Here is a 52,273-nt window from a genome sequence, read left to right as displayed (position 1 = left end):
TATCCGTGGCCGAGGAAGAGCGCGACGGCGTGCGCGAGCACGAGCGCGGCGAACGCGACCTGCGCGTCCGTCGACGGGAGACCCGCGATGAACAGCGGGACGTAGAGGAAGGGGAGGACGACCGCGCTCCAGAACCCCACGGCTTCCAGGACTCGGGGGACGCCGAGGGGGAGCGTTCGCGACCCGACGCGGCTGTTCTCGTGAGCGGTTGGAGGACTCGACATCACGACTACGTCTACACCACCCATCCCCATATAACGGGTCAACCGTTGGGTGGTTTCAGGACGTTTCACGCACCCCGTGAGCGCTGCCTGCACGGTTTTATTGACCGACGAGAGGAGTCGAGACGTTTCATCGAGCGCTCTCGATGCGCAATGTGGGATTGGGGGTTGGGGCCGGTAGTAGTTTAGTGAGGCCGCGCGAAAACCGATACATGACTGATGGGTTGACCGTTCCGCCGAACTGGCGACACGACGACCCCGAGTACGAGGAGGACGTCGGCCGCAAGTACGACCCCCACCCCGTAGTCGAGTACGAACACATCGACCGCGACATCTGGGTGGTGCTCGCGCCCGGCCGCGTCCCCGACCGCGTGGACGAGTCGAACAAGGGCTACCGGGTCGACCTCCGGCACGGCAGCGGCCCCGAGGACGTGACGACCATCCAAATTGCCGCGGTGCCGTCGCTCGCGGACGCCCACCACGTCGCGGAGGACCTGATGCGGCTGTTCACGGAGTTCCACACGGGGAGCACGCGCATCGCGCGCGTCGTGGACGACATCGCGGAGTCGAAGGCGGACGCGTGGCGGACGGAGGCGGACGCGGTGCGGCCGGCCGCCGCGGCCGCCCCGCTCTGAACTCCGGACCGCTTTACTCGCCGGAGCGCGAACGCCCCGTATGGCCACGCGCGCGTCCGGCGTCCTCGACCGCTTCGACCCGCAGACGCTCGCGGCGTGGGCGGTCGTCGTCTGGTCCGAACTCACGCTCGTCGTCTTCTACGTCGCCACGACGCCGGGCTGGGTGACCGAACCCCGGTACGTCGTCTACCCGTTCGTCTGGATAAACCTCGGCCTGCTCGCCGTCGTCCACACCCGCCAGTGGGTCCGGGCGCGCGACCCCGAACGTCGAACCAGACTCGCCGCGGGACTGCTCGCGGGCGGCTACTTCGTCGTGCTTGCCGCCGTCGGCGGCCTGCTCTTCCTCCCCGTCATCAATCCGCCGCACGCGGGCACGGCGTTCTCCGTGTCCTGGGTGATGCCGGGCTGGGGCCCCATCGTCACCGCCCGTGCGCTCGGCGTCCAACTCACCCTCGTCCCGTTCAAACTAATCGGGTACCTCGCGCTCTCCTACGTCCTCTACGCCCGCCTGCTCGACGCCACCCGACTGGTCGCGTCCGCCGTTCTCGGCCTGTTCTCCTGTGTCGGCTGCACGATGAGCCTCCTCGTCCCCCTGCTCGGCGCGAGCACGTTCGCGGGCGCGACCGCGTACACGTGGGACGCCTCCACTCTCGTCTACGTCGTCGCGCTCGCCACCCTCTACTGGAGCCCGCAGATAGAGTCCGTGATTCGCCGGCGCCTCTAGTCGACCTGCGTCTTCACGACCGTCACCGGCCGCGACGCGATGCGAACCACACGTTCAGTGACGCTCCCGAGGAGGTTCCGGTACGCCGCCGAGCGCTCGCGCGTCCCGACGACGATGAGGTCCACATCGTGCTCGTTCCCGTACGCGAGAATCTCGTCCGACGGCGTCCCGTGCACGAGCTCCGTCACCACCTCGACGTCGTCGGCCGCCGACGCGACGTCCGCGAGCGCGTCCTCACCCGCCTCTTCGAGCCCGCTCTCCAAGCCCTCGTGCTCCTGCACGTACTCGTCGCCCGAATACGCCGAGTACACCTGTTCGTCCACCACGTACAGCGCGTGCAGCGTCGCGCCCGTCGCCTCCGCCAGCGCAACCGCGTGCTCGGTCGCTTCCGCCGACGCCTCGCTGCCGTCCGTCGCCAAGAGGATACGGTCGTACATCACGCCTGAATTCGTCAGCCGGCAGGATAAAACGGATGGCTGGTCGGCAGTTTATCCTCGTGCGTGTTCTCGAGCGCGGGCGAACACGGTGGGGATGTCGTCGCGACGGTGGACGAGAAGCGCGACGCCGAGCGCGAGGTAGAACCCGCTGAACAGGACGAGTCCGCGGAAGTCCTGGAAGAACGGGAGGAACTGGAGCGCGAACAGGCCGAGCAAGGCGACCGCCTCCCGAAGGCTGATTTCGAAGTTGACGAGCAGCGTCACGGCGAAGAAGCTCTGCGCTGCCGTCAGCCAGATTTCGCCCGCCTGCTTCTGGCTGAACTGGAGGACGCCGTAGGAGCCGAGGGAGATGCTGTAGACGACCACGAGCGTCCCGATGAGGAGCGTCCACTGGTTCAGTTTCGAGGAGATGAGCGCGTTGAACGCCGACGTGGTTCGGAGTTTCCGAACCAGGTACGCACAGGCGATGAACTCGGGGCTCTCGCTCGCGAACGGCGCGACCCACTGAATCATGAAGAACGAGGACAGCCCGAGTTGCGGGCCGAGCGTCTCCAGTCCCTTCGCGAACGGCTTGACGGCGATGAGGATGACGAACGCGGAGAAGACGAACATCGCCAGCACCGCGGCGATTCGACGAGGCCGGGATCGGCGCTGGAGATACCCGGGAACCCCCAACTGTGGTTCGTGCGTCGTCTCCCCGCGCAGGATGACGACGACGTAGGCGGCGTACAGGCCGACCAGCACAATCGCGTCGAGCGCGTCGATTCCCCCCAGGAACGGGATGAACAGCGCGTACACGGTCGCCGCGGCGAGGAAGACGATTTCGATGCTGATGCGCGGTTCGAGCTGTACCGAGTCGGCGAGAAAGCCCTCGCGGTGCTTCACGGCGTCGTCGCCGGTGACGCGGGCGCGATAGATGGCGTAGAGCGCGATAATCGACCAGCCGAGGCCGACGAGAATCCGGTTCGCGCCGGTCATGTTGGCGACCGCGAGGTTGGCGGCGGTTTCCGAGGCGGGCGTTCCCGGCGCCGCGCCGGCCTCCCACGCGTACAGCGCGTCGACGGCGTACTCCGGCGCGACTGCGATGATAGCGAGCACCGCCAGCGCGAACGACCGCGGAACATCCATCTCGGCGGTCTCCGCGCCCCACGTCAAGACGAAGGCAGCCCCGATAACGGCGACACCGCTCACGAGAATGACCCCCGAAACCGGGAGCGATGGAACGAGTCCCAGCCCCCGAACCACCAACCAGGGAACCGTGAGCGCGATCACGGCGGCGAGCGCGACGAGCGGATGCCGTAGTCGACGTAGCATAGTCGACCCCAATACGAGTGAGTCAGTTATCGGTTCGGGCCGGCGAACCGCAGCTGTCGCTCGCTAACCCTGGTCGCTTCGTCAGAAAGTGCCCGGGGAGGGGTTCAGGAACCACGGTCGCAACGAGTTGCTCCCTGCTCTGCGCTCACTCCGTTCGCGCAGAACCGACGGGTTCTCACCCACTCCTCGTGCTGTTCGACGAACTACTCGCTTGCGCTCGTAGGTTCGTCAGAAAGTGCCCGGGGAGGGGTTCGAACCCTCGGCCTCCGCATGTCCCAGGTTCGAGGCTCGGCGGGCCTCGGGGGACACGCACAGCCACCGAATGGCTGCCGCACCGAATCTCGGAACCCTATGAGTGCGGCGCTATGACCAGACTAAGCCACCCGGGCTCGGTTTCCGGTAGACGGCTGTCGCCTATTAAGGTTCTCATCTGTTTCGGGGGACCCGCCGGGTTTATGTCTGCAGGTGCGTTTTTCGGGGGTATGGACGTACCTGCGGCCGTGGACGCGGCGCTCGATGGTGAGAGCGTCGCGGCGCGCATCCCGCTCCGTGGCGAGGACGCGTTGTTCGTCACGGCGACGCGCACGCTCGCGTACCGGGCGGACGGTCTCTTGAGTGACGAGTCGGTGGAGGAGTACCCGCACGCCGCCGAGCGCATCACGGTGTCGGAGGGGCGGCGGAAGTCGAAGATAACCCTCGATTACGGACTGGAGGGCGAGGAGACGGTGACGGTGCCCGCGGGGAAACTGGACGACGCGCTCCATCCGATTATCGCGGGCGTGCTGAACCACGCGGACGTGACCGCGACGGGGGAGACGGTGAAGCGCACGTATCGGTTCAGCGAACTCACGCTCATCGTGACGAGCGACCGCCTCGTGAAGCACGTCGGCGCGGCGGTCTGGAACGAGGACTACGAGGAGATAGTGTTCGGGGACGTGACCGAGATCGACACGGAGGAGGGGAACGTCGCGAGCCAGCTCGTCCTCGAAACGACGGGGCGCACGCAGCGCATCAAGGCGCCGAACGACTCCTTCCGTGACGTCCGGGAGACCGTTGAGGACGCGCTGTTCGCGGCGCACGACGCCGACACCTACCGGGAGTTCCGGCGCGCGGTTGCGAGCGACCACCCCGAGGAGGAGCCGGCGAGCGCGGTGGCGTTCGACAACGACGACCTCGAACCGCTCGGCGGCCGCGACGACGCGAGCGAACTGGCGGACGACCCGGCGGAGGCGGGCGCGAGCGGCGGGCAGGCGAGCGCGCAGGTCTCCGCGAGCGAATCGGATGCGGAACCGGAACCGCGGTCCGAACCAGAATCGCGGCCCGAACCGGAACCGCGGCCCGAACCAGAATCGGAGTCTGAGACGGAGTCAGCGGTGGACGTCGAGGCGCTTCGGGCGGAACTGGACGACCTCGCGGAGACCGTAGCGCGGCAGGACGAGTACATCGCGGAGCAGGAGGCGCTCGTCGCCCGGCAGTCGGAGTTGCTGGACGAGCAGCGCGAGCGCATCGAGGCCCTGCGGGAGACTATTCGCGACCGGTGACTTTGCGGACGCAGGAGGAGCCGAACGGGCCGAGTTCGCCCGTGTCGAGGTTCAGGAAGTACCCCGTCGAGATACTGGTGCCGCAGCGTCGGCACGTGAAGTCGCCCTCTTTCGTGACGATGTCGGGTTCGAAGCCGCCGTAGCCGCCCTTGCTGAATCGGACCTCGCTATCGTTGCGCTCGATGACGCCCCGGGATTCGGCTTCGTCGAGGATGCGCCGGGTCTTCTCGGGGTGGGTGGTGACGGCTTCGAGGCGGTCGACGGCGGCCGCGACGGAGAGGGTGTCGTCGTCCATCGCGGCGAGCAGTTCGACGCCGATTTCGACCGCGTCCATAGGGTACGCTGGCATCGCGGAGTACAAGACATTTAGCGTTCGCCGCCGGAATCGGGGTATGGTATCGGTGTCTCGCGGGGTCGTGCTGGCGGCGGTGGCGGGCTGCTGCGTGCTCGCGCTCGCGCTGTTCGTGCCGGACACGATGCTCGCGCGGGTGCGTGGCGTCGTGGCGAGCCCGTGGTTCCCCCTGGTTCTCGTCGCGCTGTACGCCGTGCGGCCGTTCCTCGCGTGGCCGGTGTCCGCGCTCTCGGTGCTCGTCGGGTACGCGTACGGCCTCCCGCTCGGCGTGCCGATAGCCCTCCTGGGTGCGGTGGGAACGAGCCTGATTCCGTACTACGTCGGCGGCCGCCTGCCGACCGCGGGGCGCGTCCTCGGCCGCGTTCGGTCAGGTGGGGAGCGCTACTTCGCGGCCGCGGGGGACACTCGCGGCGTCGTCGCGGCCCGGCTCGCGCCAACCCCCGCCGAAGTGGTGTCGACGGGCGCGGGCATCGCCGGCGTCCCCCTCTGGGCGTTCGTCGTCGGCACGCTGGTGGGGGAACTCCCGTGGACGATAGCCGCGGTCGGTCTCGGCGCGTCGCTCGACTCCTTCAGCCTCCAGAGCGCGTTCGACCCCGTTTTCGTCGGCGCGTGCGTCCTGCTCGCCGTGCTCGTGCTCGCCGGGCCGCTGTATCGTTCGCGCCGCGGCTAAAATATATTTTAGCTAACATATTTGCGTGGGTCAGTCCAAGCAAGGGTATGGAGACACCCCAGGAACCCGACCCCGTCGGTCGGCGCGCGCTCCACGAATCGAACCCCGGCCTCGTCTCGCCCGACCCCGGCGAGGGCGCGGAGACCGGAACCACCGTCGTCGGCGTCGTCGCCGACGAGAGCGTCGTGCTCGCGGCCGACCAGCGCGCCAGCATCGGCGGCCGCGTCGTCACCAACAAACACGTGCGGAAGGTCGAACCCGTCCACCCGACCGCCGCCGCCGCGCTCTCCGGCACCGTCGGCCACCTCCAGCAGTTCGTGCGCGTCCTCCGCGCCGAAACCCGGTTGTACGCCGACCGACGCGACACCGACCCGTCGATGACTGCGCTCTCCACGCTCGCCGGGAACGTCCTCCGGAACTCCGGCCTGCAGGTCAGCCCGCTGCTCGGCGGCGTCGACGACACCGGTGGCCACATCTTCGAAGTGGACGGCGCGGGCGGCGTGCTCCGAGACACGTACGCCGCCGGCGGAAGCGGAATGCAGCTCGCGTACGGCGCGCTCGAAGACGCCTACCGCGACAACCTCACCACCGAGGACGCACGAGCGGTTGCCGCGTCCGCGGTCGAGAGCGCGAGCGAGCGCGACACCGCAAGCGGGAACGGCGTCACCGTCGCCACCGTCACCCGTGAGGGCGTGCAGGTCGAGGCGTACGCCGACGCCGGGGAGGTGGCCTAGATGGAGAACCAGCAGGCGTACGACCGCGGCACCACCATCTTCTCGCCGGACGGCCGGCTCTACCAGGTCGAGTACGCCCGGGAGGCCGTCGGGCAGGGCGCGCCCGTCGTCGGCGTCCGGGGCGACGACGCGGTCGTGCTCGCCGCCGCGCCCGACGCCGGGTCGCCGCTCGTCGAGACGGACAGCATCGAGAAGCTCCACCGGGTGGACGACCACCTCGCCGTCGGCACCGCCGGGCACGCCGCGGACGCCCGCCGCCTCGTGGACATCGCGCGCCAGACCGCCCAGGAGGAGCGCGTGCGGTACGAGGAACCGATGCCGGCGGACGCGCTCGCCACCGCGCTCGCCGACCACGTTCAGGAGCGCACCCAGACCGGGGGCGCGCGGCCGTACGGCACCGCGCTCCTCGTCGCCGGAACTACCGAATACCCGACGCTCGTGGAGGTCGACCCGTCGGGCGCAACCCGCGAGTGGCGCGCGAGCGCCCTCGGTGACGGCGCACCCGACGCACAGGACTACCTCGAAGACGCCTACAGAGCCGGACTGAGCGCGGCGGACGCGGAAGCACTCGCGCGAGACGCGCTCGACGCCGCGGCCGGCGACGACCACCCCACGGAGACCGTCACGGTCACTGCGTCCGGCGCGGCGTTCGGCGAACGGTAGCGGGACGAGGCGTCAGGAGTACGCGCGGAGACCCGGGTACGTGGCGAGCGTCGCGGGAGAGATACTAGAGACGCCACCGAGATGCATATATACAATAAGTATTTCACAAAAGGCTACTAAGTAGTTAATGTCACGTCACTCGGCGTGGCGACTGATACTATGAACGGAATACAAGGCGGAGTCGCGGTCGTTACCGGTGGTGGCTCGGGAATCGGCCGACAGTCGTCAATTCGGTTCGCCGAAGAAGGCGCGAAGGTCGTCGTCGCTGACGTGGACGAGGACGGCGGCCACGAGACTGTCGAAATAATCGAGGGCGATGGCGGCGAAGCGACGTTCGTCAGAACCGACGTTACCGACTCCGACGACGTGGCCGCGATGGTGCAGACCGCGCTCGACGAGTACGGCGGGCTGGACTTCGCGCACAACAACGCCGGCATCGCGGAGGAGGGCGCACGCCTCGCCGAGTACGACGAGGAGGAGTGGGATCAGATGATCGACGTGAACTTGAAGGGCGTCTGGCGGTGTCTGAAAGCCGAGATTCCGGAGATGGTCGAACGCGGTGGCGGCGCCATCGTCAACACCTCGTCAGTCGCCGGCGTGAGCGCGAACGGGAGCGCACACTACGCCGCCAGCAAGCACGGCGTCATCGGGCTGACCCGGCGTGCGACCGTGGATTACGCTGACGACGGAATCCGATTCAACGCCGTCTGTCCGGGCGTCATCGACACGCCGATGGTGCAACAGGCAGGCGAGGACAACGCGGAAGAGATGGAACGCATCACCGCGGGTATCCCCGCGGGACGCCTCGGCGACCCCGAGGAGATAGCGGACGCCGTCGTCTGGCTGTGCTCCGAGGACTCCTCGTACGTGATGGGACAGCCGATAGTCATCGACGGCGGCTTGCTAGTGCAGTAGAACCGGCCACCACCCCCGTGCTATTTTGAGGCGTTCGGTGTTCCGAACCGCCAGTTCGACAGCGGAGTGCCGCGACCACGGCGCTAGCGCGTTCGCGGCGAAGGGGTTCGTTCGCTCGGCCTTTTAGCTCGCGCGCCGCTGGCCGTCGTCCGTGAACGCGCCGGAGAGCACCGCGTCAGCCGCGCGACGGCCCGCGTCCGTCAATACGTATCCCTCGGGAGTCTTCTCTACGAACCGCCCCGTCAGTTGTCGGAGGTGGTACGCGAACCCCGCCGAGCTCTCCGCGTCGGCCGCCGCCTGGAGGTCGGAGAACGACACCGGCGTCTCGCCGTCGCGCTCCGCTCGCACCAACCGCACGAGAACGGTGACGCGAACCTCGTTCGCGAGCGTGCCGAACGCCTCGCTCGACGCCGCGGGGTCGAGCGCGTCCCCGTCGGCGACGGTCGCCTCCGCCGTCCACGACTCACTCCACTCGTCCATACCCGCGATTTCGCGCCTCGCCCGCAAAAACAGTCGGGTGCCGGCAGAAGTCAGGGCGTGAAGGGGTCGCTGCAGTCCGCGAGCACGCCGTGCTGCGGGCAGACGTACTTGCAGTGGCGTTTCAGGAGTTCGGACTCGCACATCGGACACGTCGGCCCACCGCTCATACGGAGAGAAAGAACGGGAGGGAGAAAAACCGCTAGGTCAGCTCAGCACTCGCTCCAGCCGCAGTTCTGACACGTCTTGCAGCCTTCGGAGTAGTAGAGGTCCATCGTCCCGCAGTCGGGACATTCCGGCATCTCGCCGGCCTCGATGAGCTTCTTCGTCATGTCCTCGTCGGCGTCGTCGCCGGGTTTCGACTGCTCGGTGTCCGGCGTCGCGGTGCCGACCGGTTCGGTGTCCGCGTTCGGACTCTCAGAGGCTGCGCCGCCGTCGAGCTTCGCGACGTCCGCGTCGGCGTCCTCTTCGTCCTCGGCGAGTTCCGTGAGGTTCTGCTGTTTCGGCACCTGCTTGTCGATGTCGCCGTCAAGGTAGCGCCGCATCGCCGTGCCGATGGCGTCCGGGATGGAGTTGATCTGCTCGCCCTTATCCCAGGCGACCTTCGGGCTGCGGATGCCCTGCAGTTCGCTCGCAATCTCCTCGGGGTCGACGCCCGCGCGGAGCGCCGTCGAAACGGTCTTCGCGAGGGACTCGGTGAACGAGGCCGTGAACCCGCCGCTGTTCCCGATGTTCGCGAACAATTCGAACGGCCGGCCCTGCTCGTCCTCGTTGATGTTCACGTAGAGCTTGCCGTAGCCCGTGTCGATGCGCTGGGTGACGCCGTACAATACGTCGGGCCGCGGGCGTTTCTGCGCGCCGTCCACATCCACGTCGACGAGGTCGTCCGTGTCGGCGCCGATAGCGTCCCGGACGTCCTCGTTGTCGAGGAAGGTTTCGAGGTCGCCGAAGGCGTCCTGAATCTGATCGAGGAGGACTTCCGCGGCCTCGTCCTCGTCCGCGAACTCCGCGTTGTCCGCGCGCGTGGTGAGCACCTGCTTCGAGCGCGTGCCGTCCCGGTAGACGGTGACGCCCTTCCCGCCGTGCTCGTAGATGTAGCGGTACACGTCGTCCATGTCCTCGACGCTCGCTGAGTTCGGGAAGTTACACGTCTTACTGATGGCGGAGTCCACGCCGTCCTGGCAGGCGGTCTGGACGGCCGCGTGCTGCTTCCCGGAGAGGTCCTCCGTCACGACGAACAGTTCGCCGATGGCGTCCGGCACCGTCGACAGGCCGGTGACGCCGTCGAACTCGTTGTTCGCCATCTGCTCCTGCGCCTCCTCCTTCACGGCGTCGACGTCGATGTCGTTCGCCTCCAGCGTGCGGAGGAAGTAGTCGTCGAACTCCACGAGCATCTCGTCGCCCTGCACGTCGTCGCTGACGTTCTTGTAGTACGCGACGTTGTAGATGGGTTCACAGCCGCCCGTGGTGTTCCCGACCATCGACGTCGTGCCCGTGGGCGCGATGGTGGTCGTGTTGTGGTTCCGAATCGGGTAGCCGTCCGCCCAGTCGTCCGCGGACTCGCCCGTGTGGTGTTCGAACCACTCGCGGTACTCCGTCGGATTCGCGTACTTCGACTTACCCCACTCGTCGAAGGCGCCGCGTTCCTTCGCGAGTTCGTGGCTCGCGTCCTTCGACCCGTGGTTGATGTGGGTCATGACCTGGCTCGCGATCTCGTTCGCGGGCTCGGTACCGTAGGAGACGCCGAGCTGGACGTAGAGCTGCGCCAGCCCCATCACGCCGAGGCCGATCTTCCGCATCTCCCGGACCTTCTCCTCGATCTCCTCGACCGGGAAGTCCGACATGGTGACGACGTTCTCGAGGAAGCGCGTGCCCTGCTCGATGCGGTGGTCGAACTCCTCGTGGTCGAGCGCGTCGTCGAGGAACCGACTGATGCCTTCTTCGAGCGTGTCATACTCGTGTTCCTCGCTCCAGACGCGCCAGTCGGGCGCGTCCTGCGCGGCGAGCGTGGAGAGGTTGATGTGGCCGAGGTTGCACGCCTCGTACTCCTCCAGGGGCTGTTCGCCGCACGGGTTGGTGGCGAGGATGCGGTGGTCGGGGTGTTCCTCCACGTCGAAGGAGTGCTGTTTGTTGACGCGTTCGAGGTAGATGACGCCGGGTTCGCCGTTCTCGTGCGCGCCCTCCACGATGGGGTCCCAGACGACATCGGCGGGCATCGAGAGCGGTTCGCCGACCTCGACGTGGTCGCCGAGGCCGTACCGGGCGTACATCTCCTTCGTCTCCTCGGTGGCGATGTGGGGTTCGCCCGTCCGGGGGTTCGTGAACGTGAACTCCTCGCCGTTCTCCAGAGCGTCCATGAAGTCGTCCGTCACACCGACGCTGATGTTGAAGTTGGAGAGATGTCCTTCGACGGCGTTCCGGAGGTGCTTCGGGACCTTGCCCTCGTCGTCGATGAGACCGCGCGCCTCCTCGAGCGCCTCGTTGAACGTCGTGTACGTGTAGTCGTCGGGGTCGTTGAGCTTGAGGCAGTGCGCGAGGCTGACGTCCTTGTTCTTCGAGTGGATGAACTCGATGACGTCCGGGTGACTGATGCGCATGACGCCCATCTGCGCGCCGCGGCGCGCGCCGCCCTGCGCGATGGTTTCGCACATCTGGTCGAACGTCTCCATGAACGTCATCGGGCCGGACGCGATGCCGCCCGTGCTGCCGACGGGGTCGCCGTACGGGCGGAGCTGCCAGAACGCGTACCCCATGCCGCCGCCGGACTGGAACACTTCCGCGGCCTCCTTCGCTGTCTCGTGGATGTCCGTGATGTCGTCGCCCGGGGAGTCGACGAAACACGCGGAGAGCTGCTGGAGTTCGTCGCCCGCGTTCATCAGGGTCGGGCTGTTCGGCATGAACGAGAGGGACTCCATCAGGTCCTGGAACTCCGCTGCGGTGTCCTCGACGTGCGCGCGAACGCTCTCGGGGAGGTCGGGGACGACGGTGTCGTACGCGAACTTGTTGACGTTCTCCGCCGTCAGCTCGGTCTCCTCGTCCTCGTCGTCCGCGGTGACGCCCTCACCGAACACCTCGGCGGCGAGTTCGTCGCGCCGGGGGTGGTCGGGCTTGAGCTGGTCGGGCGTGACGAGCACTTCGACGCCCTGCTTCTCGGACTCGTAGACGGCTTCGGCGAGCGCGATGTTCTTCGCGACGCGGTCGAAGAGGTCCTCCTGCGTCTCGACGAGGTCGCCCTCGGCGTTCTTCTTCAGGTAGCGCGCGGGGAGGATGTTGTTGTACGCGTTCGCGGTGAGGCGGTCCTCCAGCGCGTCGCCGGTGACGCGCTTAATCGGGAGTGTGATGTCGCCCGCGGATAGCTCGTTGGAACTCATTGTCTGTACCTCCGGGATTCGGCGTGTAGGGGAGTCGGGTCTCGTTTCATGGTAAATTTCCGGGAGTCAGGTGACGACGATGTATTACTGTAGCCCGAACCATATACCTAGTGGATTCGGCGACCGGGTGTCGTCACCGCACCCGGCGCGTGGTGTCACGTCCGTAGGACCGCCGCGAGTATAACCGTACGCAAAGCGGAGTGAAAGTGGAATTGGAGCGCGGCGGACACGTCCCGTGTCGCGGCAGGTTCCAGTTTCACGCCCCGGGTAGCCCACACGCTTTTGCCCGTGGTCGTCCGTCCTCCGAGTATGCTCACAGCAGCACTGTTCGCAGCGATTGGCGTCGGGTCGCCGCTCGGCAACCTCCTCGTCGCCATCGTCGCGCTGCTCGTCATCGTGCTCGTCGGACGCTTCCTCCTGAGCGTCGCGTGGAAGCTCCTGCTCGTCGCGGGCGTGGTCGTCGCCGCGCTCTACCTGCTCAGCGTTCTCGGGCTGTCGTGAGGAAGTTTCCGACGATGTCGTGACCGACGCCGGTGAGCACGCTCTCCGGGTGGAACTGCACGCCTTCGAGCGGATAGGTCTCGTGGCGGACGCCCATCGCGAGCGTCTCGCCGGCGTGGTCGGTGGTCGCCGTCACGTCGAAGCACTCGGGTATCGCGGTGCAGACGAGCGAGTGGTAACGGCCCGCGTGAAAGCCCTGTTCGAGGCCGCGGTAGACGCCGTCGCCGTCGTGACTGATTGGGTACGCCTTCCCATGTACGGGTTCGGGCGCGTGTCCGACGGTCCCGCCGAACTCGTGGACGGCGGCTTCCATCCCGAGGCAGACGCCGAGCGTCGGCACCTCGGGGGAGACCTCGCGCAGAACGGGCATCGTCACGCCCACATCGCGCTCCGTCGCAGGGTGGCCGGGGCCGGGACTGACGACGATGGCGTCCGGGTCGGCGTCCCGAACCTCGTCGAGCGACGCGGTGTTCTTCAGGACGGTGGTGTCGTGGCCGCGCTCGGAGACGTACTCCACGAGGTTGTACGTGAAGGAGTCGAAGTTGTCCACGAACAGGACGTTCATTCCGATTCCTCCGTGATTTCGGCGAGCGCGTCGAGCACGCCGCCCATCTTCTTCTCCGTCTCCTCGAACTCGCTGTCGGGGTCGGAGTCCGCGACGACGCCCGCGCCCGCCCGCACTCGAATCGTATCCGACCCGGCGGCACGTCGCTCACGGCTCTCGCCGTGTTCGACCGTGGCGGTGCGGATGACGATAGCGAAGTCCGCGTCGCCGGTCCAGGAGACGTAGCCGACGCCGCCGCCGTACGCGCCCCGCGGGCCGTTTTCGAGGGCGTGGATGAGTTCCATCGCCCTGACTTTGGGCGCGCCGGAGAGCGTGCCGGCGGGGAACGACGCGCGGACGGCGTCGAACGCGTCGTACTCCTCGGCGAGGTGTCCCGTCACCGTGGATTCGATGTGCTGGACGTGGCTGTACTTGAGGACGCGCATGAACTCGGGGACGGAGACGGAGCCGGGGTCGCTGACGCGGCGCACGTCGTTCCGCGCGAGGTCGACGAGCATCGTGTGTTCGGCGCGCTCCTTCTCGTCGGCGAGCATCTCGCCCGCGAGCCGGCGGTCCTCGACGGGACTCGTCCCCCGGGGACACGTGCCGGCGATGGGGTTGTTCAACACTGTCCGCCCGCGAACGGAGACGAGGGTTTCGGGGCTCGCGCCGACGACGGTGCGGTCGCCGGTGCGGACGACGTACATGTACGGCGAGGGGTTCACGTCGCGCAGCGACTCGTAGAACCCGAGCGAGTCCACGTCGCCGGTGAGTTCACGCGTGCGCGAGATGACGCCCTGGTAGATTTCGCCGTCCAAGACGGCCTCCTTGGCGGTTTCGACGGCGTTCGTGTACTCGTCGCGTGCGCCCGCTGACTCCCCGGTCTTCCGGAACCCGCCCGTCTCCGGATGCGGGGCGTCCGCGAGTTCGGCGGCGACGCGGTCGGCTTCGGCGGCGAGCGAGTCGTACACGTCGCCGGGGTCGTCACTGGGGCCGACGACCGGCGTGAACACGAGCGACACCTCGTCCGTCGTGTTGTCGAAGACGAGCGTCTGCGTGGTGAGGACGAACTGGGCGTCCGGGAGCGGCGTCTCCGGGCGTTCGACGTCGACCTCGTCGAGCCAGAGGTCGTAGACGGCGTCGTAGGCGAGGAATCCGACGAGTCCGCCGTCGAGGAGTTGACGGTCGGCGTCCGGGAACCCTCTCCGAACTGCGTCGGGGAGCGCGGTGCGGAGCGTGTCGAGCACGTCGTCGCCCTGCTCGGGCGTGACGTGGTCGGCGGCACCCGTGCCGGCGAGGGATTCGACGGTCGCGCCGTTCGGCTCTACAGTGACGAGCGCGTCCGGGTCGTAGCCGACGAACGAGTAGCGGGCGTGCCGGTCGTCGGACTCGTGCTGAAAGGCTCCGTCGGGGTCGCTCGCGGCGGTCTTGCTCGCGGATTCGAGGAGGAAGGAGTGGTCGCCGTCGGCCAACGCGGCGTACGCGGCGAGCGGCGACGCGTCCGTGTCGAGGGTGGCGCTCGCGTACGCGACCACGGGGTCGTCGCCCGCACAGCGCTCCACGAAGTCGGCGCGCTCGACGTTCACGCCACCACCCCGTCCGCGTTCTTCGCGGCGGCGACGAACGCCTCGACAGCGGTGTGGTCCTTCACGCCGCCAGACGCCTCGACGCCGGAGGCCACGTCCACCGCGAACGGCCGGACGGTCTCGACCGCCTCGGCGACGTTGTCGGGGGTGAGGCCGCCGGCGAGCACGACCGGGGAGTCGACGCGCGCGGCGAGGTCGCGGGTGACCGTCCAGTCGTGCGTTCGTCCCGTGCCGCCCGCGCCCGAGGCGTCCGTCGAATCGACGAGCAACGCGTCCGCGGCGGCGTCGTAGCGCGCGGCGTCCTCGGGGCTGTCGGCGTCCACGGTCTTCACGAGCTTCGCGTCCACGCCGTCCGCGAGCACGTTGAGGTCGGCCGCGGAGATGTCGCCGTGCACCTGGAGGACGTCCGGCCGCACGCGGTCGGCGAGGTCCGCGGCGTCCGCGGGCGTGTCGGGCATCGTCACGAGAACCGTGGTGACGAACGGCGGAGTGTCCGCAACGAGGTCGGCCGCGCGCTCGGGGTCGAGTTCGCGGGGCGTGTCCACGGGCACGTCGACGATGAAGCCGAGTGCGTCCGCGCCGGCGTCGACCGCCGCGGCGGCGTCCGCCTCGCTCGTGATTCCGCAGATTTTCACGCGCGTCATTTCGACGCCTGCAGGGTGGCGAGCGTCTCCGCGGCCGCGCCGGTGTCGATGGCGTCTCGCGCGCGGTCGACACCCGCTTCGATGCTGTCGGCTTCGCCGGCGACGTAGATAGCTGCGCCCGCGTTCGCGAGAATCACGTCGCGCTTCGGTCCGGTGACGACGCCTTCGACGATGCCGCGCAAGTCCTCGGCGTTCTCCTCGGGCGTCCCGCCCTCGATTGCCTCGATGGGCGCGCGGTCGAGCCCCATGTCGGCGGGCGTGAGCGTGTACTCTTCGACAGTTCCCCCATCGACTTCCGCGACGACGGTTTCGTCGTGAATCGCGATTTCGTCGAGGCCGTTCCCGTACACGACGAGCGCGCGCTCGGTCGGCATCCGGGTGAGCGCGTTCGCGAGCAGCGGGACGAGGTCGGGGTCGTAGACGCCCATCAGTTGGGCGTCCGCGCCCGCGGGGTTGGTGAGCGGCCCGAGGACGTTGAAGACGGTGCGCATCCCGAGTTCGCGGCGCGGGCCGATGACGGCCTTCATCGCGGGGTGGAACGCGGGCGCGTGCATGTAGCCGATGCCGTCGTCCTCGATGCGTTCCTCGACGGCGTCGGGGCTGGCGTCGAGGTCGACGCCGACCTCCTCCAGCACGTCCGAACTGCCGGAGGAGGAGGAGACGGAGTAGTTGCCGTGTTTGGCGACGGGGACGCCCGCGCCCGCGACGACGAGCGCCGTGGTGGTGGAGACGTTGATGGTGTCGTAGTCGTCGCCGCCCGTGCCGCAGGTGTCGACGAGCGGACTGCGGTCGGGGTCGATGGTGCGCGCGGCGTCCCGCATGCCCTGCGCGAACCCCGCGATTTCGTCCTCCGTTTCGCCCTTTGCGCGGAGTCCGGCGAGCAGCGCGCCGATCTGGGCGTCCGTGGCGTCCTCGAACACCGCGGACGCGGCGCTCCGCGCGTCGTCCAGTGAGAGGTCGTCGCCGTCCGTCACGCGTCGAATGTAGTCCTGCATAGTGGCCACCAATGTCCAACTGTGGGTTGTAATGTACAAGTGTGTACGTCGACTTAAGTCTGTCGTGAGTGGGCGTCGACGCCGAGTCGAAACCGTCAAGTGTAGCGCCGGCCTACCGAAAATCGCAGGCGGGTTGGTGGTCTAGTCAGGCTATGACACCTCCTTGACATGGAGGAGGTCGGCGGTTCAAATCCGCCCCAACCCACTTCTGACGAACCGCAACGATGAACGATAGTGAAGAGTCCGTTCGTCGAAGTGGACAGGCGGATTTGAACTAGGGAACGAAGCGGAGCGAAGCGACTGAAGTTCAAATCCGCCCCAACCCACTACATTTGAGTACTAGGATACGCACGACGATGAAGTGCGGCGTCCTGCAATGGAAAGAGAGAATGTCATAGGTAGATACGGATACTCACACCATCAGAATAGAGAAATACTCTAACACACGGGAGTATATTAGCTGACGAATGGTATAACGCACCGGAATTAATCGATTCTGTCGACAGAGTCAAGCACGTTCTGATCCGATATCTGTATCTGAGGATTGTACGAGATATAGAATACTGATAACCCCTGTGAGACCCACTGAAAGCGACAAATCCCCTATGAGAACATCCGGAAGTTGGATAGAAACAGCTGTTAACACTCCAATTAGTATCACTCCGATCCCTATCGACAAAAATAAACCGATGAGCGTGTATTCAACTCGTCGAAAGTCGTCCTCCACTGCTGCATGCGTTAACAACGCGACACCGATAAGGACAGGAATGGCCTGATATATTGAAGCTGGATTATTCAAGAGTATCCCGGTCCCGATGAGGAAAAATATAAAATATACTATAAACTTTACCACTCCAATAAGTGACCGTTCGAGTTCCCTCATGTTGAATGAATTCGCCCCCGGCATACTAATATTTATCCGAAGGATATGTCGATATACATTTATACCGGATCAAGTCGTAGACTATCAAGGCGGAACTGGCGAGTAGACCCATCAGCATTTATCGTCTGGTAATCAACAAGAGCCTCAGTAATTCCATTAATTGAGGTTGTTAATCGGAACCCAAAGTCGTAGACTGTATCACTACTAAGAGACAGTTGGACACTACGTGACTCATTCCCATAAACGCTAGCGCCGGGAGATTGGAAATTAAAGAATGTTTTGGAGGAAGAGTTGCGAGGGTGAATCCACATGTCATAGGTCGCACTTCCACTGATAAGCATCCCGTTATGCCAGTAGTTTGCAGTTGCCCGATAGGTTCCTCCGTCCCCCTGAGCTATATAAAAGTTTCCGGTTAGCTCAGCCCATTGCGTGATACTCCCTATAGCAACAATTTCAACAATAGATGTTAAAATATTATCCTCGAGATAATAGTGGGAGTCCCGATATCCAACGCCACTCCCGCCAACGTTGCCATCTATGAGAAGAAGTTCCCCGCTAAACATCTCGCCGGGTGTTGTGTATGACTCAGTTGATACACGGTTCGTCTGTCTTCTATCTACTGAAGGAGTGGTGTTCGTGCTATTTTCGTCGATGGTGGATCGTTCAGCCCGAGCGGCCTCAAGATCTCTCCGTAATTCTGGAGAAACGCCCATTAGTTCGTTAAATGCTTTCGCTTTCGCGACATCCACACGGAGTTGGCCATTAAGAATTGCTTGCGTATAACGTTTCCAGATTTCGCGAACCTTTTTTGCGATTTCAGGAGAATATTTATTCGCGTAATAGTCGTACAGCTTCTGAGGATCAGACTCCCGGATACGTTCTTTTATATTATCACCTTTTTTCACGCCTAAATCGCCTTTACTTTCCGGACTTGCTGTAGCTTCTGAACTTAGTGCAGCTGTTCCAAGACCGATACTACCCACAGCCTTCAGGAACATACGGCGGTTTCCTGCAGGTTCCTGACAACGTTCTTTTTCCATCGCACCTACACCACACACGCCAAGTATTATTAATTTATCTACCAACACACATATATTTATAAGAAATCTCCTAAGGTAGGTGTATTGATGGTGCGGAGGAGTAGACAGATGCCAGTAGAAAACACCTAATCGGGAGTCTAGTACTGTTCGCCGGCTTCGATGCGGGTGTCGAGGTGGTTCTCGAAGGGGACGAGCGGGGTGTGCGAGTCGGGCGGAGTTCTATACTGTTCCGCCGGAGCGTTAGCGTTCCTCCTCCGAACTGTGGGAGAACAACTGACGGGGTGAGACTACTCGCTACTGAGGAACGTGTGTCCGATACTTCCGATGAGATAGAGCGTCGAGCCGAAGAAGAGAACTGTCGTAAGGAGCGTGGAATCGCTCGAAAAGCCGTTCTGAGTCAGTATCGATTGAATCGTGGATAAGGTCGCCGCGAGCGCCAACACGAAGACGGCGGTACAGCGGCGTATCGTCCGTCGGAGAGCGGGGTCTGACACGTCATATATCTTGTCTGCATGACTAATAATAACTTCCGGGCTCTGTTCGGTCGTCGGTCCGTCCCGGAGCGAGGTCTTCTATCGTAGTGGCTTCCTCGGCCACGCGTCTCCCCCGAGGGCTGGGTGCTGGCGCGCGTCAGGCAGCAGTTCGGGTGTCCGCGAGGCGTTCGACGGCGGTGTCGGCGAGGATGGCGAGGAGGAGGAGCGCGGTGGCGAGGAGGACGAAGAGCGGCCCCCAGACGACGCCGGGCGTGAGGACGAAGTGTTCGTAGAGCGCGTAGGCGACGGTGAGGACGCAGGGGACGGTGAACGCGGCGAGCGTGATGTCGACGGGGGCGCGGGTGACGGCGGCGCGCGCGACTACGGCGACGACGAGCGCGAGCGGAACGGCGACGACAGCGGTGAACGGGAGGGGCAGTCGGACGCCAGGGAGGAACGTGGTGAGCGAGGCAACCAGGACGAGAGCGGCGAACACGCGCGGGAGGGCGTGGACGGCACGTTCGCGGTCCATACGGAGAGGTCTCTCGGGAACTGAGTTAGTGTTTTCTCCCGGAGTATGTTCGCAGATCAGTTCTCGTGGCGTTCGCCGGCCTCGATGCGAACGTCGAGGTGGTTCTCGAACGGCACGAGGGGGCATTCGTAGGCGTCCGAGTACGCGCAGAAGGGGCTGTAGGCGCGGTTGAAGTCGACGAGCCAGACGCCGTCGCGTTCGGCGTTCTCGTCGAGGTCGAGGTAGCGGCCGGCGGGATAGGTTGTGTCGCCGTTCGTCTCGTCGCGGAAGGGCACCCAGAGCTGTTGTTCGCTGGGGTCGCGGCGGTAGGCGGTGAGGGTGTGGGTGTCGCCGTGGAGGTCGAATTCGAACTCGCCCCAACGGTGGTACGTTTGCTCGCCGTCCTGCGTGGTCTCGACCTGGATGGTGTCGTGGTCGTCGAACTCGCGGAGTTCGAGTTCGAACCGATAGGTTGGGTCGGGGTCGTAGTAGTCGAGGGCGTCGAAGTCGTCGCGTTCACCCATGGGAATCGGAGAGCGAGGGTGTTCCGCGAAGTACTCGTCCTTCTCGGCGCGCTCGCGCTCGATTCGCTCCGTGTAATCCATACCGACGGTTCGGCGCGCGGCGTGAAAAGCCCTCGTCAGTCCGTGGTTTCCTCCCCGAGGTCGAGGTGGTCCGCGAGCCGTCGATGGGCCTTCTGCGTTCGCTCTTCGCGCTCCTCGGCGTCGACGTACTTCGCGAATCGGTCGTCGATGTAGCGCTCCCGGAGTTCCTCGTCGTCGGGCGCGTCGGGAGCGTTGTCGAGGTACTCCTGCCAGCGCTCGCGGGTCGCCCACTCGCCGGTGAGGTTCTCCTCGCGGCGGAGCCAGTCGTAGTGTTCAGCGAACGTCCCTTCGTAGCCGTCGGCGCGGCGGACGTCCGCGATGATGGCGCGGCCGACCTGCGCGCCGTGGCCGGCGGCGATGAGCGCCTGGTCGGCGACGCCCGCATTGGGACCGGCGACGTACAGGCCGTCGAGGGGCGTCCCGCCGTCCTGCTCGACGATAGAGGCGTCGAACTGCTCGTACTCGCCGTCCTCAACGAAGTCGGCGGGGAGACTGTCGAGGTACTCCCAGTCGTACTTCGTCGCTGCGACGACGTAGTCGGCGTCGAGGCTGCGGTCGTCCTGCGTTTCGACGCGGAAGCCGCCGTCCGTCTCGAAGACGCCGGTGACCATGTCGTCGACGACCGCACAGCCGGCCTCGCGCGCGTGGTCGTGCGCGAGGTCGTAGAACGTCTCGGGGTCGATGCCGGCCGGGAATCCGAGGTAGTTCTCGATGAACGCGGCGCGACGGAGCGAGGAGCTGCCGCGGTCGAACACCGTAGTGTCGAGTCCGTAGCGTGCGGTGAAGACGCCGGCCGCGGCACCGGCGGGACCGCCGCCGACTACCACGACGCTGGGCGTGGAACCACTCATAGTTTTAGGTTCACCTAAACACCTATGGGTGTTTCGGAGTTACGCGTCGAGCGGCGCACCGCACTCGGGACACTCCTCGTCCGCGATAGACACCGAGAGGTCGCACTCGGGACAGAACGCCAGATAGCACGCGCGCTCACCCATGAGTACGAATAGCACTCCCCGTCTGTTGAACCTTCGGGTGAGAAGGCTTCTGCAACAACCTTCAAGAGTTTCCCGGTGCACTCTCCGACAGACATGGATATCTCCGACATCGCGACTCAGGACTACGTCTCAGTCGACGCCGAAGAACGCATGGGGAAAGTGCGCTCGCTCTTCGAGGAGGAGAACCCGAAGGGCATCATCGTCACGCGCGCCGGCGGCGCCGACTTCGAGGGCGTCATCACTCAGAAACAACTCCTCTCCTCCCACATTGAGGACGACACCCGCGCCGTCTCCCTCACCAACCCCTCCAGCGTCCCCAAACTGAAGCGAACCGAGAACGTCCGCGATGTCGCCCGCAAACTCGTCGAAGGCAACACGAAAGTCGCGCCCGTCTTCGAAGCCGACCAGCTCTGGGGCGTCGTCACCGAAGACCTCATCCTCGAAGCCGTCCTCGACAACCTCGACGCGCTCACCGTCGACCAAATATTCAGCGAGGACATCGTCACCATCGACGAGGACGCCAACATCGGCACCGTCATCAACCGCCTCCGCGAGAACTCCATCAGCCGCCTCCCCGTCCTCGACGAGGACGGCGCCCTCACCGGCATCGTCACCGTCCACGACCTCGTCGACTTCATCGTGCGCGACGTCGACAAAACCACGCGCGGCGACCGCCGCGGCGAAATCGAACGCCTCCTCGACCTCCCCGTCTACGACGTGATGTCCAGCCCCGTCACCACCACCCACCCCAGTGACAGCGTCGAGGACGCCGTCCGCACCATGCTCGACGACGACATCGCCGGCCTCGTCGTCACCCCCGAAGACGACGACCGCGTCGTCGGCGGCATCCTCACCAAGACCGACGTCCTCCGCGCGCTCTCCTACACCGAAGAAGAACGCATGGACGTCCAGATCACCAACATCGACCTCCTCGACACCATCGGCCGCGAGGACGTCCGCGAAGGCATCGAGAAAATCACCCAGAAGTACAGCGACATGCACGTCCAGCACGCGCACGTCCGCTTCCACGAACACAAAGAACGCCTCCGCGGAACGCCCCTCATCTACTGCCAGATCCGCCTCCGCACCAACAAAGGCCAGGCCGCCGGCACCGGCGAAGGCTACGGCTCCGACAACGCCCTCAACCTCGCCCTCGACCACCTCGAGCGCAACGTCCTCGAACTCAAAGGCATCCAAGCCGACGAAGAGTACAAGGGACAGCTCCTCCGCAAACTGAACGAGCTCTAGGACTTTTTTACGGTGAGCGGGTCGCCGGAGGCGACCCCGAACCGTAAAAACCTCCACTAAAAAGGCCGAGCGCGCCGGCGGCGCGCTCGGTACTACCCGCGGGCCGTTCTTCCGCGACCGCATCCGCGCCGCACAGCAATACGCACCGCGACCGCCGCACAGCCACCGTTACAAGACGGTTACAGTTCTCGTCGGTAGATGGCTGTCTCGAGTTCTTCGCCGGCGAATTCGGCGGTGCGACTGCCGGCGTGCCGGAAGCCGCGGCGGGTGTAGAACGCTTGTGCGCGTTCGTTTCCCGCGAGCGCTTCGAGCACGAGCGCGTCCGTGTCGTCGGGGAGGCTGTCGAGGGCGCGTTCGAGGAGCGCCGTCCCTATCCCGTCCTGCCAGTGGTCGGGGTGAACGTAGAGTTCCGTCAGGCCGGCGTCCCCCGAGTCGACGAACCGCTTTGTGTCCACCCAGCGGACGCGGGCGTATCCGACGATGTCGTCGTCCAGTTCCGCGACGAACACCCGACCGTTCGCCTCGCGGAGTTCCTCGAAGCGTCGTTGCGCGGTGTCGTCGGGAACGGCCGTGGAGAGCGAGTCGAGCACGCTCTCGGGGACGAGGCCGCGGTAGGCCGCGCGCCACGCGAGCGTGTTCACGCGCTGCAGTCCTCCGATGTCGTCGGGCGACACGAGGCGTCGAACCTCCATACGTCGTCGTGGCCGTCCAGTGAGAAAAACGGTGGTGCTACGCCTTGAGCTGGAGCCAGAGGTACGCGAACACCACGAAGAGAGCGCCGCAACCCGCCGCGCCCGCGAGCACCCAGAAATCCGCGTTCATGTGACGTTCTCGATGCCGTCGTTCGTGATTCGGAACTGAGTGCGGACTTTTTTCCGTGTCGGGGTCGCGTCCGCGACCCGCTCCACGCAAAAACCTCCACTAAAAAGCTCGCGCGACTCCGTCGCGCGATGCGTTCGATACATCATGTGACGTTCTCGATGCCGTCGTTCGTAATTCGGAACTGAGCGCGGTCGCCCTCGGGTTTCGCGCGGTGCTTTTCGAGGGTGGCGCGGCGGCGGTCGCCCTTGAAACGGTCGAGGCGAACCACTGTTCCAGTCCAGTGCTGGAGCGTGTGGCCGCCGAGCGGGCGACTGGTGTCGGAGTCCGGGTCCGTGTACACCTGGTTCGTGATGACCACGGCGAGGTCGTGCTTGCGCGCGAGCGAGAGCAGGTGCGTCACCTGTTTCGCGACCTGCCGGAGGGCGTCCCCGGCCTCCTCGTCGTCGGCGCGACGAAGCCGGTAGAATCCGGTCGCGGAGTCGAGGACGACGAGGCTCGCGTCGGGCGCGAACTCGCTCGCGTCCCGCACCGCCTCCGCCTGCTCGTCGAAGTCGTGCGCCTCGGAGACGACGATGCGCGAGGACGCGGCGCCCGGATCGCTCGCGTTCGCCTCTAGCACGTCCCGGAACCGGTCGACCGAGAGGCCTTCGGTGTCGACGTAGACAACGGTGTCGCCCGCGTCCGCGGCCTCGACGGCGGCCGAAAGCGCGACGTTCGTCTTCCCGGCGCCGGGCGGGCCGTAGAGCTGGGTGACGGCGCCGCGCTCGAACCCCCCGCCGAGGAGGTCGTCGAGCGCGCCGCACCCGGTGGTGAGGGGAGAATCGGTCACTACCCCTACGTTGCGCGCTATCCGGGAAAAACACACCGAACGGCGGAGTGCTTTTACTCGCCGCCGTTCGAAATCGGGCCGTGATAGTCGTCGCGACCGCGGACTTCGAACTCTACCACGAACTCCTCGCGGAACTCAGGGACCGGGATGTCTCCTTCACGACCATCGAACCGGGCGACCCGATTCCGGAGGACGCGGCGGTGCTCGTGACCGGCGCGTCGGACGACGTGGACGCGGACCTCGACACCGTCGTGGCGGACGCCGACGACGCGCGGAAGGCCGTGGACGAGGCGCTCGCGGTGCTCCGCGGCGGGACGGGGCGAACCATCGTCGGCGTCGACCCCGGGCCGAACCCGGGCGTCGCAGTGCTCTCCGGCGACCTCGTCGTCGCGGCGTTCCGCGTGCCCGTCGAGGACACCGTGGACGTGGTGCTGGAGGAAATCGAGGGCGCGCTCGACCCGCTCGTGCGGGTGGGCGACGGCGCGCGGCTGCACGGCGCGCGCGTCGTGGACGGCCTCGCGGAGGCGGGGGTGACCGTAGAACTCGTGGACGAGACGGGAACGACACCATATCTCGGCGCGGGCGTGCGGGGGATGGACGACGTGCTCGCCGCAGCGAACATCGCGCGCCTGGAGGGCGAGGTCGTCACGTCGCGGTCGTTCGAGCCGACAGCGGGCGAGTTACAGGTCATCAAGAACCGGTCGCGGGAGCGCTCACCGGAGAATCGCACCATCCCGGAAACGCTCGCGCGGCGGGTCGCGCGCGGCGAATTGACGCTCGACGAGGCTATCGAGGAACACGGAGAGTAGGCGAAACAGGGGTGCACCGTCACCGCTATGTGTATCCGTGCCATACGTTGGCATACGTCTGTCGTCGGAAGGTTCTTCGGGCGACAGGTCACACCTTCACCCAACTAACGATGAACGAAGTCCAACTCGAGGTCGCGAAAGCCTACCCGAACGACTCGGGCCGGGGTATCGCGCGCCTCGACCCCGACACGCTACTCCACCTGAAGCTCAGCCCGGGCGACATCATCGAGATCGAGGGCGCCGAGACCACCGCAGCGAAGGTCTGGCGCGCCGACCGCCAGGACTGGAACACCGACACCGTCCGCATCGACGGGTTCACCCGGCAGAACGCCGACGTCGGTATCGGCGAACGCGTCAAGATACGGAAGGCCGAGGCCGAGAAGGCGGACAAGCTCGTGCTCGCGCCGCCCGAGGAGGCCTCCGTCCAGTTCGGCTCGGACGCCGCCGGAATGGTCAAACGCCAGATTCTCAAGCGCCCGGTCGTCGCGCGCGACATCGTCCCCGTGATGTCGTCGACGAACCACCCGTTCATGCGCTCGCCGGGCCAGGCGATTCCGCTCATCGCCGTCGAAACCGAGCCGGAGGGCGTCTGCCTCGTCACCGAGGACACCGACGTGGAACTGCGCGAGGAACCCATCAGCGGGTTCGAGCGCACCGGCGGCGGTATCACGTACGAGGACATCGGCGGCCTCCAGAACGAGATTCAGCGCGTCCGGGAGATGGTCGAACTCCCGATGAAGCACCCCCAGATATTCCAGAAGCTCGGCATCGAGCCGCCACAGGGCGTGCTCCTGCACGGCCCGCCCGGCACGGGAAAGACGCTGCTCGCGAAGGCCGTCGCGAACGAGACGAGCGCGTCCTTTTTCTCCATCGCCGGCCCCGAAATCATCTCGAAGTACTACGGGGAGTCCGAACAGCAGTTGCGGGAGATATTCGAGGACGCGAAGGACGACTCGCCGTCCATCATCTTCATCGACGAACTCGACTCCATCGCGCCGAAACGCGAGGACGTGACGGGTGAAGTCGAGCGCCGCGTCGTCGCCCAGCTGTTGACGATGATGGACGGCCTCAAAGGCCGCGGACAGGTCATCGTCATCGCGGCGACCAACCGCGTGGACGCCGTCGACCCCGCGCTCCGCCGGCCCGGCCGGTTCGACCGCGAAATCGAAATCGGCGTCCCGGACGAGGTCGGCCGCGAGGAAATCCTGAAAATCCACACGCGCGGAATGCCGCTGTCCGACGACGTGAACCTCGGGAACCTCGCCGACGACACGCACGGCTTCGTCGGCGCGGACATCGAATCCCTCACGAAGGAAGCCGCGATGCGCGCGCTCCGCCGGTACCTCCCCGAAATCGACCTCGACGAGGAGGACATCCCGCCGAGCCTCATCGACCGCATGATCGTGAAGCGCGAGGACTTCCGCGGCGCGCTCAACGAGGTCGAACCCTCCGCGATGCGCGAAGTCCTCGTCGAACTCCCCAAAATCTCGTGGGACGACGTGGGCGGCCTCACCGGCGCGAAACAGCAGGTGAAGGAGTCCATCGAGTGGCCGCTGAACTCCCCCGAGAAGTTCGGGCGGATGGGCGTCGAACCGCCGAGCGGCGTCCTCCTCTACGGCCCGCCCGGCACCGGGAAGACGCTGATGGCGAAAGCCGTCGCGAACGAGACGAACGCGAACTTCATCAGCGTCCGCGGCCCCCAGCTCCTCTCGAAGTGGGTGGGCGAGTCGGAGAAGGCGATTCGGCAAACGTTCCGGAAAGCCCGGCAGGTCAGCCCGACAATCATCTTCTTCGACGAACTCGACAGCCTCGCGCCCGGCCGCGGACAGAACGCCGGAAACAACGTCAGTGAGCGCGTCGTCAACCAACTCCTCACCGAACTCGACGGCCTCGAGGACATGGAGGACGTGATGGTCATCGGCGCGACCAACCGCCCCGACATCATCGACCCTGCCCTCATCCGGTCCGGGCGCTTCGACCGCATGGTAATGGTCGGCCAGCCCGACACCGAGGGCCGCGAACGCATCCTCCGCATCCACACCGACGACACGCCGCTCGCGCCCGACGTGAGCCTCCGCGAACTCGCCGAAATCACGGACGGCTACGTCGGCTCGGACCTCGCGAACATCGCCCGCGAAGCCGCCATCGAAGCGCTCCGCGAGGACGACGACGCCACCGAAGTCGGCATGCGTCACTTCCGGAAAGCCATGGAGAACGTCCGCCCCACCATCACCGACGACCTCCTCGACTACTACGAGGACGTCGAAGAACAATTCAAGGGCGGCCAGACCGCCGAACAACGGAGAGAAGGCAGCCACATCGGTTTCCAATAACGGACCTTTTTTCCGCTCGGGTGCGCTTCGCGCACCGCTCGCGCAAAAAATCTCCACCAAAAAAAGCGGCGCGGCGGAGCCGCGCCGTGAATCGCCTCGCTCGGGTTCTTCGGTCACGCGAGCGAAGCAAGTGTGACTTAGTCAGAGCTTTGCTCTGACGCAAAACCCCTCGCTCGGCGAACAGTTCTATGGCTGGAGAGGAGTGAGAAACGGGAGAGTGAGAACGTCGTGTCGGTCGGACAGCGAGGTTATTCGTCGTCGACGACGACGGCGTTGACCTGGCCTTCCTGGCCGGGGCGGGAGGTGACGCGGGCCGTGCCGGCGTCCGTCTCGATGAGCGCGCCCTTGGTGATGATGTTCCGGCGGACGTAGTTCGGGTTCGCCTGGTTCTCGGTGACGTCCTCGATGGTGGCGTGCGTGGTCTCGCCGTCCTCGGTGACGTTCGCGACGTTCGTGGAGAGGGTGCGGACCTTCTCGTCGCCACCGCGGGAGTCGACGGTGCGGAACTTGGGTTCGCCGACGGTGGTTTCCGTGGGCGAGCGACCGAGCTCGTGCTTCTTCTTCTTGCTGTGCGGTCGGCTGCGCCCACCCGTCTTCGTGCGCTTGGAGCGGCCCTGGTATTGCATACCCAATACGAGGCTCAGCGCGTACTAAAAAGGCTCGGAACCGGACTCGCGGGGAAACCACGCGATTTACGCCCGGCCGGCGTGGAGTACGGGTGATGAGTCTGCGCGTGACGGTCGCGGCCCCGTTCAAGCAAACCGGGAAGGCCCGTATCGGCGAGCACGAGTTCGTAGTAGCGCTCTCGCTGGACCGGGACTGGCTGTCGCCGGACCAGGCGAAGCGCGTCATCGACATCGCCACCGGGGAGGGGCTCGTGTCGCGGGACGACGGCGACCTCATCGCTGACTTCGACCTCGACTCCGTGGAGGTACCGGAGGACTTCTCGCCGGACGAGTCGGTGTTTCGGGAGCGCTCGGCGTTCGAGCGCGCGGTGGACGCGCTCGAATCGGAGGGCGTGGAGAAGCAGGAGGTCGTCGCGGCCGTGAACGAACTCCAGCAGGACCTCGGTATCACGGCGGACGCGGCGGCGGTCGTGTACGCGCGACGAGAGGGCGTGAACGTGGACGACGCGGCCGCGAAGGCCCGGGGGGGACTGTGATGGTCGCGGAATCCCTGAACGACGGCGTCCGCATCGCCGAGCTGCTCGCCTCGGAACTGACGGGCCGGGGGGTCGGCGCGTTCGCGGACGTGTCGGTGGAGAACGCCGACCTCGACGTGGAGCCGACGGCGGACGGCGCGCGCGCCTACGACGTGCACCACGCGGGCGAGCGGATTGCGCGGGTGTTCGTGCAGCCGGAGCGCGCGCGAGTCGAGTTCGAGACGGGGCTGGACGCGGCGCGCGCGGCCGCGGCGGAGCGTGACTTGCGGACGCGACCGAAAGCCGTCGAGCCGCCGTGGTTACTGGTGTTCGTGGAGGACGCGGCGGAAGTGAAGCGGGTGGTGGACGTATTCGACGCGGCGCTGTAACGGCCGGGTGGGGTGGAGCGTCGCGCGGCGGCGTCCCCCGGCGGAACCGGAACCCCTAAACCGTTTTAGGCCAGCCTAAACAGCATGGCAGATGTGACTGCGAACGACGCGCTGACCGACCACCACGATGTCGTCATCGTCGGCGGCGGCGTCGCGGGCCTGTCGGCCGCGACGTTCACCGCGCGACACGGCCTCGACACGCTCGTCGTGGACGCGGGCGAACCCATCCTCCGACGGAACGCCCATCTCGAGAACTTCCCCGGATTTCCCGCGGGCGTCAACCCTCGACAACTCCTCGACCTCCTGCGCGAACAGGCGGACACCGCGGGCGCGCGGCGCGTCGAAGGCCGCGTCACCGAGACCATCGCGACGGACGACGGGTTCCGGGTCGAAACTGCGGACGACGCGTACGCGACCGAGTACGTCATCACGGCGACGAAAGGCGATACGAGCTACCTCACGGGGCTCGAAGGCGTCGATATCGTAGATCGCGGGAAGACCTACGTGGACGTGGACGAACGCGGCCGCACCGGCGTCGCGGGCGTGTACGCCGCCGGCCGCGTCGCCGGGAAACCCCATCAGGCCGCCGTCTGCGCCGGCCACGGAGCCGAAGTCGCGGTGTCGCTGCTGGAGGACGACAACCGGCCGTTCTACCACGACTGGGTCGCGCCCGACGGCTACTTCACCGACCGCGGTCGCGACCTCCCACCGGGCTGCGAGGAGCTAGACGCGGACGAGCAGGACACCCGCCAGCGGCGGGCCCGCGAGACGATGCGCGAGCGGTTCGCCGACCCGCACCCGGACGACCAAGTCACGCATCCGAGCCTCCGCGAGGACTGACCCGGCTCACGATGAACGGGGACGCGCCCTACCTGCTCGCCGTCTACATTGTCTTGGAACAGCGCGGTTCGCCGGTCAGCACGAGCGCCGTCGCGGAGTTGCTCGACCGCTCGCCCTCGACCGTCACGGAGCAGTTCAAACACCTCGACCGGGACGGCCTCGTCCATCACGAACCCTATGAGGGCGCGACCCTCACCGAGGACGGCCGGGAGCGCGCGGCCGCGCTCCACGAGGCGTACGTCACCGTCTCCTGGTTCTACCGGAGCGTCCTCGACCTCGACTCCCGCGAGGCGGACGCGATGCAGGTCGCGGGCCTCCTCAGCCCGGGCGTGGCCGACCGGCTCGCCGCGATGCTCCCGTACGACGCCGACGAGAATCGGTAGGCCGGCCTACTCGGCCGGACGGTCGGACTCTCGCGAATCGAGCGGGTCGAGTGGGACGATTTTTCGGCCGTGTTCGGTGTCGAGTACCGCAGCATCCACGCCGAACACGTCCGCGAGCAAGTCCGAAGTAACGACCTCGGAGGGCGAACCGTGCGCGTGGACGCGGCCGTCGCGGAGCGCGACGACGTTATCGGCGTATCGGGCGGCCTGTTCCACGTCGTGCAGGACAACGACGACGGTCATCTCGCTGTCGTCCCGGAGCGTCTCCACGATGGTCATGACGTCGAGCTGGTGGTGGAGGTCGAGGAACGTCGTCGGTTCATCCAGTAGGAGCACGTCGGTGTCCTGCGCGAGCACCATCGCGATCCAGACAAGCTGGCGCTGTCCGCCGCTCAGGCTGTCGAGCGCGCGCTCGCGGAGGTGTTCGATGCCGGCGAGTTCGATAGCGTCGTCGACGGCCTGCTCGTCTTCGGGCGTGGACGACCCGAAGAACCCCTGATGCGGGTACCGGCCGCGTTCCACGAGGTCCTCGACGCTGATGCCGTCCGGCGACGTGTTCTGCTGGGCGAGCAGCCCGAGGCGGCGCGCGAGTTCTTTCGACTCCATCGACGCGACCTCGCGACCGTCCACGAGGACGGTGCCGTCGTCGGGCGTTATCTGGTTCGCGAGACCGCCGAGGAGCGTGCTTTTCCCGCTGCCGTTCGGGCCGATGAGCGCGGTTATCTCGCCGGGAGGTACTTCGATGGTCTCGCCGTCGATGACCGGGTTGTCGAGACCGGGGTAGCCGATGACGAGGTCGGTCGCGCGGAACTCGGCCGGGTCGTCGTTCCCGGTCATACTGACCCGAGGTCTTCCTTCTTCCGCATGAGGTAGAGGAAGTAGGGGCCGCCGACGAGGCCGGTGATGATGCCGACGGGGAGCTGGACGGGACTCAGTGCGAGTCGCGCGCCGACGTCCGCGCCGACGAGGAGCGCCGGCCCGAGGAACAGACAGCCCGCGAGAAGGCGTTTCGAGTCGTTTCCGACGAGGTTTCGAACCATGTGGGGGACGATGAGGCCGACGAACCCGACGAGACCCGCGACGGCGATGGCGGCTGCGGTGGAGAGGATGGCGATGCCGGCGACCGCGAACCGGACGCGTTCGACAGGCATTCCGAGCGCGCTCGCGGTGTCCTCGCCGAGCAGGAGCACGTCGAGCTGGCGGGAGACGGCGAACGCGAGCACGAGCGCGACGACGGTGAACGGGAGCGCGATGCGGACTTGTTCCCAGTCGGTGCCGAGGAGCGAGCCGGCGAGCCACGCCTGCGCGGACATCACGACGCTGAGGTCGTCGATGAAGAAGAACAGCGCGCGCTGCACGGAGCCGAAGACGGTGCCGACGACGACACCGGCGAGGACGAGGCGAACCGGGCTGGTGCCGTTCTTCCACGCGATGAGGTAGACGATGAGGAACGCGACGGTTCCGCCGACGGCGGCGAGCACCGGCATCACGGGCAGGAGGCTCGTCATGAACGTCAGCGTGACGAGGACGACGAGTCCAGCGCCGTCACTGATGCCGAGCACGTAGGGGCTCGCGAGTTCGTTCCGCGTGAGTATCTGGAAGATAGCCCCGGAGACCGCGAGGTTCGCGCCGACGAGAACGCCGACGATGATGCGCGGGAGGCGGATGTTCCAGACGATGAGCTGTCGCTGACTGAACCAGTCCGGCACGCCGCCCGTGAGGAGGAACGACCGCCAGACGTCGACGCTGAACACGACCTCGGGGTCGAAGACGGTGTGCCACGCTTCGGCGAGCGTCAGGGGGAACGCGCCGAAGCTCACCTGAAGTATCGTCGCTGCGAGCAGGACGAGCACGCTGGCGAGCGCGATAACGGCGAGCCGAGAGGTCGCGTACCAGTCGCTCCAGCGTGCGCGGCCCTCCGCGAGCGAATCAGAAACCTTGCTCATCGAACGCTAGAAGTCGCGGTTGACGATGTCGAGGAGGCGTTGCCGGTCGAAGAGCTGTTCGCTCTCCGGGAGTTCCCCGACGGGGCCCGGCCACTCGCCGAAGGTGTCGGGATACACCTGTTTCGCGACGGCTTCGGTGGAGAACATATCGACGAGCGGGCCCATGTACTGGCCGGCGCTCCGGATGACGTTGCCGTTCTGGACGGCGCTGAGGCTCTGGCCGTTCTCGTTGTTCTCGAAGGGTTCGACGACGTTGTTCACGAACTGCTCGTGCGTCGAGGACGTGAGCGCGCCGACCGCGCCGATGTAGTCGGGGTCGACTCGGAGGAGTTCCTCGTACCCGATTGGGCCGTCCGGGTACTGTCCCTCGAAGGCGTCCTTCATGCCGAGGCGGTAGTAGGACTTCGTGTTGTTCCCGAGTCGGTGAATGGGGGCGATGCGGAACCGGCCGGAGTCCGGACTGACACCGCGCCAGATAGCGGCGATGGTCGGGCGTTCGCTCTCGGGCGGCAGGCCGTCCTCGATGGTGCTCATGAGGTCGTCGTGGAGGGACTGCCAGGCCTGAAACTGCTCCTGGCGCTGGAAGACTTTCGCGTATTTCTCGAACGCCTCGTAGAGCGTGTAGGGGTTCGGGTCGCTGGAGACGGCGGCGGTCGGCGCGAACCGAAGCGGTGTGCCGAGAAAGGGACCGGTCTGGGATTCGATTTCCTGGTAGTCCGACTCGCTCCACTCGGTGAATCGGTCAAGCGTGCTCTTCGGGATGAGCCAGACGTCCGCGTCGGCGGCGTAGAAGTTCTCCTTGTCGTAGCCGGATTCGGCTCCGCTCGCGAGTTTAACGACCTCGCTCTCGTCGAACTCGAGGTCGAGAAGGTCGTAGAACTTCAGCGGGGCGCGTTCGAGGCCCGTGGTCGCGGACGGGTGGATGCCGAGTGACATACCGAGGTCGAGCAAGGGCCCGGAGACGACGCCGTACGATTCGGGCACCTCGTCGAACGTGTAGGGGTCGTTCGGTTCGATGTGAACGGTGTACGGCGTCGGGCTCTCTTCGGTGGTGTCACCCGTCGTGCTGGTAGTCGAGTCCTGGGTCGTCGAGTCGCCGCTGTCGCTGGAACAGCCGGCGATACCTGCCGCGATGAGACTTGCGGTGCCTGCGAGTATCTTTCGCCGTTGAGGCATATCGTTTAGGTATGCCTAAACAATCTTAGTAGCTCGCGGGGCGACAGCGAACGCGCCGTGTACCACGTAACACACCGTGTTACGCGCATCTACGTGCGTTCGTCAGTCCACTCGCGGAGCGACACGGCGTTCTCTCGGACGGCCGTGAACTCCTCGCGCGCCCACGAGACGACCGCCGGATGGTCGGTCTCGACGACCTGAAAGCCGCCGCTGTCGTTCCCGATAGAGAGGTAGACGGTGTCGTCGATGATGTCGACGTTGCACGGAAGCGACGCGCCGGTTCGATAGTAGACAGGGTCGTCGCAGTCGGCTTCTATCGACCGGCGGCGGTGCGCGAGGTCGTCGTTCTCGGCGACGACTGCGGCCGCGCTCGGGTCGTAGACGACGGTCGCGTCCGGCGCCGACTCGTCGTACGAGGTAGCCGCGTACGCGTACAGGGGGAGCGCGGTAAACGACCCGACGAGCGCGCGCACCCGGTTCGCGTCCACGACCGCGTCCGCGACGGCGCGTGCGGGCGCGGACGGGTCCGCGCTGTCCGAACCGAGGAGGCGGGCGTCCGCGAGACATCGCGGGTCGAACCCGAACCAGTCGGTCGGAAGGCGTTCGAAGACGCCGTCGAGGCGCTGGCCGACCGAGACGGTTCGGAGGAGCCGAGTGAGGTCTTCGTGGACGAGGTGTCCGAGGTCGGTGAGCGCGTACCGGTCGGGGTCGTACTCGTGGACGATCCAGGAACGGTCTTCGAGGTCGCCGAGGATGCGGCTCAGCGTTACGCGGGTCGCGCCGGTCGCGTCGAGGAGGTCCTCGCGCGGATGTGCACCGTCGGCGAGCACGTCGAGGACGCGCATCCGGTGCTGTGAGCGCGCGAGGAAGGCGACGGCGTCGACGAAGCCGTCGTCGAGCGGCAGTCCGTCCGCGGAGGATACGTCGGTCTCCATTCTCTACTACCACCTATTTAGGCCAACCTAAATCAAGGTGGTGTTGTGGTGACTGGGTTTTTACGCGCGGGCGTTCTCGGAGCGGGTATGCGTGTGGGAATCGTCGCACAGCGCGGGAACGCGCGCGCGGCCTACCTCGCGGCGGACATCGCGGACGCGCTCCCCGAGACCGTCGAGGTGTGGGTGGACGAGGAGAGCGCGGACGCCGCCGACCTGGAGGGCCACGAGGTCTCGGAGTTCTCGACGTGCGACCTCGTGGTGAGCATCGGCGGGGACGGCACGTTCCTGTTCGCGGCGCGGGGCGCGGGGAGCGTGCCGATTCTCGGCGTGAACCTCGGAGAGGTCGGGTTCCTGAACGCGGTCGCGCCCGACGACGCCGTGGCGGCGGTGAAACAGGAGGTCGAGCGCTACCTGGAGACGGGTGCGGTGCGGTCGCGGGACGTGCCCCGCATCGAGGCGTCCGGCGCGGACTGGGTGCTCACGCCCGCGCTGAACGAAGTCGTCGTGCAGGGACCGCAGCGCGGCCACGGCCAGGGCGTCACCGTCGAGGTTCGAGTGGACGGCTCGCTGTACACGGCGAGTCACGCGGACGGCGTCCTCGTCTCCACGCCGACCGGGAGCACGGCGTACAACCTCAGCGAGGGCGGGCCGCTCGTCCAACCCGGCGTGCACGGGTTCGTCGTCACCGGGATGTGCGCGGACAACGCGATGCCGCCGCTCGTCACCAGGACGGACAGCGAGGTCACGGTTCGGGTGGACGACGCCGAGTACGCGGTCGTGTCGAGCGACGGATCGAACACGCGCGAGGTGGGGACGCCGAGCGAGGTGACGCTCCGCGAGGCCGACGAACCCGCGCGGGTCGCGGGACCCGCGAGCGACTTCTTTCAGGCGCTCGGAAAACTGGAGTAGCCTTCCGATACCGAAAGTAGTTCCGTGCTACCACGGGAAACACTGTACAATGAGCGAGCAACTGCCGGACGTGCAGGCGTCGACGCCGGACGTCTCCGTCGGACTGAGCCAGGTGGGCGTGACGGGCGTGGAGAAACTCGTGAAAATCGCGCGCCCCGAGAAGCGCCCCATCGTCCTCTCCGCCGAGTTCGAGGTGTACGTCGACCTCCCGAAGGAGCGCAAGGGAATCGACATGAGCCGGAACATGGAGGTCATCGACGAGACCCTCGAAGCCGCGGTGAGCGAGCCCGCGTACCGCATCGAGGACGTCTGCGGGGACGCCGCCGACCGCCTGCTGGAGAAGCACGACTACACGTCGCGCGCGGTCGTGGAGATGGAGGCGCAGTACGTCACACAGGACGAGACGCCGGAGTCGGGGAAGCCGACGCAGGGCACGATGGACTTCCTCGCGTCCGCGACCGCGCAGGAAGGCGAGCGCACCCGCGAGGAGGTCGGCGTGCGCGTCACGGGGATGACGGTATGTCCCTGTAGCCAGCAAATGATGAGCGCTCGCGCTCGCGAGAAACTCCGCGAGCTCGGCGTCGAGAGCGACGACGTGAAGGAGTTCCTGCGGGAGGTCCCGCAGGCCGGGCACAGCCAGCGCGGGCACGCGACGCTCACCATCGAGACGACGGGCGAACCCGACGTGGACCTCATGGAGCTCTCCGAGCTCGCGAAGGACTCGATGAGCGCTCGCATCTACAACATGGCCAAGCGCCCCGACGAGGACCACATGACGTACGAGGCGCACGCGAACGCCCGGTTCGTCGAGGACTGCGTGCGCGCGATGGCCGAGAGCGTCGTCGACGAGTACGACCACCTCGCGGACGACGCGGTCGTCACGATGAAACAGTCGAACGACGAGTCCATCCACCAGCACAACGCGCACGCCGAACGCGTCGCCACGCTCGGCGACCTCCGCGCGGAAGTCGAAGAATAGCACCGCGAGCACCGCGAGCGGCAGGGTTTTTGGTCGAGGTTTTTCGGGCGAGCGGTCGGCGAAGGCGACCCGAGCACGAAAAAGGTCGCGCTGAACGCGTCGCCACGCTCGGCGACCTCCGCGCGGAAGTCGAGAGATAGCACCGCGGGCGGCCGCGTGTTCGCCGCCGTCCTCGGGGTTATCGCTCGGCGGGGTGTATCACGAGCGTCGCCCGTATTTTGTGCCGAGCCAGAAGGCCGTAACCGGAACGACGACGAACGCGAACACGGTCGCGGCCGTGCCGTAGAGGAGGACGGTTTGCCCGACGGTTCCGACCATCGGAGCCCACGACGCCGTCCCGGCTACAATCGCGTCCGCGAGCCACGTCACACTTGCGTCGAGGAGGAACGCGGCGAGGATGAGCGCGCCGACGGCGGCGGGGAAACGGAGGCGACTGGACTGGGTTCGCAGCGACATACCTCGTTGTTTCACTCGGAAAACATAAGTGTGTAGTCCGGTCGGCGGTCGTTCCACCGTAGGCGAGACCGTCAGGCGTCGGTTGCGAGTTGGTTGGCGCGCACGACGACGTAGAGGAGGACGAACGCGGTGCCGACCGCGAGGACGAACTGGGTGACGAGCGAGAGCGGGACGATGAAGAGCGGGGTGACCGCGACGAGTTCGACGAGGAGGTACTGGAGGAGGAACGGAATCGCGGCGGTCGCGCCGACTGCGACGACGAGTTTCGCGAGCGGGACGGCCTCGGCGAGCACTTGCGGGGTGTCGAGTTCACCGTCGGGGGTGAAGAACGGCTTGGAGGGCGCCATACCCGGAGAGTGCCGGAGAGACGATAATAAGCCTTGTCCACCTATTCGAGCGTGGTGGCGTCCTGCCAGCTTCCCTCGAATTCAGCGGTGACGTCGTCGGCGAACTCGGGGTCTTTGAGCGCGACGAGCGCGAAGGACTCGTCGGGCTGCACGGGGTTCGGCATTTCGATGCAGACCTCCTCGCCGTCCACCACGACGACGTTGCTGTCGACGGTGTCGCCGATGCGGACGCTGAAGGCGTCGTGTTCGGCGAGTTCGGAGACGTAGGTGGCGTTGACTTCGTCGGGGAGTTCGTGGGAGAGCTCGCGGGCGAGGAGGACGGAGACGGTGACGCCGCGGTCGAGGGCATCGAGGAGGTGGTCGGTGATTCGACTGGATACGTCGCCGATGTCGAGGCCGGAGGAGGGCGTCGCGGAGAACAGGACGACCTCGTCGGCGGCGGTGTCGAGGCGTTCGAGGAGAAGGTCGATGGTCTCGTCGGGACCGACGGCGGCGGTCCAGAAGCCCGCGTCGGGGGCGGTGGGGGCGGCGAGGTCGCCGGTGAGTTCGTCGACGACGGACTCGTACTGGTCCGCTTCCTCCTGGAGTTCGCGTTTCCGGTCGTCGAGGAGGCGGTTGAGGGCGTCCTCGGGGTCGACGGCGGCGTACTTCTTCGGCCGGCTTGCGGCCTGACTGCGGACGAGATGCTGGGATTCGATGCTCGCGAGTACGTCGTAGATGCGGCCCATGGGGACGCCGCTCGCCTCGGACAACTCCTTCGCGGTTGCCGGGCCGGTTTCGAGGAGCGCGCGGTACGCGCTCGCCTCGTAATCGGAGAGTCCGAGGTCATTCAGGCTGGCCATACCCCGGATTCGGCGCGCGCTCGCAAAAACCCTGGGTCAGTTTACAGGGACTCCTGAACGAGGTCTGCGAGTTCGGCGGGCGTCTCCGCGCCCTCGCGGGTCGCGTCGGCGGTGACGACGCGCGAAGTCCCCGGGTCGACGCCGGGCGCGTCGGGGACGACGACTTTCTCGTGGTCGGCGAGGCGGACGGCCGCGCGGTGGAGGTCGCTTCCCGCGCTCGCGCCGACTTCGATGGTGAGCGGGCGCGTGACGAGGCGGGAGGCGGCGGTGGCGTACCCGGCGACCTGCACGCCCATGCGTTCGGCCGCGCCGGCGAACGCACTGACGGCGTCCGTCGCGACCTCCCGGTACGCGGGGTCGTCGGCGAGGTAGCGGAGGTCGACGAGCGCGTTCGCGAACAGGGCGTTGTCGTCGATGGGGTGGAGCGGGCGGTCCAGGAGGCCGACGCCCGCGCGGGGGCCGTCGTCGAACGCACCGCTCTCGGACTGGAGGCGGTCGATGGCGTCGGACGCGACGGCTTCCGCGCTGTCGAGGTAGTCGCGGTCGAGCACCTGGGCGGCGGTGGCGTACGCGCGGACCGCGGCGGCGTGGTCGGCGAGCAGGCCGGACTCGCTGCTCGGGTCGTCGAAGTGCGTCACCCGTCCGTCCGCGACGAGCGTGTCGAGGAAGTCGAGGGCGCGTTCGGCGTACCGGCGCGCGGTGTCGTCGTCCGCGTACGCGGCGTACCACGCGAGCGCGTCGGCGGCGCGGGCGTTCCCGGTCGCGAACGCGGTGTCGTCCACGGGCGTGGTCGCCTGCGCTTCGGCGAGTTCGGCGTTCCCGAACGCGTCGCCCGTCCAGAGCGTTCCCGTGAGGTAGTCCACGAGGTCGGACGCGATTCCCTCGTAGGACTCGTCGCCCGTGACGAGGTAGGCGTGGCTGTACGCGCGGAGGAGCGCGGCGTTGGTTTCGAGCAGGTACTCGCGCTGGGGGTCGCTCCAGTCTCGGCCGTGCGCGAACCGGCCGAACGCGCCGGAGTCCGCGCGGAGGTTGCGGTCGAGGGCGTCGAGCGTCTGTGTCGCCTGGTAGCGCTCGCGCTTCAGCGCGAACTCCACGGTGTCGGAGAGCGGGAACTTCTCGCTCGACCCCCAGCCCGCGAAGTCCGAGTCGAACTTCTCGTCCAGCTGGCCCGCGACCAACCGTTCGATTTCCGCGGTAACCTCGCCAGCGGGCGGTTCGGGGTCCCGGAGCGCGCGCGGGATGCGCGCCGCGTCGGCGCCCTTCTCCTGCCAGACGCTGTGCACGCGCTCGATGACCTGCCGGAAGCCGTCGGTGTCGAGGTAGGTCGCGCCCGCGATGTGCGCGCCCGACGGCGTCAGGAACACCGTCGACGGAAACCCACCCATGTTGTAGCGCTCGCGCACCCGTGGGTGGCGGTCGGCGTCCGCGCGCACGGGAACGAACTCCTCGTTCAGGTTCGCCGCGACCCGGGGGTCGGCGTACGCGCCCGCATCCATCTCGCGACACCGCCGACTCCACCGCGTCACCAGCGACAACACGAGGGGTTTGTCCTCCCGTTCGGCTTCCTCGAACGCCGCGTCGCCCCACTCGCGCCACTCCACCTTCGTCGCGTCCGCGGACTCGTCCATACCCGGGAGAGACGCCGTGTTCGGGAAAACGCTTCGAACCCGGTGACTCGACCCAACCGTTAAACCCACCCAGTGGGTAGGAGAGCGTGATGAAACGGCTGCTCGCGGCACTCCTCCTCGTGCCCTTGCTCGACATGCTCTTCCTCGTGTTCCTCGCCACGCAGTTCTCGTGGGAGGTACTCGTCGCGCTCGTCGTCCTCACCGCCCTCCTCGGAATGCTGTTCGTTCGCGCCGAGGGCCGCCACACCATGCGCCGCGTCCAGCAGGCGCTCGCCGAAGGCCGGCCTCCCACGGACGAACTCATCGACGGCGGATTGCTCCTCGTCGCCGGCGCGTTCCTCCTCACGCCCGGCCTCGTCACCGACTTCATCGGCCTCCTGTTCGTCGTTCCGGTGACCCGCGCCCCCATCCGCTGGGTGCTCAAGAAGTACGTCATCACCCCCAAGCTCGACGAGAAAACCGGCGGCTTCGCCACCGGCAAAGTCTACACGTTCGGCTTTCCCAACGACGACGCAGGCCCGAACACCCCCGACGGGAACGCAAACGCCACCGAGAACACGTACGACCTCAGCGAGGACGCCTACGACGTGGAATTCGACGACAGCGAAGACGACGACGGAAAGTAACCACCCGACGGCGGCACGGCTGCCGAAAGGAAACCCTTAAACAAACCACGCAGTATAGAACGAAGTGAGCGGGCCAGTAGCTCAATTAGGTAGAGCGCCACTCTGATAAGGTGGAAGTTTGCGGTTCAAATCCGCACCGGCCCACTGCTTCTGTCGCGAACACCGTGCGCGACTGAATAGTGCACGGTGCGAACTCTGAACCAGTCGCTTTCATCATTTCCGGCGGTAGAACCCCGTTACGCATAGTCCTGAGTCGCGGACTCGTTTAAAACCGATTGTGCATCACTCGTAGAGAGTGAGTTCAACCTCTACATCTACGGCATCGTCATTGAAGTTCGTCGGCGGGCTCGCTGCGCCCATGTTCGAGTTGTCCACGATGAACACGTAGTCACCAGACTGCACGGACCCGGAGACCTCCACGCTCGTCGTGTCCGGCGCGGAGACGCCCGTGAGGTACTGGAAGCGCTCTTGATTCTGGAAGTGACTGTACTCGCCACTCGTCATCACGTAGAAGTCCACAGCAGGCCCATTCCGCACGATACCCTCGTATTCGATAGTGCCGCCGTTCGGGAGCGCAAGCTCGCTTCCCTTCCAACTGTCCTCCGTGACGGTGTAGTTCCGGTTGAGCGAGTCGATCTGTTCGCGCTCACCACCGCCGCCACCTCCACCTGCGTTGTTCGTGTCGTCGGTCCCGGTCGAGCAACCGGCGAGTGCGGTCGCTGTCATAGTTGCAGCCCCGAGAACTGCAGTCCGGCGCGTAAGCCGTGTCATAGGTACACCTATAGAAGCCCTCGGAAAGTAGTATTGGTTAGAGAACGGTACGGTTCTAGTTCGCACTGGCGCTCCCGAATCGTGTTTTTCGATACCGTCGTAGTTCGGGACACCCGAGAAGATAAGCAGGCTTGTACTGTCCGCGAAGAACGTGATTCTCCCCTGGCGATTTTCTCGGCCCACATCGCGTCCGTTTGAATCTGCCGCACGTCCGAGACACGGTACTCGTTCGTTCTCGTTCGGAGAATCCCGCTTTTCTCAATGGATCGCTGGTTCGTCAAGCGCACACGATAAAAAGATTCGGCGCCGTCACTACTTCTGTTCCACCGGCCACTCAGCCCTGCGTGTTTCCGCACTCCGTGCAGGTGAGTTCGAAGGCGCCGCTGGCGAGTGCGAGGTCGTGTTCGCGTTCTTCGTCGCAATCGGGGCAGTAGACGTAGGAGCGGATGTCGTCCCAGTCGTGTTGGCTGCCGGGTGCGCCGAGCGCCCAGCCGGTGACGCGTTCGTCGCTCTCGTTGTAGCCGGTCTGGAATTCGCCGGGTTCGAAGCGGACGAGTTCGCGTTCGCCGACTTCGACTTCGCGTCGTTCCTTCCCAACGTCGAAGGTGGCGGTGCCGGATTCGACGTAGAACACTTCCTCCTGGTCGTGGTGGGTGTGGAGGCCGCCGGAGAAGCTGTCGCCGGGCGCGAGTTCGAAGTAGTTCATCGCGAAGTCGGTGGTGCCGAGCGCGCGCGAGACGGGTTTGCGGACGTCGTGGACGTGAAGCGGGTTCACTTCGGTGTCGACGTCGTCGATGGCGACGTGCTTCATGGTGGGGGCTTCGACGGGGCGTGTGAAAACCATGGGGGTGCCACAACGTTGATACGCGGAGCGGCGGAAAGCTCGACTACGCGGGTAGGACGATGAGTCAGGCGTACACGCCAATGGACGACCACATTTTCGAGTCGGTGGCGGGGGTGTCGAGCGTCCTCGTGCTGGGGCCGGACGGGGACGGAGTGACCGGGTCGGGCTGTCGGCAGTTGCTCGCGACGCCGCGCGAGCACGCAGAACACGTCGTGGGAGTGACGTACGACGCCGACGCGGAGTTCCGCGAGCGAATCGCGGACCAGGGCGCGGCGGACGCGAACCGCACGGTTCTCACGACCGACAGCGGGGCCGCCGAGTCGGCCGTCGAGTGCGTGTCGGTGGCGAACGGCTCGCGGCTGCTGTCGGTCGTTCGGGAGCGCGTCCGGCGTATCGAGGGCGAGCCGGGCGTCGTGTGTTTCGACGCGCTCTCCCCGCTGCTAGACGATATCGGGCTGCCGCGGACGTTCCGGTTCGTGAATCGGTTGCTACCGGAACTCCGGGAGCGCGACGTGACCGCGCACTTCCACTTCGACCCCGCGGCGACCGACCGACAGACCCTGAACGCGATTACGACGGTGTTCGACGCGGTCGTGCGCGCGGACGGCGACGACTGGGAGCTGGTGTGGAAGCGCCACACCGAGTGATTCAGGTAGCTCGCCGCCCGAGTAGAAAACATGGCTGACACGCCACCGTGGCCGGTGTTCATACTCGTCGTCGCCGCCGGTATCGTCCTTCCCGGCATCACGCGCGGTATGCTCGCGGGCACCGCCATCGGCGAAATCGGACTCGTCTCGCTCGGCGGGAACACGTTCACCGTCGGAATGCTCGTCTGGGTCGTCGGCTACGGCTCCGCGCTGTTCGTCCTCTGGTACGGCTGGCTCCGCCCGCTCGACCTCCAGGGCGCGACCGGCGAAGGCGAAAACTAGACGCGCTAGACGAGTTCTTCGTACTGTGCGCCGGTCTGTTTCAGTTTCTCCGTGGAGTAGAGGCGTTCGTGGTCGACCGGAAGGTAGTCGGCGGCGAGTTCGTCGATTTTTTCGTCGACTGCGTCGGGGTCGCGGCCGTGCACCATCGTGAAGAGGTTGTACGGCCAGTCCTGGTCGGGGCGTCGGGGCCGGTGGTAGCAGAGGGTGACGTAGGGGAGTTCGCCGACGGTTCGACCGTACTCGTCGAGGCGGTCGTCGGGGACGTCCCAGACGACCATGCAGTTGTTCGTGAATCCGGTGACGACGTGGTTGACGATGCAACCGACGCGCTTGATGCAGTTGTCGTCCAGAAGCCGGTCGATGGCCGCCAGCACGTCCCCGGTGTCGGTGTCGAGGGCGGCCGCGATGTCGGCGTACGGCGTTTCGGTGAGCGGGAAGCCGTCCTGGATTCCGAGGATGACGCGGCGTTCGAGCGCGGAGAGGTCGGAGCGCGCGGTCTCGCTGAGTCGGGTGGCGGTCGCGTCGGTCGCGTCCATGGTTTCGTGTCCTCGCGGGTCGTCGCTCCCCGCTCGTTCGGTCGGAGGCGCTTGCAGCGCCTCCCGCGCGAACCGGTCCGTGTTCATCACGGGGAATTCGAGGTCGATATAGTAGTCGGTGAGCATCGGGAGGTTCAGGACGTTACAGCCGGTCTCGGATTCGATGTCGGAGAGGATGCGGTCGCGGACCTCCTTGGACGCGGCGGTGACGACGAACCACATGTTGTACGCGTGGTCGCGGCGGTAGTTGTGGTTCACCTGCCGGTGGGCGTTGATGGTGTCCGCTATCTCGTCGAAGCGGTCGTCGGGCGCGCGCACCGCGGCGAGCGTGGAACTCCCGATAACGGGCGGATTGAGGACGGCGCCGAACCGCCGGAATACGCCCCGCTCGCGGAGGCGGCGAACGCGGTCGAGCGCGTCCGTTTCCGTGGTGTCGAGCGCTCGTCCGACCGCACGGAACGGGCGTTCTTCGACGGGGAACCCGCTCTGGAAGCCGTCCACGAGGCGGGCGTCGACGTCATCGAGGCGGTCGCGCCAGTCGCCGTCGAGTGCCATACTCGAACGAGGGCGTGGACGATTATCAGTTGTTGGATTGAACCGCGTGGATTTACGGCGGCCGCGTTCCTACTGTCAGAATATGAGCGAGAGTTTCGGCGAGTGGCCGTTGAAGCGGCTGATGACGGAGGTCGTCGGGTCGGGACACAAGTCCGCGGAGGACATGACGCGCGCCCAGGCGACCGAGGCATTCGAACGCGTCCTCGCGGACGAACCCGACCCGACGACGCTCGGAGCGTTCTGGCTCGCGAACCGCTGGAAGCGCAACAGCGCGGAGGAACTGGGCGCGTACACGGACGTGATGCGACGGGAGTCCGTCGAGGTCGCGGAACCCGACGTGGACCCCGTCGATTGTGGCGCGAACTACGACGGGAAACTCCGCACCGCCCTCCTGGGAGTGGGCGCGGGCATCGTCGCCGCCGCCGCCGGCACGCCCGTGGTCACGCACTCGGGCGACCGCGTCCCCACCCAGAAGGGCACCGCGTACAAGCACGTGCTAGACGACCTCAGCGTCGAAACCGACCTCACCCCGGAGGAGTCCGCGGAGATGACCGACACGACCGGGTTCGGGTTCTACTACCAGCCGAACTTCAACCCCGAAATCACCGGTATCGAGGACCGCCGCGACCAGATGGGCGTCCGGACGTTCGTGAACACGGTGGAGACGCTCGCGAACCCCGCGAACGCGAGCGTCCACCTCGGGAGCTTCTACCACCTCGCGTTCGCGAAGAAGGTCGTGAACACCTTCCAGGAGAGCGAGGAGAGCTCGGTGGAGCGCGTCATCATGTTCCAGGGAATGGAGGGCTACGACGACATCCGCCCCGGCTCCACCACCGTCGCCGAGTGGGACGGCGGCGAACTGGCGGACTTCACCATCGAGACCGACGAGTACGGCATGGACTTCAGCGACGAAACCCTCGAAGTCGACGACGTGACTGCGGACTCCGCGACCATCACCGAAGAAGTCCTCGCGGGCGACCGTGACGACGACTTCGCGGACGCCATCGCACTCAACGCCGCGTTCCGAATGTACGCCCGCCGCGACGTCAACAGCCTCGACGACGGCCTCGACGTCGCCCGCGACACGATCGCGAGCGGGCAGGCAGCCGAAACCCTCCACGACCTCCGCGCCTTCTAACGGACTTTTTTACGGTTCGGGGTCGCCAGAGGCGACCCGCTCACCGCAAAAACCTCCACTAAAAAGGCCGCGAACGCGGAGTGTTCGCGGTGGGTATCGGTTCCGCAGAGGCCGCTGATGGTATTGGCGTTTTCGTGGCGTCGCGGAGTTGCGCCCGGAACCGTTAACGCCCGTGGATGTGAGGCAGGGGTATGGACGAGCGCGACGTCGTCGTCGCCGATTCGCTGGAGGGGGACCCGGAGTTCCTCCGGGCGCTGTTGGCGCACACGTCGGAGGGAATGCTCACGATAGACGCGGACAGCACTGTGCTGGCCGCGAACCCCGCGATAGAGCGGATTCTCGGGTACGAACCCGAGGAGCTGCTGGGGAGTTCGAAGCTGACGATTATTCCGGAGCGGTTGCAGGACGCGCACCTCGAGGGCATCGGGAAGTACGTGGAGACGGGTGAGAAGCACATCGACTGGACGGGCGTCGAACTGCCCGCCGAGCACAAGGACGGCCACGAGGTCCCGGTGTCGGTGAGCCTGCAGGAACACGAGTACGACGGGAAACAGCTGTTCACGGGTATCTTCACGGACATCAGCGAGCGCAAGCGCCGGGAGCGCGAACTCCGGGAGCGAAACGAGGACTTGGAGGAGTTCGCGAGCGTGCTGAGTCACGACCTCCGGAACCCGCTCTCGGTCGCGCAGGCCCAGATTTCGCTCGCGCGCGAGTTCGGAGAGGACGAGTACTTCGAGAACGTGGAGGACGCGCTCGACCGCATCGACGGCCTCGTGGACGACCTGCTCGCGCAGGCGAGAGAGGGCCGGGGCGCGGAGACGGCGCCGTGCTCGCTCCAGCGCGTGGTCGAGGACGCGTGGAACGGCGTTCTCACGGAGGACGCTTCGGTGGTGTTGCCGAGTCGCGCGTGGCAGGTGGAGGCCGACGAGGGACGACTCCAGCAGGCGCTGGAGAACCTCGTGCGGAACGCAGTCGAGCACGCGGGCGCGGACGGAACCGTGACGGTCGGCGTGCTGGACGACGAGTCCGGGTTCTTCGTGGAGGACGACGGCCCGGGGTTCCCGACGGACGTGCTGCGGCGGGGCGCGCCCGGCCCCGAGAACGGGCACTACGGCCTGCACGTCGTCGAGCGAGTGGCGGACGCGCACGGCTGGACGGTCCGGTTCACGAACGCCGCGGACGGCGGGGCGCGCGTCGAGTTCCGGGACGTATCGCTCTCCCGGGCTTAGTCCAGGGTTTCCGCCCAGTTCACGAACGTCTCGAAGCTGTAGGTGACGACGAGGAAGAAGGCGGCGAACGTCGCCCAGCGGAGCAGGTGGAGTTCGCCCGTGTACGCGAGCGAGACGAAGACGTACGCGAGCGATGCGCTGACGAACGCGGCGACGTAGAGGTTTCGACGAGCCGACATACTCACGAGTCGGCGAGCGTCACGGTTCAATGTAGCGGCGGAGCGCGTCGTCCACGAACTCCGCGGGAACACTGTCGAACCACCGGGCGGCCTCGATTTCGTCCTCGTCCACCCCGAGCGTGTCCGCGTCCGGAATCGGCCCGTCGGCGCGCGCGTCGTAGACGACGTACTCGGCCGTGAACGCCGTCTCGCCCGTCGCGGCCGAGACGTACGTCTGGTCGAGCACGACGAGCACGTCCCCGAGAACCGGGTCGAGTCCGGTCTCCTCGCGGACTTCCCGCCGCGCCGCCCCCGCCGGGGTTTCACCGGGTTCGACCGCGCCGCCGGGAAGCACCCAGCCGTCAGACCAGCGGTTCCGCACGAACACGAGTCGGTCGTCGGGGTCGCGGACGCGCGCCGCTGCGGTCGTCGCCGTCCCCTCGGTCGCCCACTCGCGAAAGTGGTCGAGGCGGCTTTCAGGGAGGCGGAGTTCCTGTGGTTCGCGCGGCGCGTTCATACCCCGACTCCCCGTCCTCGCCCGATAAGCCCACCGCACACCAGCAGCGTTTTCCCGACGACTCGCCTTCCCGTAGCCATGACCATCGACGCGACGCTGCACACGAGCGAGGGCGACATCGAGGTCGAACTCTACGACGAGAAAGTCCCGAACACCGTCGAGAATTTTGTTGGGTTGGCGACGGGTGAGAAGGCGTGGACCGACCCTGAGACGAACGAGAAAGTCGAGGGCGAACCATACTACGAGGACGTGCCGTTCCACCGCGTCATCGACGACTTCATGGTTCAGACCGGCGACCGCACCGGAACCGGCCGCGGCGGTCCCGGCTACGAGTTCGACGACGAGTTCCACGAGGACCTCAACCACGACGACGCCGGCGTCCTCTCGATGGCGAACTCCGGCCCGAACACGAACGGCAGCCAGTTCTTCATCACGCTCGACGCCCAGCCCCACCTCGACGGCAAACACGCTGTCTTCGGAAAAGTCACCGACGGCATGGATGTCGTCGAGGACATCGGCAACACACCCACCGACCGCAGCGACGAACCGATGCCGGACATCGTCCTCGAATCGGTCGAGATTCACGACGAGTAAGGCGAGTCGTGAGCCAGCCAGCACGCACGCTGGCGTCGTTCACGACGAGGAGAGCGAATCGGCGGGACTAGCTGGCGCGCGGAGAGCGATACGTGTTAGTCCCCGGAGGAGAGTTATTGTAGTATGAGCGACGACGAGGGGTTCGACCCGAGCAGCGTCGGGGAGACGGACGCCCCGCCGGTGTCGGAGAAACCCTATAAGCTGATTTTCGAGGCGAACAAGTGCATCGGCGCGGGGAAGTGCGCGAACGTCTCCGCGAACTGGGAGATGGACCTCGATTCAGGGATGGGGAAGCCCGTCTCGTACTTCTTCGACGAGTCCGAACTCGACCACAACCTGAAGGCGGCGGAGGTGTGCCCGGCGAAGAAGGATACGGGCGTGATTCACGTCATCGACCGCCGGACGAACGAGGAAGTCGCGCCCGACCCGCACGGCGACGGCACCGTCAGCGTCGACTGGTAGTCGTCAGATTCAGGTAGACCGACCGATTCGGTAGGGGTGCGCGAGGGTGGCTGAGCCAGGCCAAAGGCGGCGGACTTAAGATCCGCTCCCGAAGGGGTTCGTGGGTTCAAATCCCTCCCCTCGCACCTGCGACGAACGACAGTGAGGAGCGGTGCGAGCAGCATGGGATTTGAAGCAGGGAGTGGAGTGTAGCGGAACGACTGAGGTTCAAATCCCTCCCCTCGCATCGTTTCTGAACGGAGTGAAGAACGATGCGGTAGAGGGATTCTGAAGTAGACCAGACGCAGCGCCCGAAGGGCGACCGTCTGGGCGTGGTTCAAATCCCTCCCTTCGCGGTGTTCTTCGAACGTGGGTGAGAAGACGCGAGAGCGGGGATTGGAAAACGGGCGGACGCGTTCTCGTGGTCGAATCGCGATTGTTCGGAGGCCCGAGTACGGTGAGCGATATCGCTACGACGTTGTTGACGTGGGGTCGCTCCAACAGCGAATTGGATTGTTCTGGACGAACCGTGGTCGATTTTAATACCCTCGGTATGGTTAACTACCTCCAGAAAATAGTAGGGAATATGGTAGAATGGTCTCTGCGTAACGCGGTTGCACCGATAGCGCTGCTGAGTGTGGCGGCCCTCGGATACGCACTCGTGCTCGCTGGAGGCGTACCAAGTGGATATGAAGGCACCACGGTACTCGCCGGTCTGTTCGGCGTGGTCTCCTTGGCTGCAGCGGGACTTCGTGAATGGGTCTCCGCTGTAGCGGCAATCGCAGTCGCAGTTGGGTACTGGTTCGGAAGTACGGCAGGGCTATCCACTGCCGGATTTTACTACATACTCGTCATCGCCTCCCTGCTTGCGTTCTTCACTAGCACAATATACTCCTCAGTCAGACAGGCCACCCGAAAAACCCCTGCCTGAGTCCGATAGACTCAAGCCGCGAACGGAGTGAGTCTGACGTTAGTTCAAATCCTTCCCCTCGCATCTGCAACGAACGACAGTGAGGAGCGATGCGAACCGGAGGGGTTTGAAAACCAATAGACGCATTCTCGTGAGCGAAGCGAGCGAAACCATCTGTGCAGGGTTCAAATCTCTCCCGTGGTTGTGACGCGAAACGCCCTTTTCGGTGAGTCTCTTTTGGTGGGGTATGAGTGTCGAGTCTGAGTTCGAGGCGAGTGAGCGGTTCGAGCGCGCGGACGGCGTGTTCGAGGTTGTGGGGTCTGATTGGGATGCGTCGGTGGTGCCGGGCGAGGACGAGTATCGGGTGCGGGTGGAGGTGCCGACGTTGGATGCGGTGGTGGAGGGCGAGGTTGGGTCGACGGTGTCTGAGGGGTGGTTCGAGACGTTCTCGATGCGTATCGAGGACGTGGGTGGGGTGACGTACGCGGAGTTGACGGCGGAGCCGGTGGTGGTTCGGGAGGGCGAGCGCGTGACGGTGGAGGCCGAGGTCGAGGCGCGGGAGGGGAGTGTGGCGGACGACGCGCTGGCGGTGGTGAACTACGTGGAGGGGACGTGGTTCGAGGGTATCGTGCCGGGGTACGAGTACGTGGCGGAGGTGCAGGAGATGCGGGAGCGTGCGCAGCAGCGGGCTGAGGACACGCCGCTGTAGCCGTGCGTCGCTGGGCTGTCGCGTGGGCGGCGGTGGTGTTGGTGGCGTCGGTGGTGCCGACGGGGTCGCCGGCCGCGGGCGGGCTTCCGGTGGATAAGTTCCTGCACGTGGCGGGGTACGCGGTGTTGGCGTGGCTGGTGGCGCGCGACGAGGCGGTCGTGGCGGCGGTCGTGGTGGCGGTCGCGTTCGGGCTGTGCGTCGAGGGTGTCCAGTCCCTGCTGGCGTGGCGGACGGGGAGCCTGCTCGATGCAGGGGCGAACCTCGCGGGCGCGTTGGCGGGGGGTGCGGTCGCGGCGGTGACGAAGCGGCTTTACGCGCCGGACGGCTACGACGGGTAATGAGTCAGCCGAGCCCCGAGGTGTACGAGTCGGGTCGGGGGATGGACGCCCACAACAAGGTGATGCGGGAGTTGCGGGGCGAGCGCGACGAGACGTACGACCCCCACGAGCCGACGCGCGTGTGGTTGGACGAGGACAACACGCCGAGCGGCGTCTATCAGAGCCTCACTATCATCCTCAACACCGGCGGGTGTCGGTGGGCGCGCGCCGGCGGCTGTACGATGTGCGGGTACGTCGCGGAATCGGTGGAGGACGGGAGCGTCGAGCACGAGGCGCTGATGGACCAGATTCAGGTGTGTCTCGACCACGAGGCCGAGGAGGCCGAGGAGAAGTCCGGCCTCATCAAGATTTACACGAGCGGGAGTTTCCTCGACGAGCGCGAGGTCCCGGCGGAGACGCGGAAGGCGATCGCGGAGACGTTCGCGGACCGGGAGCGCATCGTCGTCGAGAGCCTTCCGGATTTCGTGCAGGAAGACCGCGTGCGGGACTTCGTGGATGTCGGTCTGGAGACGGACGTGGCGGTCGGTCTCGAAACGGCGAACGACCGCGTGCGTCACGACTGCGTGAACAAGTACTTCGACTTCGCGGACTTCGAGGACGCCGCGCTCGAAGCGAAGGAAGCGGACGCGGGCGTGAAAGCCTACCTGTTGATGAAGCCGCCGTTCCTCTCGGAGGGCGAGGCCGTCCAGGACATGAAGGACTCGATTCGGGCGTGCGCGGACGTGGAGGGCTGTCACACCGTCTCGATGAACCCGTGTAACGTCCAGCGGTACACGATGGTCGACCAGCTCCACTTCCGCGGGGGGTACCGGCCGCCGTGGATGTGGAGCATCTGCGACGTGCTCGAATCGACCGCGGACGCGGACGCCATCGTCGTTAGCGACCCCGTCGGCCACGGCAGCGATAGGGGGCCGCACAACTGCGGGGAGTGCGACGACCTCGTGCAGGAAGCCATCAAGGACTTCGACCTCCGCCAGGATCCCTCCGTGTTCAGCGAGGTGTCCTGCGAGTGCGAGCACACGTGGGAGGAGGTCGTGGCGCGGGAGACGAGTTACAACCTCCCGCTCGCCGAATAAGTGTCAAGAGAGAGTGGAAAACGCCTAAGTCCCCCAACCAACTAGTATTAGTCGAGTTTCCTTGCGGAATTAAATCGGTGGGTTCTTTCGAGAGCAAGCGATAGCTACGTCCGCGTCCGAGTCCCGCACTCCGGACGCGTCACGCCCACACCCGTCCACGCGAATGCATCGCCCGTCGACCAGCCAGCCCCACCGAGTATGCAAGACGACACCCACACGGAGACCATCGACTGGAATCGCTTCTGGAGCACGGCCGACGACGAGGACTACGATAGCGCCACGCCGAGCACGAACGTCCTCCGCGACGTGCTCGCGGACTTCCTCAACGAACGCGGCACCCCCGAGCGGTTCGCCGATGTCGGCTGCGGCCCCGGCGTCGTGAGCTTCTTCGTCGCCGACGAGTACGACGCGGAGGTCGTCGGGTACGACGCCGCCCAACCCATCCTCGAAGAGAACCGCGAACGCGCCCGCCAGGAGGGCTACGAGAACGTCACATTCGAACACGGCGTTCTCCCCGACTGGAACCCGGACGGCGAGTTCGACCTCGTACTCTGCTTCGGCACACTGTGTTACGTCGCCGACTCGAAGCGCGCGCTCCAAGCCCTCTACGACGCCGTCGCGCCTGGCGGAACCCTCCTCGTCGGGTATACGAACCGGTACGCGAAATCCCACTACGAGTCGGTCGTCGAGAACCCGCCCAACCCCGAGGAAGCGGGACGCGAGATAGACCCGGAGCGGTTCGCCGACCGCTTCAGCCTCGTTCTCAGCGGTGAGAGTACGCTCTCCTACCGAGACATCCACGACGCGCTCGGCACGTGGCCGCGCAGCCCCTGGGAAGTCGTAGAAAAACCCGAACGCTGGATGTGGCGAAACCACCCGCTCGTATGGGTGCCGAAGTAGGCAGAAAACACTTACCGCCGCTCACCGACAAAAAAAACCTAATGCACCGCGCTCGGGCCGTCGCGCTCGTGTGCTGCGCCCTCCTGCTCACCGCCGGGTGTCTCGGCGACGCGCAGAGCGGCCACCTCGAAGGCCACGCCGTCGACGACGCGCCCGCGAACGCGACCGTCGTGGCCTACGACGAGGTCGAGGCCGAGGAGATCAAGCAGGTGGTGCGGGACGCCGCGGCCGCGGGCGAGGCGACGGTCGAACTCGACAGTGGAGAGTACGAGCGGATGCGTGACACCTACGAGGCGCTCGACGGCCGGTTCGTGCGGTATGACGGCGACCTCGTGGAAGTCGTGTTGCTGACCGAGCAGTAGTCAGTCGAACGCGCGGAGGACGCCCTGCCCGTCCGTGCCGCCGATGTCGGGGAGGCTGGCGCGCTCGGGGTGCGGCATGAGAACGGCGACGGTGTCGTGCTCACCGAGCACGCCCGCGACGCTGTGCTTCGAGCCGTTCGGGTTCGACTCCTCACGTACGTTCCCGTGTTCGTCGCAGTACCGGAACAGCACTCTGTCTTCGGTTTCGAGTTCGTCGAGTCGGTCGTCGTCGATTTCGAACCGGCCTTCGCCGTGCGCGATGGGGATGGAGAGTACGTCGCCCTCGTCGTACGCTTGGGTCCACGGCGTGTCCGGGTTCTCGACGCGGAGGTGGACGTGTTCGCACTGGAAGCGCGCGCTCGCGTTCGTCGTGAACGCGCCCGGCGTGAGGCCGGACTCGCTCCCGATTTGCGCGCCGTTGCACACGCCGAGCACGGGCACGCCCTCGGCGGCGAGGTCGCGTACTTCGTCCATCACTGGCGAGTGGGCGGCCATCGCGCCGGCGCGGAGGTAGTCGCCGTACGAGAACCCGCCGGGGAGCACGATGCCCGACGTGTCCACGGGGAGGCCGTCCTCGTGCCAGACGATTTCGGCGTCCACGTCGAGCTGCTGGAGGGCGCGCAGGGCGTCTCGGTCGCAGTTCGACCCGCCGAAGCGGACGATAGCGACGGTCATCGCGAGACACCTCCGTGAGCTCGCAGACCGGCGGTATCGGTGATGGCGACGGTCATCGCGAGACACCTCCGTGAGCTCGCAGACCGGCGGTATCGGTGATGGCGACGGTCACCGCGAGACAC

At 66.1% G+C, this 52,273-nt stretch carries 64 protein-coding genes and 4 tRNA genes (1 of these 68 cut by a window edge); 33 read left to right on the top strand and 35 right to left on the bottom strand.

Going from position 1 to position 52,273, the window contains the following annotated elements; all coding sequences use genetic code 11:
- On the bottom strand, positions 1-224 hold the 5' portion of the coding sequence (locus tag U3A55_RS04560; RefSeq protein ID WP_330990301.1) for a hypothetical protein. The gene continues 10 nt to the left of window position 1, outside the view; the window shows 224 of its 234 coding nt (coding positions 1-224); its start codon is at positions 222-224; its stop codon lies beyond the left edge, outside the window.
- A 209-nt stretch (positions 225-433) separates the two neighbouring features.
- Between U3A55_RS04560 and U3A55_RS04555 the strand changes: the two genes are divergently transcribed.
- Both U3A55_RS04555 and U3A55_RS04550 read left to right on the top strand, forming a co-directional pair.
- Positions 434-856 carry a hypothetical protein gene (locus U3A55_RS04555; RefSeq protein WP_330990300.1) on the top strand — a complete coding sequence of 141 codons (423 nt, stop codon included), beginning with the start codon at positions 434-436 and terminating at the stop codon, positions 854-856.
- 40 nt (positions 857-896) lie between these two features.
- Positions 897-1,580 carry a DUF7546 family protein gene (locus U3A55_RS04550; protein WP_330990299.1) on the top strand — a complete coding sequence of 228 codons (684 nt, stop codon included), beginning with the start codon at positions 897-899 and terminating at the stop codon, positions 1,578-1,580.
- On the opposite strand, the gene U3A55_RS04545 is transcribed toward U3A55_RS04550, so the two are convergent.
- From U3A55_RS04545 to U3A55_RS04535, 3 genes are all read right to left on the bottom strand, one after another.
- On the bottom strand, positions 1,577-2,017 hold the full coding sequence (locus U3A55_RS04545) for a universal stress protein (protein WP_330990298.1): 441 nt from the start codon (positions 2,015-2,017) through the stop codon (positions 1,577-1,579). The genes U3A55_RS04550 and U3A55_RS04545 overlap by 4 nt on opposite strands.
- A gap of 51 nt (positions 2,018-2,068) precedes the next feature.
- Entirely contained in the window at positions 2,069-3,331 is a 1,263-nt protein-coding gene (locus tag U3A55_RS04540; protein WP_330990297.1) for a sodium:calcium antiporter, read from the bottom strand.
- A gap of 236 nt (positions 3,332-3,567) precedes the next feature.
- Positions 3,568-3,720 (bottom strand) — tRNA-Met (locus U3A55_RS04535).
- Positions 3,721-3,813: 93 nt separating this feature from the next.
- On the opposite strand from U3A55_RS04535, the gene U3A55_RS04530 reads away from it, so the two are divergent.
- Positions 3,814-4,872, top strand: coding sequence for a DUF7115 domain-containing protein (locus U3A55_RS04530; protein WP_330990296.1), 1,059 nt, complete (start codon positions 3,814-3,816; stop codon positions 4,870-4,872).
- On the opposite strand, the gene U3A55_RS04525 is transcribed toward U3A55_RS04530, so the two are convergent.
- A complete protein-coding gene (locus U3A55_RS04525) occupies positions 4,856-5,206 on the bottom strand; it encodes a DUF5830 family protein (protein ID WP_330990295.1) in 351 nt (116 codons plus the stop codon). The two genes, U3A55_RS04530 and U3A55_RS04525, sit on opposite strands and share 17 nt — an antisense overlap.
- A gap of 58 nt (positions 5,207-5,264) precedes the next feature.
- On the opposite strand from U3A55_RS04525, the gene U3A55_RS04520 reads away from it, so the two are divergent.
- From U3A55_RS04520 to U3A55_RS04505, 4 genes are all read left to right on the top strand, one after another.
- Positions 5,265-5,894, top strand: a complete 630-nt coding sequence (locus U3A55_RS04520; protein ID WP_330990294.1) for a TVP38/TMEM64 family protein — start codon at positions 5,265-5,267, stop codon at positions 5,892-5,894.
- A 47-nt stretch (positions 5,895-5,941) separates the two neighbouring features.
- Positions 5,942-6,628 carry a proteasome subunit beta gene (locus U3A55_RS04515; RefSeq protein WP_330990293.1) on the top strand — a complete coding sequence of 229 codons (687 nt, stop codon included), beginning with the start codon at positions 5,942-5,944 and terminating at the stop codon, positions 6,626-6,628.
- Positions 6,629-7,291, top strand: coding sequence for an archaeal proteasome endopeptidase complex subunit alpha (locus U3A55_RS04510; RefSeq protein WP_330990292.1), 663 nt, complete (start codon positions 6,629-6,631; stop codon positions 7,289-7,291).
- Positions 7,292-7,450: 159 nt separating this feature from the next.
- Positions 7,451-8,206, top strand: coding sequence for a glucose 1-dehydrogenase (locus U3A55_RS04505; protein ID WP_330990291.1), 756 nt, complete (start codon positions 7,451-7,453; stop codon positions 8,204-8,206).
- A gap of 123 nt (positions 8,207-8,329) precedes the next feature.
- Here U3A55_RS04505 and U3A55_RS04500 read toward each other — a convergent pair whose 3' ends face one another.
- From U3A55_RS04500 to U3A55_RS04490, 3 genes are read right to left on the bottom strand one after another with little or no spacing between them, the layout of a single operon-like run.
- A complete protein-coding gene (locus U3A55_RS04500) occupies positions 8,330-8,686 on the bottom strand; it encodes a DUF7347 domain-containing protein (RefSeq protein ID WP_330990290.1) in 357 nt (118 codons plus the stop codon).
- Between the two features lie 50 nt (positions 8,687-8,736).
- On the bottom strand, positions 8,737-8,853 hold the full coding sequence (locus tag U3A55_RS04495; protein ID WP_319799820.1) for an HVO_2523 family zinc finger protein: 117 nt from the start codon (positions 8,851-8,853) through the stop codon (positions 8,737-8,739).
- 42 nt (positions 8,854-8,895) lie between these two features.
- Positions 8,896-12,054 carry an adenosylcobalamin-dependent ribonucleoside-diphosphate reductase gene (locus tag U3A55_RS04490; RefSeq protein WP_330990289.1) on the bottom strand — a complete coding sequence of 1,053 codons (3,159 nt, stop codon included), beginning with the start codon at positions 12,052-12,054 and terminating at the stop codon, positions 8,896-8,898.
- A 309-nt stretch (positions 12,055-12,363) separates the two neighbouring features.
- Here U3A55_RS04490 and U3A55_RS04485 point away from each other — a divergent pair, with 309 nt between their 5' ends.
- On the top strand, positions 12,364-12,555 hold the full coding sequence (locus U3A55_RS04485) for a hypothetical protein (protein ID WP_330990288.1): 192 nt from the start codon (positions 12,364-12,366) through the stop codon (positions 12,553-12,555).
- On the opposite strand, the gene trpG is transcribed toward U3A55_RS04485, so the two are convergent.
- The 4 genes from trpG to trpD are packed head-to-tail and all read right to left on the bottom strand — an operon-like array spanning position 12,533 to position 16,324.
- A complete protein-coding gene (trpG, locus tag U3A55_RS04480) occupies positions 12,533-13,120 on the bottom strand; it encodes an anthranilate synthase component II (RefSeq protein WP_330990287.1) in 588 nt (195 codons plus the stop codon). The genes U3A55_RS04485 and trpG overlap by 23 nt on opposite strands.
- On the bottom strand, positions 13,117-14,685 hold the full coding sequence (trpE, locus tag U3A55_RS04475; RefSeq protein ID WP_330990286.1) for an anthranilate synthase component I: 1,569 nt from the start codon (positions 14,683-14,685) through the stop codon (positions 13,117-13,119). Before trpE ends, trpG begins: the two co-directional genes overlap by 4 nt.
- Positions 14,682-15,329, bottom strand: coding sequence for a phosphoribosylanthranilate isomerase (locus U3A55_RS04470; RefSeq protein ID WP_330990285.1), 648 nt, complete (start codon positions 15,327-15,329; stop codon positions 14,682-14,684). Before U3A55_RS04470 ends, trpE begins: the two co-directional genes overlap by 4 nt.
- The gene (gene trpD, locus U3A55_RS04465) at positions 15,326-16,324 is read right to left on the bottom strand and encodes an anthranilate phosphoribosyltransferase (protein ID WP_330990284.1); all 999 of its coding nucleotides are present in this window, start codon (positions 16,322-16,324) and stop codon (positions 15,326-15,328) included. The genes U3A55_RS04470 and trpD overlap by 4 nt, the downstream gene beginning before the upstream one ends.
- Positions 16,325-16,454: 130 nt before the next feature.
- Here trpD and U3A55_RS04460 point away from each other — a divergent pair.
- Positions 16,455-16,529: transfer RNA gene (locus U3A55_RS04460), tRNA-Val, on the top strand.
- A gap of 303 nt (positions 16,530-16,832) precedes the next feature.
- On the opposite strand, the gene U3A55_RS04455 is transcribed toward U3A55_RS04460, so the two are convergent.
- The 6 genes from U3A55_RS04455 to U3A55_RS04430 form a co-directional block, all read right to left on the bottom strand.
- Entirely contained in the window at positions 16,833-17,207 is a 375-nt protein-coding gene (locus tag U3A55_RS04455) for a hypothetical protein (RefSeq protein ID WP_330990283.1), read from the bottom strand.
- Between the two features lie 59 nt (positions 17,208-17,266).
- Positions 17,267-18,295 (bottom strand): hypothetical protein, encoded by a 1,029-nt coding sequence (locus U3A55_RS04450; RefSeq protein ID WP_330990282.1) that lies wholly within the window; start codon positions 18,293-18,295, stop codon positions 17,267-17,269.
- A 239-nt stretch (positions 18,296-18,534) separates the two neighbouring features.
- A complete protein-coding gene (locus U3A55_RS04445; RefSeq protein WP_330990281.1) occupies positions 18,535-18,741 on the bottom strand; it encodes a hypothetical protein in 207 nt (68 codons plus the stop codon).
- Positions 18,742-18,877: 136 nt separating this feature from the next.
- Positions 18,878-19,252: a hypothetical protein gene (locus U3A55_RS04440; protein ID WP_330990280.1), complete on the bottom strand. Its 375-nt coding sequence runs from the start codon at positions 19,250-19,252 to the stop codon at positions 18,878-18,880.
- 56 nt (positions 19,253-19,308) lie between these two features.
- Positions 19,309-19,836 carry a DUF1684 domain-containing protein gene (locus tag U3A55_RS04435; protein WP_330990279.1) on the bottom strand — a complete coding sequence of 176 codons (528 nt, stop codon included), beginning with the start codon at positions 19,834-19,836 and terminating at the stop codon, positions 19,309-19,311.
- A gap of 35 nt (positions 19,837-19,871) precedes the next feature.
- Positions 19,872-20,687 carry an FAD-dependent oxidoreductase gene (locus tag U3A55_RS04430; RefSeq protein WP_330990277.1) on the bottom strand — a complete coding sequence of 272 codons (816 nt, stop codon included), beginning with the start codon at positions 20,685-20,687 and terminating at the stop codon, positions 19,872-19,874.
- Between the two features lie 237 nt (positions 20,688-20,924).
- On the opposite strand from U3A55_RS04430, the gene U3A55_RS04425 reads away from it, so the two are divergent.
- Positions 20,925-22,079: a CBS domain-containing protein gene (locus U3A55_RS04425; RefSeq protein WP_330990276.1), complete on the top strand. Its 1,155-nt coding sequence runs from the start codon at positions 20,925-20,927 to the stop codon at positions 22,077-22,079.
- A gap of 179 nt (positions 22,080-22,258) precedes the next feature.
- On the opposite strand, the gene U3A55_RS04420 is transcribed toward U3A55_RS04425, so the two are convergent.
- Together U3A55_RS04420 and radB are read right to left on the bottom strand one after the other, a co-directional pair.
- Positions 22,259-22,771, bottom strand: coding sequence for a GNAT family N-acetyltransferase (locus U3A55_RS04420; RefSeq protein WP_330990275.1), 513 nt, complete (start codon positions 22,769-22,771; stop codon positions 22,259-22,261).
- Between the two features lie 272 nt (positions 22,772-23,043).
- Positions 23,044-23,730, bottom strand: a complete 687-nt coding sequence (radB, locus tag U3A55_RS04415; protein ID WP_330990274.1) for a DNA repair and recombination protein RadB — start codon at positions 23,728-23,730, stop codon at positions 23,044-23,046.
- Positions 23,731-23,810: 80 nt separating this feature from the next.
- Between radB and U3A55_RS04410 the strand changes: the two genes are divergently transcribed.
- Entirely contained in the window at positions 23,811-24,539 is a 729-nt protein-coding gene (locus U3A55_RS04410; protein ID WP_330990273.1) for a hypothetical protein, read from the top strand.
- Positions 24,540-24,649: 110 nt separating this feature from the next.
- Positions 24,650-26,872: a CDC48 family AAA ATPase gene (locus U3A55_RS04405; RefSeq protein WP_330990272.1), complete on the top strand. Its 2,223-nt coding sequence runs from the start codon at positions 24,650-24,652 to the stop codon at positions 26,870-26,872.
- A 248-nt stretch (positions 26,873-27,120) separates the two neighbouring features.
- On the opposite strand, the gene U3A55_RS04400 is transcribed toward U3A55_RS04405, so the two are convergent.
- A complete protein-coding gene (locus U3A55_RS04400) occupies positions 27,121-27,498 on the bottom strand; it encodes a 30S ribosomal protein S8e (protein WP_330990271.1) in 378 nt (125 codons plus the stop codon).
- Positions 27,499-27,593: 95 nt separating this feature from the next.
- On the opposite strand from U3A55_RS04400, the gene U3A55_RS04395 reads away from it, so the two are divergent.
- The 4 genes from U3A55_RS04395 to U3A55_RS04380 all read left to right on the top strand — a co-directional run bounded on the left by U3A55_RS04395 (position 27,594) and on the right by U3A55_RS04380 (position 29,625).
- Positions 27,594-28,034 (top strand): DUF2240 family protein, encoded by a 441-nt coding sequence (locus tag U3A55_RS04395; RefSeq protein WP_330990270.1) that lies wholly within the window; start codon positions 27,594-27,596, stop codon positions 28,032-28,034.
- Positions 28,034-28,402, top strand: a complete 369-nt coding sequence (locus U3A55_RS04390) for a hypothetical protein (protein WP_330990269.1) — start codon at positions 28,034-28,036, stop codon at positions 28,400-28,402. The genes U3A55_RS04395 and U3A55_RS04390 overlap by 1 nt, the downstream gene beginning before the upstream one ends.
- An 84-nt stretch (positions 28,403-28,486) precedes the next feature.
- A complete protein-coding gene (locus tag U3A55_RS04385) occupies positions 28,487-29,242 on the top strand; it encodes an FAD-dependent oxidoreductase (protein WP_330990268.1) in 756 nt (251 codons plus the stop codon).
- Positions 29,243-29,253: 11 nt separating this feature from the next.
- A complete protein-coding gene (locus U3A55_RS04380; protein WP_330990267.1) occupies positions 29,254-29,625 on the top strand; it encodes a metal-dependent transcriptional regulator in 372 nt (123 codons plus the stop codon).
- Between the two features lie 6 nt (positions 29,626-29,631).
- On the opposite strand, the gene U3A55_RS04375 is transcribed toward U3A55_RS04380, so the two are convergent.
- The 4 genes from U3A55_RS04375 to U3A55_RS04360 form a co-directional block, all read right to left on the bottom strand.
- Entirely contained in the window at positions 29,632-30,462 is an 831-nt protein-coding gene (locus U3A55_RS04375; protein ID WP_330990266.1) for an ABC transporter ATP-binding protein, read from the bottom strand.
- The gene (locus tag U3A55_RS04370; protein ID WP_330990265.1) at positions 30,459-31,571 is read right to left on the bottom strand and encodes a FecCD family ABC transporter permease; all 1,113 of its coding nucleotides are present in this window, start codon (positions 31,569-31,571) and stop codon (positions 30,459-30,461) included. The genes U3A55_RS04375 and U3A55_RS04370 overlap by 4 nt, the downstream gene beginning before the upstream one ends.
- A 6-nt stretch (positions 31,572-31,577) precedes the next feature.
- On the bottom strand, positions 31,578-32,747 hold the full coding sequence (locus U3A55_RS04365) for an ABC transporter substrate-binding protein (RefSeq protein WP_330990264.1): 1,170 nt from the start codon (positions 32,745-32,747) through the stop codon (positions 31,578-31,580).
- 89 nt (positions 32,748-32,836) lie between these two features.
- Positions 32,837-33,682, bottom strand: coding sequence for a helix-turn-helix transcriptional regulator (locus U3A55_RS04360; RefSeq protein WP_330990263.1), 846 nt, complete (start codon positions 33,680-33,682; stop codon positions 32,837-32,839).
- An 87-nt stretch (positions 33,683-33,769) separates the two neighbouring features.
- Here U3A55_RS04360 and U3A55_RS04355 point away from each other — a divergent pair, with 87 nt between their 5' ends.
- Positions 33,770-34,591 (top strand): NAD(+)/NADH kinase, encoded by an 822-nt coding sequence (locus tag U3A55_RS04355; RefSeq protein ID WP_330990262.1) that lies wholly within the window; start codon positions 33,770-33,772, stop codon positions 34,589-34,591.
- Positions 34,592-34,640: 49 nt separating this feature from the next.
- The gene (gene mptA, locus U3A55_RS04350) at positions 34,641-35,570 is read left to right on the top strand and encodes a GTP cyclohydrolase MptA (protein WP_330990261.1); all 930 of its coding nucleotides are present in this window, start codon (positions 34,641-34,643) and stop codon (positions 35,568-35,570) included.
- Positions 35,571-35,768: 198 nt separating this feature from the next.
- Here mptA and U3A55_RS04345 read toward each other — a convergent pair whose 3' ends face one another.
- From U3A55_RS04345 to U3A55_RS04330, 4 genes are all read right to left on the bottom strand, one after another.
- Positions 35,769-36,026, bottom strand: a complete 258-nt coding sequence (locus U3A55_RS04345) for a hypothetical protein (RefSeq protein WP_330990260.1) — start codon at positions 36,024-36,026, stop codon at positions 35,769-35,771.
- A 71-nt stretch (positions 36,027-36,097) separates the two neighbouring features.
- Positions 36,098-36,373, bottom strand: coding sequence for a hypothetical protein (locus U3A55_RS04340; RefSeq protein ID WP_330990259.1), 276 nt, complete (start codon positions 36,371-36,373; stop codon positions 36,098-36,100).
- 41 nt (positions 36,374-36,414) lie between these two features.
- On the bottom strand, positions 36,415-37,215 hold the full coding sequence (locus U3A55_RS04335; protein WP_330990258.1) for a TrmB family transcriptional regulator: 801 nt from the start codon (positions 37,213-37,215) through the stop codon (positions 36,415-36,417).
- Positions 37,216-37,256: 41 nt separating this feature from the next.
- Positions 37,257-38,843 (bottom strand): DUF255 domain-containing protein, encoded by a 1,587-nt coding sequence (locus tag U3A55_RS04330; RefSeq protein WP_330990257.1) that lies wholly within the window; start codon positions 38,841-38,843, stop codon positions 37,257-37,259.
- Between the two features lie 89 nt (positions 38,844-38,932).
- Between U3A55_RS04330 and U3A55_RS04325 the strand changes: the two genes are divergently transcribed.
- Positions 38,933-39,469: an FxsA family protein gene (locus U3A55_RS04325; RefSeq protein ID WP_330990256.1), complete on the top strand. Its 537-nt coding sequence runs from the start codon at positions 38,933-38,935 to the stop codon at positions 39,467-39,469.
- Positions 39,470-39,539: 70 nt separating this feature from the next.
- Positions 39,540-39,613, top strand: a tRNA-Ile gene (locus U3A55_RS04320).
- Positions 39,614-39,751: 138 nt separating this feature from the next.
- Here U3A55_RS04320 and U3A55_RS04315 read toward each other — a convergent pair.
- Entirely contained in the window at positions 39,752-40,195 is a 444-nt protein-coding gene (locus U3A55_RS04315) for a hypothetical protein (RefSeq protein ID WP_330990255.1), read from the bottom strand.
- A 379-nt stretch (positions 40,196-40,574) separates the two neighbouring features.
- Entirely contained in the window at positions 40,575-41,051 is a 477-nt protein-coding gene (locus U3A55_RS04310; RefSeq protein WP_330990317.1) for a cupin domain-containing protein, read from the bottom strand.
- A gap of 113 nt (positions 41,052-41,164) precedes the next feature.
- Between U3A55_RS04310 and U3A55_RS04305 the strand changes: the two genes are divergently transcribed.
- Positions 41,165-41,731 (top strand): DUF7504 family protein, encoded by a 567-nt coding sequence (locus U3A55_RS04305; RefSeq protein ID WP_330990254.1) that lies wholly within the window; start codon positions 41,165-41,167, stop codon positions 41,729-41,731.
- Between the two features lie 30 nt (positions 41,732-41,761).
- A complete protein-coding gene (locus tag U3A55_RS04300) occupies positions 41,762-42,013 on the top strand; it encodes a hypothetical protein (protein ID WP_330990253.1) in 252 nt (83 codons plus the stop codon).
- A gap of 5 nt (positions 42,014-42,018) precedes the next feature.
- Here the strand turns inward: U3A55_RS04300 and ahbB are convergent, their stop codons facing one another.
- Positions 42,019-43,104: a siroheme decarboxylase subunit beta gene (gene ahbB, locus U3A55_RS04295; RefSeq protein ID WP_330990252.1), complete on the bottom strand. Its 1,086-nt coding sequence runs from the start codon at positions 43,102-43,104 to the stop codon at positions 42,019-42,021.
- An 82-nt stretch (positions 43,105-43,186) separates the two neighbouring features.
- On the opposite strand from ahbB, the gene U3A55_RS04290 reads away from it, so the two are divergent.
- Positions 43,187-44,242 (top strand): anthranilate phosphoribosyltransferase, encoded by a 1,056-nt coding sequence (locus tag U3A55_RS04290; RefSeq protein WP_330990251.1) that lies wholly within the window; start codon positions 43,187-43,189, stop codon positions 44,240-44,242.
- Positions 44,243-44,433: 191 nt separating this feature from the next.
- Positions 44,434-45,471 (top strand): PAS domain-containing sensor histidine kinase, encoded by a 1,038-nt coding sequence (locus U3A55_RS04285; protein WP_330990250.1) that lies wholly within the window; start codon positions 44,434-44,436, stop codon positions 45,469-45,471.
- On the opposite strand, the gene U3A55_RS04280 is transcribed toward U3A55_RS04285, so the two are convergent.
- Entirely contained in the window at positions 45,468-45,650 is a 183-nt protein-coding gene (locus U3A55_RS04280) for a hypothetical protein (protein ID WP_330990249.1), read from the bottom strand. The two genes, U3A55_RS04285 and U3A55_RS04280, sit on opposite strands and share 4 nt — an antisense overlap.
- A 19-nt stretch (positions 45,651-45,669) precedes the next feature.
- Complete coding sequence (locus U3A55_RS04275; protein ID WP_330990248.1) at positions 45,670-46,146, bottom strand: NUDIX hydrolase; 477 nt, start codon at positions 46,144-46,146, stop codon at positions 45,670-45,672.
- 78 nt (positions 46,147-46,224) lie between these two features.
- On the opposite strand from U3A55_RS04275, the gene U3A55_RS04270 reads away from it, so the two are divergent.
- From U3A55_RS04270 to U3A55_RS04230, 9 genes are all read left to right on the top strand, one after another.
- Positions 46,225-46,740 carry a peptidylprolyl isomerase gene (locus U3A55_RS04270; RefSeq protein WP_330990247.1) on the top strand — a complete coding sequence of 172 codons (516 nt, stop codon included), beginning with the start codon at positions 46,225-46,227 and terminating at the stop codon, positions 46,738-46,740.
- A gap of 123 nt (positions 46,741-46,863) precedes the next feature.
- Positions 46,864-47,202 (top strand): ferredoxin, encoded by a 339-nt coding sequence (locus tag U3A55_RS04265; protein ID WP_330990246.1) that lies wholly within the window; start codon positions 46,864-46,866, stop codon positions 47,200-47,202.
- 40 nt (positions 47,203-47,242) lie between these two features.
- Positions 47,243-47,327, top strand: a tRNA-Leu gene (locus tag U3A55_RS04260).
- 440 nt (positions 47,328-47,767) lie between these two features.
- Positions 47,768-48,112 (top strand): hypothetical protein, encoded by a 345-nt coding sequence (locus U3A55_RS04255; RefSeq protein WP_330990245.1) that lies wholly within the window; start codon positions 47,768-47,770, stop codon positions 48,110-48,112.
- A gap of 226 nt (positions 48,113-48,338) precedes the next feature.
- On the top strand, positions 48,339-48,800 hold the full coding sequence (locus tag U3A55_RS04250; RefSeq protein WP_330990244.1) for a DUF5813 family protein: 462 nt from the start codon (positions 48,339-48,341) through the stop codon (positions 48,798-48,800).
- Positions 48,801-48,802: 2 nt separating this feature from the next.
- Entirely contained in the window at positions 48,803-49,138 is a 336-nt protein-coding gene (locus tag U3A55_RS04245; RefSeq protein WP_330990243.1) for a hypothetical protein, read from the top strand.
- The gene (locus tag U3A55_RS04240) at positions 49,138-50,214 is read left to right on the top strand and encodes an archaeosine biosynthesis radical SAM protein RaSEA (protein ID WP_330990242.1); all 1,077 of its coding nucleotides are present in this window, start codon (positions 49,138-49,140) and stop codon (positions 50,212-50,214) included. The genes U3A55_RS04245 and U3A55_RS04240 overlap by 1 nt, the downstream gene beginning before the upstream one ends.
- Before the next feature lie 198 nt (positions 50,215-50,412).
- Positions 50,413-51,114, top strand: a complete 702-nt coding sequence (locus tag U3A55_RS04235) for a class I SAM-dependent methyltransferase (RefSeq protein ID WP_330990241.1) — start codon at positions 50,413-50,415, stop codon at positions 51,112-51,114.
- 41 nt (positions 51,115-51,155) lie between these two features.
- Positions 51,156-51,476, top strand: coding sequence for a hypothetical protein (locus U3A55_RS04230; RefSeq protein WP_330990240.1), 321 nt, complete (start codon positions 51,156-51,158; stop codon positions 51,474-51,476).
- Here the strand turns inward: U3A55_RS04230 and purQ are convergent, their stop codons facing one another.
- A complete protein-coding gene (purQ, locus tag U3A55_RS04225; protein WP_330990239.1) occupies positions 51,477-52,151 on the bottom strand; it encodes a phosphoribosylformylglycinamidine synthase I in 675 nt (224 codons plus the stop codon).
- Between the last annotated feature and the right edge of the window lie 122 nt (positions 52,152-52,273).

Origin of the sequence: Salarchaeum sp. III (assembly GCF_036418315.1) — an archaeon.
Classification (GTDB): Archaea; Halobacteriota; Halobacteria; order Halobacteriales; family Halobacteriaceae; genus Salarchaeum.
Note: the sequence above shows the minus strand (reverse complement) of the source record. Positions and strands in the feature narration are given on the sequence as shown.

What these genes read in the sequence shown, in the direction of transcription:
- U3A55_RS04310 (WP_330990317.1), bottom strand. Translation starts at nt 41,051, where the DNA reads ATGAAGCACGTCGCCATCGACGACGTCGACACCGAAGTGAACCCGCTT.
- U3A55_RS04515 (WP_330990293.1), top strand. Translation starts at nt 5,942, where the DNA reads ATGGAGACACCCCAGGAACCCGACCCCGTCGGTCGGCGCGCGCTCCAC.
- U3A55_RS04395 (WP_330990270.1), top strand. Translation starts at nt 27,594, where the DNA reads ATGAGTCTGCGCGTGACGGTCGCGGCCCCGTTCAAGCAAACCGGGAAG.
- U3A55_RS04340 (WP_330990259.1), bottom strand. Translation starts at nt 36,373, where the DNA reads ATGGCGCCCTCCAAGCCGTTCTTCACCCCCGACGGTGAACTCGACACC.
- U3A55_RS04330 (WP_330990257.1), bottom strand. Translation starts at nt 38,843, where the DNA reads ATGGACGAGTCCGCGGACGCGACGAAGGTGGAGTGGCGCGAGTGGGGC.
- U3A55_RS04540 (WP_330990297.1), bottom strand. Translation starts at nt 3,331, where the DNA reads ATGCTACGTCGACTACGGCATCCGCTCGTCGCGCTCGCCGCCGTGATC.
- U3A55_RS04550 (WP_330990299.1), top strand. Translation starts at nt 897, where the DNA reads ATGGCCACGCGCGCGTCCGGCGTCCTCGACCGCTTCGACCCGCAGACG.
- U3A55_RS04250 (WP_330990244.1), top strand. Translation starts at nt 48,339, where the DNA reads ATGAGTGTCGAGTCTGAGTTCGAGGCGAGTGAGCGGTTCGAGCGCGCG.
- U3A55_RS04325 (WP_330990256.1), top strand. Translation starts at nt 38,933, where the DNA reads ATGAAACGGCTGCTCGCGGCACTCCTCCTCGTGCCCTTGCTCGACATG.
- U3A55_RS04440 (WP_330990280.1), bottom strand. Translation starts at nt 19,252, where the DNA reads ATGGACCGCGAACGTGCCGTCCACGCCCTCCCGCGCGTGTTCGCCGCT.
- U3A55_RS04525 (WP_330990295.1), bottom strand. Translation starts at nt 5,206, where the DNA reads ATGGACGCGGTCGAAATCGGCGTCGAACTGCTCGCCGCGATGGACGAC.
- U3A55_RS04380 (WP_330990267.1), top strand. Translation starts at nt 29,254, where the DNA reads ATGAACGGGGACGCGCCCTACCTGCTCGCCGTCTACATTGTCTTGGAA.
- U3A55_RS04435 (WP_330990279.1), bottom strand. Translation starts at nt 19,836, where the DNA reads ATGGATTACACGGAGCGAATCGAGCGCGAGCGCGCCGAGAAGGACGAG.
- U3A55_RS04390 (WP_330990269.1), top strand. Translation starts at nt 28,034, where the DNA reads ATGGTCGCGGAATCCCTGAACGACGGCGTCCGCATCGCCGAGCTGCTC.
- U3A55_RS04370 (WP_330990265.1), bottom strand. Translation starts at nt 31,571, where the DNA reads ATGAGCAAGGTTTCTGATTCGCTCGCGGAGGGCCGCGCACGCTGGAGC.
- U3A55_RS04355 (WP_330990262.1), top strand. Translation starts at nt 33,770, where the DNA reads ATGCGTGTGGGAATCGTCGCACAGCGCGGGAACGCGCGCGCGGCCTAC.
- U3A55_RS04520 (WP_330990294.1), top strand. Translation starts at nt 5,265, where the DNA reads ATGGTATCGGTGTCTCGCGGGGTCGTGCTGGCGGCGGTGGCGGGCTGC.
- U3A55_RS04315 (WP_330990255.1), bottom strand. Translation starts at nt 40,195, where the DNA reads ATGACAGCGACCGCACTCGCCGGTTGCTCGACCGGGACCGACGACACG.
- U3A55_RS04290 (WP_330990251.1), top strand. Translation starts at nt 43,187, where the DNA reads ATGAGCGAGAGTTTCGGCGAGTGGCCGTTGAAGCGGCTGATGACGGAG.
- U3A55_RS04275 (WP_330990248.1), bottom strand. Translation starts at nt 46,146, where the DNA reads ATGAACGCGCCGCGCGAACCACAGGAACTCCGCCTCCCTGAAAGCCGC.
- U3A55_RS04265 (WP_330990246.1), top strand. Translation starts at nt 46,864, where the DNA reads ATGAGCGACGACGAGGGGTTCGACCCGAGCAGCGTCGGGGAGACGGAC.
- U3A55_RS04425 (WP_330990276.1), top strand. Translation starts at nt 20,925, where the DNA reads ATGGATATCTCCGACATCGCGACTCAGGACTACGTCTCAGTCGACGCC.
- U3A55_RS04255 (WP_330990245.1), top strand. Translation starts at nt 47,768, where the DNA reads ATGGTAGAATGGTCTCTGCGTAACGCGGTTGCACCGATAGCGCTGCTG.
- U3A55_RS04270 (WP_330990247.1), top strand. Translation starts at nt 46,225, where the DNA reads ATGACCATCGACGCGACGCTGCACACGAGCGAGGGCGACATCGAGGTC.
- U3A55_RS04455 (WP_330990283.1), bottom strand. Translation starts at nt 17,207, where the DNA reads ATGAGGGAACTCGAACGGTCACTTATTGGAGTGGTAAAGTTTATAGTA.
- U3A55_RS04375 (WP_330990266.1), bottom strand. Translation starts at nt 30,462, where the DNA reads ATGACCGGGAACGACGACCCGGCCGAGTTCCGCGCGACCGACCTCGTC.
- U3A55_RS04345 (WP_330990260.1), bottom strand. Translation starts at nt 36,026, where the DNA reads ATGTCGCTGCGAACCCAGTCCAGTCGCCTCCGTTTCCCCGCCGCCGTC.
- U3A55_RS04360 (WP_330990263.1), bottom strand. Translation starts at nt 33,682, where the DNA reads ATGGAGACCGACGTATCCTCCGCGGACGGACTGCCGCTCGACGACGGC.
- U3A55_RS04240 (WP_330990242.1), top strand. Translation starts at nt 49,138, where the DNA reads ATGAGTCAGCCGAGCCCCGAGGTGTACGAGTCGGGTCGGGGGATGGAC.
- ahbB (WP_330990252.1), bottom strand. Translation starts at nt 43,104, where the DNA reads ATGGCACTCGACGGCGACTGGCGCGACCGCCTCGATGACGTCGACGCC.
- U3A55_RS04555 (WP_330990300.1), top strand. Translation starts at nt 434, where the DNA reads ATGACTGATGGGTTGACCGTTCCGCCGAACTGGCGACACGACGACCCC.
- U3A55_RS04305 (WP_330990254.1), top strand. Translation starts at nt 41,165, where the DNA reads ATGGACGACCACATTTTCGAGTCGGTGGCGGGGGTGTCGAGCGTCCTC.
- U3A55_RS04365 (WP_330990264.1), bottom strand. Translation starts at nt 32,747, where the DNA reads ATGCCTCAACGGCGAAAGATACTCGCAGGCACCGCAAGTCTCATCGCG.
- U3A55_RS04405 (WP_330990272.1), top strand. Translation starts at nt 24,650, where the DNA reads ATGAACGAAGTCCAACTCGAGGTCGCGAAAGCCTACCCGAACGACTCG.
- U3A55_RS04510 (WP_330990292.1), top strand. Translation starts at nt 6,629, where the DNA reads ATGGAGAACCAGCAGGCGTACGACCGCGGCACCACCATCTTCTCGCCG.
- U3A55_RS04300 (WP_330990253.1), top strand. Translation starts at nt 41,762, where the DNA reads ATGGCTGACACGCCACCGTGGCCGGTGTTCATACTCGTCGTCGCCGCC.
- trpG (WP_330990287.1), bottom strand. Translation starts at nt 13,120, where the DNA reads ATGAACGTCCTGTTCGTGGACAACTTCGACTCCTTCACGTACAACCTC.
- U3A55_RS04485 (WP_330990288.1), top strand. Translation starts at nt 12,364, where the DNA reads ATGCTCACAGCAGCACTGTTCGCAGCGATTGGCGTCGGGTCGCCGCTC.
- mptA (WP_330990261.1), top strand. Translation starts at nt 34,641, where the DNA reads ATGAGCGAGCAACTGCCGGACGTGCAGGCGTCGACGCCGGACGTCTCC.
- U3A55_RS04230 (WP_330990240.1), top strand. Translation starts at nt 51,156, where the DNA reads ATGCACCGCGCTCGGGCCGTCGCGCTCGTGTGCTGCGCCCTCCTGCTC.
- U3A55_RS04495 (WP_319799820.1), bottom strand. Translation starts at nt 8,853, where the DNA reads ATGAGCGGTGGGCCGACGTGTCCGATGTGCGAGTCCGAACTCCTGAAA.
- U3A55_RS04430 (WP_330990277.1), bottom strand. Translation starts at nt 20,687, where the DNA reads ATGAGTGGTTCCACGCCCAGCGTCGTGGTAGTCGGCGGCGGTCCCGCC.
- U3A55_RS04505 (WP_330990291.1), top strand. Translation starts at nt 7,451, where the DNA reads ATGAACGGAATACAAGGCGGAGTCGCGGTCGTTACCGGTGGTGGCTCG.
- U3A55_RS04285 (WP_330990250.1), top strand. Translation starts at nt 44,434, where the DNA reads ATGGACGAGCGCGACGTCGTCGTCGCCGATTCGCTGGAGGGGGACCCG.
- U3A55_RS04400 (WP_330990271.1), bottom strand. Translation starts at nt 27,498, where the DNA reads ATGCAATACCAGGGCCGCTCCAAGCGCACGAAGACGGGTGGGCGCAGC.
- U3A55_RS04500 (WP_330990290.1), bottom strand. Translation starts at nt 8,686, where the DNA reads ATGGACGAGTGGAGTGAGTCGTGGACGGCGGAGGCGACCGTCGCCGAC.
- U3A55_RS04545 (WP_330990298.1), bottom strand. Translation starts at nt 2,017, where the DNA reads ATGTACGACCGTATCCTCTTGGCGACGGACGGCAGCGAGGCGTCGGCG.
- U3A55_RS04235 (WP_330990241.1), top strand. Translation starts at nt 50,413, where the DNA reads ATGCAAGACGACACCCACACGGAGACCATCGACTGGAATCGCTTCTGG.
- U3A55_RS04280 (WP_330990249.1), bottom strand. Translation starts at nt 45,650, where the DNA reads ATGTCGGCTCGTCGAAACCTCTACGTCGCCGCGTTCGTCAGCGCATCG.
- trpD (WP_330990284.1), bottom strand. Translation starts at nt 16,324, where the DNA reads ATGCAGGACTACATTCGACGCGTGACGGACGGCGACGACCTCTCACTG.
- U3A55_RS04335 (WP_330990258.1), bottom strand. Translation starts at nt 37,215, where the DNA reads ATGGCCAGCCTGAATGACCTCGGACTCTCCGATTACGAGGCGAGCGCG.
- U3A55_RS04420 (WP_330990275.1), bottom strand. Translation starts at nt 22,771, where the DNA reads ATGGAGGTTCGACGCCTCGTGTCGCCCGACGACATCGGAGGACTGCAG.
- U3A55_RS04385 (WP_330990268.1), top strand. Translation starts at nt 28,487, where the DNA reads ATGGCAGATGTGACTGCGAACGACGCGCTGACCGACCACCACGATGTC.
- U3A55_RS04470 (WP_330990285.1), bottom strand. Translation starts at nt 15,329, where the DNA reads ATGACGCGCGTGAAAATCTGCGGAATCACGAGCGAGGCGGACGCCGCC.
- U3A55_RS04490 (WP_330990289.1), bottom strand. Translation starts at nt 12,054, where the DNA reads ATGAGTTCCAACGAGCTATCCGCGGGCGACATCACACTCCCGATTAAG.
- purQ (WP_330990239.1), bottom strand. Translation starts at nt 52,151, where the DNA reads ATGACCGTCGCTATCGTCCGCTTCGGCGGGTCGAACTGCGACCGAGAC.
- U3A55_RS04530 (WP_330990296.1), top strand. Translation starts at nt 3,814, where the DNA reads ATGGACGTACCTGCGGCCGTGGACGCGGCGCTCGATGGTGAGAGCGTC.